Below are 57058 nucleotides of genomic sequence, written 5' to 3'. Positions count from 1 at the left end.
CGTGCATGGCGTGCCCTATCTTGTTGATGGACAGTGCCTTGGCCTGGCGCAGTTCGCCATTGGGCCAAAAGGCCTCTTCTTCAAAGAAGCAGCTCGTGTTGGTGGCAGAGTCCAGGAAGTAGCGGTCGACCGAGCGCACCTGCTGGTTGGTTGTGAAAATGGTCTTGGTTGCCGGCGGCACAAAGTCGTTGACGATGTCCCCCGCCCGCTGGCGCAGCGCCTGCAGGGCTTGGGGCGATTTAAAGTCGGGCAACACGAGGTAGCCGTCGCGTTGGTACGTCGCTTGTTGTTCAGGTGTCAGCATGGGCACACGGTAGCATGTGAAGGATACCTGTGTACAGCGATGAAACCCCGGTTGTCGGCGAGCAGTTAGGCGGCAGGGCCGCTGGCCCGCCAGTAGCGCGAGTAGACCGCCAGTATCTGGGTTTTCACCACGTCGGCTCCGGTGCGGGCATCCCGCACGACGATCGCGTATTCGTCGGCGTTGGTCGTGTTCTGCCGCCATTGCCAGCCTGTGTAGCCCACGGCTGCGGCGTTCATGCGCGCAAGGCCAGCGTCCAGGTAGAACGCTGTGGGGTCATCACCCGTGCGCACGCCGAACTGCTGGATGAAAACCGGCACGCCGCGCGCCGCACGCATGGCTACCAGGGCGCCCAGGCGGGATTCCAGATTGGCGATGTTGTCCAGCTGGCTATTCCCCGTACGCAGGAACAGGTTGCCCGTGTACACCACACGGTTAGTCCAGCGGCTGGCAGGGATATACGCCTCATCGCATAGAGTGATGTTGTAACCGTCGCGTGCGCCCACCAGAAAGGGGGTGCGCGTGTCGCCGGCCAGGTCTTCAATGGCGACCATCAGCTCCTGGTAAAAGGCAGACACCTCGGCGCCGTGGGCGGCGTCCCGTGCGGCTAGCGGCTCCGGCAGCAACTCGTAGAAGGCGATCTGCGGATAGTTCTTGAGGATGCCCGCCAGGTAAACCCAGGCCTCCTTGAACAGCTGTCGTTGGCTCAAGTCGGTCCAGAAGTTTCGACCACCGGGGTAACTGCCGCGTGGGTCGCAGTAGTTGACCATGCCGGGGCTCTGCGTGCCGCTCTGGCCGCAGTTGGAGTCGATGACGGGAATTACCCACAGGCCGGCGTCGATGCACCACTGCACCTCACGCAAGAAGCGCGTCAGGTGGTCGGTCTGAAAGTGCCCGGGTGAGGCGTCGGCGCGGCTCTCTACGTCGGGGCTGCCGTACAGGCCCCACCAGCGTATCAACACCCTGACTACGGTGCCACCCTGGGCGGCGATAGCGGCTGCATCTGAACTCTGCATCTCGCCCCAAGTGCCCTCGTTTATGCCCCGTAACACGGCGGGTCTACCGTCGGGAGCCAGCAAGCTTGCGCCACTGAGTGAGAGCCGCTTGGGCAATGGCTGTGGTGGTTGTGCAGGGGTCGATGGCGATGGCGGTAGCGGTGGTGATGCAGCCGATGGTGAACCCGCAGACTGCGTCGAGCCGCCGCTGCCACCGCCGCCGCAGGCCGCTGCAGCGGCTGCACCCAAAATAGAGACCAGGGCCGCTCGGCGTCCTGGGAAAGAAGGCGAAGTGTTCCGGTGGGTCATATCGGTCATGTTCTCGTTGGCTCTGTTTAGCGAAAGGGCGTAGCGGCAAAATTGCAGCTATCCGCCCTGCTATTGAGCCGCCTCGCGCGTCCGTTTAACAGAGCCAACCCTGCCAAGCGCGATTCGGGACACCTGAACCGTCGAATCGACGCCGCGAGTGGGAGCCGCCAGAAGCTACCCGCAGGCAACTTGGGCTAGGCCGGCTGCCCAGCCCAGCGCCGGCATTGCTGGCGCACCACCTCGGGCAGCAGGTGCTCCCGCTCGGCCACACCGCGCAGCCAGGTTGCATCGTTGCCCAGGCCGGCCAGTTCGCCGCGTATCAGCGACAGCGCGTTCTCGGCGTGCAGCGCCGTCGCATGCGGCGCCAGTGCGGCCAGCGTCGTGTAGATGTCCTCGCGCAGCGTGCGGTGCTCGCCCGTCTTGGGGTCTACGAAGGTGCCGTCCAGCCCGAAGCGGCAGGCCTGAAAACGGTTGAAGGTGTAGGGCAGGTAGTCGTCTTCTGCCGGTTCGAACGGCCGCTCCATGCTGATCCAGCGTGCCAGGCACTGCACCAGGCCGGCCATGGCTGCAGCCTTGTGGATGGTCAGCGGCGTGTCCAGCACGCGCACCTCGATCGTCCCGTACTCGGGCTTGGGGCGTATGTCCCAGTAGAAGTCTTTCATGCTCTTGACGACACCGGTACGCGCCATCTTGTCGAAGTAGTGCTGGAACTCTTCCCAGGTCAGCACAAACGGCGCGCGGCCCGACAGCGGAAACGCGAAGACTGAATTCAGCCTTGCCGAGTGGAAGCCGGTGTCGGTGCCCTGCACAAATGGCGACGAGGCCGACAGCGCAATCAGGTGCGGTATGAAGCGCGACAGGCCGTGCAGCAGCACCAGCGCCTGGTCCGGGCTGGGGCAACCGATGTGCACGTGCTGGCCGAAGATCGTGAACTGCTTGGAGAGGTAGCCATACAACTCGGCCACGCGGTGGAAGCGTGGCGTGTCGTAGATGCGGCGTTCGCTCCAGTGCTGGAACGGATGCGTGCCGCCGCCACACAGGCCCAGGTTCAACTGCTCTGCGCACTGCACCAGCGCATCGCGGATCTCGGTCAACTGCGACAGTACCTCGGCGTGGGTCGTGCAGACACCGGTGCACAACTCAATCATGCTGTCGGTGATCTCGGGTGTCACCAGGCCCGGCAACTTGCGCTTGCCGACCAGGCGCAACAAGTCGTCGGAGCCGGGGCTCAGATCGAAATCGTGCAGGTTGACGATTTGCAACTCCAGCTCCACGCCCATGCTCAGGGCCTGGGATTCTGCGAAAGGGCCCAGGCTGCTCATGCTTGTGCTCCTTTGGTTGAAGTTGTCGAGCGGCTTGGCAGTTCGCCTGCTATGCGCAGGCCCCACTGAACGATGACGGGGCCTATGAGTTCCATGATGGCAATGGCGCTGAAAACCACCGGCCCAACCCGCGTCGCAAACTCCGGGTGGCTGAGTTGCAGGTCGGCAAACAGCACCAGAGCAGTCCCCGAAATCGGCGTCAGCGTCAGAGACAGCGCCAGTGACTGGCGCAGGCTGATGCCACTCCAGTGCGCGCCGGCGGCCACCAGAACCCCCTTGGACAGCGTACGCACCAGCAACAGCACCAACGCAGCCACGCCGCCCAGCGCCAGCGCCGGCAAGGACCATGCAGCACCGACGATCACGAAAAGCATCAGCACCAGCACGCCGCCGGCAGTGCCAAAGTGGCGCGGCCATATCCACGGCCGGTGCGAGGTATTGCGCAGCAGCACACCGGCCAGCAACGGCACCAGTAGCGTAGACAGGTTCAGCATGCGCGCGGCGGTCAGCGTCAGCAAAATCATGCCGAGCAACAGCAGCACCGAGTTTTCGTCGCGCAGGTCGAGCCGCCGGGCCACCCACGAGACCAGGCCGCACAGCAGGGCCGCCAGTAGAAACGAACCGCCAAAGGTGTACAGCGGTTGGGTGACTGCCAGCATCCAGTCGCCGCTGCCGTCCAGGTGTAGCCACGCAATCACCAGCCTGTGCAGCAGTACGGCAGTCAGCGTGTTCAACGCTGTCAGCATGATCATGCGTTCCGTGACTTGACCGGCAGAATGCAGTTCGCTGGAAACGCGCCCGATGACCGATGAGGAGGTGGCCATCGTCATCGTCGCGCAAGCCAGGGCCACGTTCACGCCCATGCCCAGCAGCCGCAGTGACGCATAAACAGCCAGCGCGCTGAACAGGCCCTCAGCCAGACCGGTACACAGCAGCGCAGGGTTGGCCCGCAGCCAGCGCAGGTTGACACGGCTGCCCAGCTCAAACAGCAGCAGGCCCAGCGCCAGGTCGACGATGACACGGATCACACCGCTGGGGTGCTGCGCACCCGCGCCCTCGCCCAGCGCCGCAATCACCATGCCAATGGCGCTGTAGCCAATGATGCGGGGCAAGCCAGCCTTGCGAAACACCAGCTCGCCCAAGCAGCCGCCCAATACCAGCGTGAGTGCGGACCAAAAGATAACGTCGGGCTGCAAAGGCCAAGGTGAAATTTGTAAGTAGGTTACGAGGTCGTCGATCATGGAAAAGCCCCCCGAATTGGGTCGGGGGGTGTCGGTGTTGTTGTCACCGGCGACCATAGCAGCGCAGTCCGCGCCAGCCCGTGCGGCAAAGCACAGACCGGTTTGTGCGCACTCAGGCGAAAACTGCGGCCAGGCGCTCGGTAGCGGCCAAAGACAAAGCGCGGTCCACGCGGGTGTCGTCGTTGCCGAAGTCGTGCGCGCCCTGGGCCTGCACCAGCAAGGTGTCGCGTCGCGACAGCATGAAAAGGTTGTGGCCCCGGTAGACCAGCGCATAGTCCACCTCGGACTGCGGCACCAGGCGCGTGATCTGGCCCCGCACGGGGATGACGGAGGTGTCACCCAGCAGCGCCCGTGCGCCATAACCCGTGCAGTTGACGACGGCGTGCTCGCGCAGCTCGGCAAACTGGCTGGCGTGTGCAAAGTTGCGCTGCACGATATCGCCTCCGGCCCGCAGGAAATCATCCATCAGCAGGCGCTGGTAGCTGGAGATGTTGAAATTCATTTGTGTGAAGCGCTTGACGTGGGGCACGCGAAATGGGTGTTCCCCGTTTTTGAGCAGCACGGCCTTGGGCCGGATGTCTGCCAGTTGCGCATGCAGGTCCGGGTAGTCCGGCTCGTCATCTTCGATGTCCAAGGGCTGGTCAAACGGGATGTCCGACAGCACATAGCCGTCGCGCCACTCCACGGGGTTGCCTGCCAGGCCCAGCAGGCTTTGGTAGGTTTTGAACGAGTGGCGGGCCATGTGCTCCCAGCGCTGGCTGAACGCTGGCGTGGCGTGCTCGGTGGTGCAGATACGTGAATCGGGGGACCAGGTGCCAGTGGCGAACGTGGACGCGACTTCGGGCGGACGTTCCTTGCAGTAGATGCGGACCTTGAGGCCGTGGAGTTGCGCAACCCGCGCCGTGGTCAGGCCGATGGCACCGCAGCCAATCACGGCGATCTGGCGCTGGCCCGTGGCCAGTATCAGCGGCAAGGCCTGCTGGGCCGAACCCCAGGACAGCGACCAGCCGCTGCCACCGTGGCCGTAGTGGTGAACGATTGTCTTGCCGTAGCGGCGCTCAGACTCCATGCGGGGGCCCTGGGCGCGAAAGGGCCGCAGGCACACCGTGGTATCGATGATGCGGTCCGTGCTGGCGCGCACCGGGGCCAGAGCTTGCGGGGCGGCGAAGTGGCGCTGCGCTTCGGGTGGTGCGGGCGGCGTGGCTGGAGCGTCGGGTGGCGCAGCGGTCAGTGCGTGGCTGGAGACGGGCAGGGCGGCGAGCGTGGCTGCGCCTGCGGCCAGAAAATTGCGGCGTTGCATGGTGGTTCTGGAGTTACCGGGCACAGCCCGGGTGGGTTAAGGGGGAATCAGGTGCGCAGCTTGGCCAGTGAGGCCCGGATGCGGGCTGCATCGCGCAGCCGATGGGCCGAGCCATCGGCATCCAGCAGTACTACGGTGAACCGCTTGGTGCCGCTCTTCATGCGCATCGTCAGGCATCGGCCGGCCTCGTCGGTGTAGCCGGTTTTGGAGAGCTCAATATCCCAGCCACTGCCGCCCACCAGTTTGTTGGTGTTGTGCACAGCGCGGGCACGGCCGCTGACGGGCACGGTGTCGCTGCGGTCGCTGGTGATGCGGGTGATCTCGGGGTAGCGGGACGCGGCCAACGCAATCTTGGCGACCTCGGTGGCGGTGGACATATTGGCCGGCGAAAGGCCCGTGGGGTCGGCAAACGCCGTGCGGGTCAGGCCCAGGCTGCGCACCTTGGCCTGCATGGCCTGCACGAAGGCAGGTGTGCCGCCGGGGTAGTAGCGCGCTAGCGCGGCGGCGGCGCGGTTTTCGGACTGCATCAGCGCCAGCTTCAGTGCGGCCAGGCGTGTCATCTTCGCACCGACCCGCAGGTGCGAGCCACTGTGCTTGAGCATGTCTACATCGTCCTGGGCGATGCGCAGCGTCTCCTGCAGATTGGGCCTGGCGTCCAGCACCACCATGGCCGTGACCAGCTTGGTGATGGAGGCGATGGGCACAGCGGCGTCGGCATCCTTGGCCATGACGACGCGGCCCGTGCCGTCTTCCAGCACCAGCGCGTGCTTGGCGTTGATGGGCAGCTGCAGCAGCTGGGGTGCGGTGGCCAGCGGGGTGGCCACGACGGGTGTCGCGGTGGGAGCGCTTGGCGCGGTATGCGCAGTCGTCGCACCGGTTGCATTCGCCACAGCAACAGGCTGGGCCACCGCCTGTACAGGGCCAGCCGGCGGGGTGCTGCTGGCTTGCACCCACAAGCTGCTGCTGGCCAGCAGCAGCGCGGGCAATGCCATTTTCCAGGCAGCGGTGTGGGTGGGTTGGGGTGCCATCAGTCGTTCCAATCGGTGAAGCAATTTTCCGCCGTTGGCAGCCATCGCAAGGGTGGGTGTTGCAGGGGGCGTGGGCTGCAGCGCCAATGCGTGCAGGGCCCGGGCCAGGCGCCGCGGGTCGCCCAGCGCGTCGGCAGCCAGCGCGTCGGCCACCTCTTCGCGCGCATCCCGCATGCGGGTTGACAGCCACCACACGACGGGGTGAAAGAACAGCAGGGCCTCGACCACGCTTTGCAGCAGGTTGGCCAGATAATCCCAGCGGCGCACATGGGCCAGCTCGTGGGCCAGCAGTGCCTCCAGCAACGGTACCGGCATGCCGCTGAGTAGCGCAGTGGGCACCAGCACCAGGGGGCGCAGAAAGCCAACGGTGATAGGGCTGGCCAGATCTGGCAGCACCTGCAGCAGCACCCTGCGCTGCAGGCCCAGACGTACAGCCAGCGCATCCAGCCGCGCCTGCCACGCCGCAGGGGCTGGGGCAGCACGGCGGCGCAGCACACCGACCCAGGCCAGGCCGGCACCCAGGCGCAGCGCCATCAGGCCCACGCCCAGGCTCCAGGCGGCGACCAGTGCCGGCAGTTGCAGGCGAATGGATTCCAGCGCGTCGGGTAGTTGAAAGTTTGGCGGAGCCAACGCATCGACCGTGGCCAGCATCCAGCCCATGTGTAGCAGGGGCAGGCCCAGGCAGCTGGCCAGCGCCGTTGCACACACGGCATAGCGCCAGCGTGGACTGGCATTGCGCAACACGGCCAGTGCCAGCCAGGTCATCGCGCCGACCAACAGGCCTTGCCATACAAAGTGCAGCAGCGCCCAGCCCAGGGCGGGCACGAATGATTCCATGGCAAGCGGGCTCATGCGGCGTCGTCCTGGCTGGTGTGCAGCAGTTTCTGGATGTCGGCGCGTTCCTTGGCGCTGACATGGCCCTTCAGCGCGGCCAGCACCAGGGCTTTGCCTGAGCCGGAGAAGGCCTTGGCGATGAGGTCTTTTAGCAAATGGGTTTGCAGCTTGTCCTGCTGGTGCGCCGGCGCGTAGCGCTGCGGACGCTGGCTCTCGTCGCGGCTCAGCAGGCCCTTGCCGTGCATGACCTGCAGCTGGCGCAGCACGGTGGCGTAAGTGGCGTCCGGGCGCTCGGTCAGCAGGGCTTCATGCACCTGTTTGGCGTCGGCAGGGCTGGTGCGCCAAAGGACGCGCAGCAGATCCAGTTCGGCTGCGGTGGGGTGGGGGATGCTTTTGGTGTGGGGCATGCATCCAGTATAAATGTTCTAGAACAAATATTCTAAAATCATGGCAAATTTATTCTTGTGAGCCAAATCAGCCGGTAGCCCTCGCCGGATGGGTGTAAGCAGCTACGAAATCAATAGCATTTCTACACCATCGCCAACAGTGGCTGCAACACGCTGCCACCCAGCTTGCGCGAGCGGCCGCCACTCCATCCGGTTTCCAGTTCGGGCAGTTGGGCGTTGTCCTTGAACGGCATCTCTACCGTCAGCGCCAAGCAGCCAAAATTTTGGGCGATCCAGTTGGTCGCCAGTGTCGGGTTGGCGGTGCCTGGCGCGCTGCGGCCGTAGTTGAACTGGTCCTGGAAATCCGGGCAATTGGCCAGCCAGGCGGACTTGAAGGTGTTTTCCAGCATCGCGATGCCTTCGGTGTAACCTGGGTTGCCTTCGGAGCCGACGACAAAGTTGTAGGGCAGGCCTTCGTCACCGTGCACGTCCAGGCACAGGTCGACGCCGGTCTTTTGCATGTGCTGGCGCACCAGAAAGACCTCGGGCGATGTCTCCATGCTGGGCGTGGCCCATTCGCGGTTCAGGTTGGCGCCGGCGGCGTTGGTGCGCAGGTTGCCGCGCACGGCGCCGTCGGGGTTCATATTGGGCACGACGTAGAAGACGCAGCGGTCCAGCAGCACGCGGCTGACGGCATCGTCCGGATCCAGCAGGCGCTCCAGAAAGCCTTCGACAAACCATTCGGCCATGGTCTCGCCGGGGTGCTGGCGCGCAATCATCCAGACCTTTTTCTTCAGCTCCAGCGCTGTGGCGCTGTGGGCGTTGGTGATGCGCAGGGCCGTCATGTCGCGGCCGTCCAGCGTGCTGCCCAGGCGGTGCAGGTCTACGTGCGGGGACTGGGCGGCGGTGGCCAACAAGTCCAGGTGCTGCTCGTAGGAATAGGGTTCGAAGTACGCAAAGTACATGCAATTGCAAGCCGGTGTGGTGCGGGCCGTCATCACCGTGCCGTCAAACTCTGTATGGATGCGAAACCAGTTCTGGCGGTCGTAGCTGGCCACGACGCGGTATCCCTCCCAGCCGTCCGGGTAGGCACAGGCGCCGGCATTCATGAAGCGCAGCGTGACGGGTTTGTCGGCCGCGCCGTGCAGCGCGAAGTGGAACCACTGGGCGAATGTGCTGGCGTTGTCAGCGCGGATGTTGAGCTGGATGTTGGTGGGGCTGTCCAGGCTCAGCACGTCGATCGCGCCGGAGTCGAATTGGGTGGAGATATGCAGTGCGGTCATTGCGGGATCTTCTTTTGATGGATGCGTCCACTGTAACGCTCTGGCCGATGCCCTTGCACTGCCCGATAATTGGGCATGACATCCAAGACCACCGCGCCTGACGCATCCCCCCCGACGAGCTTTGCCAATTTGGCGCTGAGCCCCGCCGCCCTGGCCAATTTGCAGCAGCTTGGCTACAGCGACATGACGCCCATCCAGGCCGCCAGCCTGCCGATTGCACTGGCAGGCAGCGACCTGATCGCCCAGGCCCAGACCGGCAGCGGCAAGACAGCCGCCTTTGCATTGGCACTGTTGGCCAAGCTCAACCCGCGCTGGTTTGCGGTGCAGGCCATGGTGCTGTGCCCTACGCGCGAACTGGCCGACCAGGTGACGGTCGAAATCCGCCGCCTGGCGCGGGCCGAAGAAAACATCAAGGTCGTGACGCTGTGTGGCGGCGTTGCGCTGCGCGGCCAGCGTGCCAGCCTGGAGCATGGCGCACACGTGGTGGTGGGCACACCCGGCCGCATCATGGACCACCTGGAGCGAGGCTACCTGACGCTGGAGGGGCTGAACACGCTGGTGCTGGACGAGGCCGACCGCATGCTGGACATGGGCTTTTTCGACGATATTGCCAAGGTCGCCAAGCAGTGTCCTGCCAATCGCCAGACGCTGTTGTTCTCGGCCACGTATCCCGAGGGCATTGAAAAACTGGCCAAGCAGTTCATGCGTGACCCCCAGCGTGTGGAAGTGGCACCACCCAAGACCGAGAGTCTTATCGAGCAGCGTTTTTATGAGGTGACCCAACCCAACCGACTGCACACCGTGGGCCAGCTGTTGCGGCATTTCAGGCCCGTGAGTACGCTGGCCTTTTGTAACACCAAGCAGCAGTGCAAGGATCTGGTGACGCTGTTGCAGGCAGAAGGTTTTTATGCGCTGGCGCTGTATGGCGAACTGGAGCAGCGCGAGCGCGACCAGGTGCTGGCCCAGTTTGCCAACCGCAGCTGTTCCGTGCTGGTGGCGACCGACGTGGCCTCAAGAGGCTTGGACATCAACCAACTAGAAGCAGTCATCAACGTCGACATCACGCCCGACCCCGAAGTGCACGTGCACCGCATCGGTCGCACGGGCCGGGCCGGCGCAACAGGCCTGGCGCTCAGCCTGGCCATCATGAATGACATGGGCCGCATCGGAAAAATTGAGCAGTACCAGAACAAGCCTTCGGTCTGGCACAAGGTGGATGAACTGACGCCCACTGGCGACGGCCCCTTGTTGCCACCCATGGTCACAGTGCAGATTTTGGGTGGCCGCAAAGAGAAGATCCGCCCCGGCGACGTGCTGGGCGCGCTGACGAGCGAAGAGGGCGGCCCGGCCTACACGCGAGAGCAGATTGGCAAGATCCAGGTGACCGAGTTCAGCACCTTTGTCGCCGTGACACGGGATATCGCCAAACAAGCCTGCGTCAAGCTGAATGCTGGCAAGGTCAAGGGCAAGAGCGTGCGGGCGCGCTTGATGTCGCTAGCGGATTACACGTAGCAAAATATGGCCCCACGGTGGCCGGGCGGTGAAACCCCTCAGTGCTACGGTTTGCCCAGATCCATCGTCCAGTAGGTGCGGTAGGTCGAGCTGTTGTTGATGACGCAAGCCACGCCCACTTCGGTGAAGTTGGCGCCCATGATGTTGGAGCAATGCCCGGGGCTGGCCAACCAGCCCGACATCACCGCGGCCACGTTGCCCTGGCCCGCGGCGATGTTTTCACCCAGGCGTGACCAGCCGTAGCCAGCCGTTGTGATGCGCTGGTCGAAGGTGCGGCCGTCCAGGCTGGTATGCGAGAAATAGTTCTGGTTCGCCATGTCGGCCGAATGCCCCGCCGACGCATCAAACAACTTGCTGTTCCACGCCAGCGCGGGCACGGCCGGGAAGGTCGTGTTGCCACAGGTCCGGCTGCTGGAACGGGCCTGGTTGATCAGCGCCATCAGGTCCGTCTGAAAATTGGACAGGTTGCAGGTATTGGCTGCAGTCAGCGTGCCGCCCGGTGTTGTGGGGGTGGTGGGGGTTGGCGGCGTGGTTGGCGTGGTTGGCGTGGTTGGGGTTGTTGGCGTCGTCGGCGTTGTTGGTGTCGTTGGCGTGCTGGAACTTGTCACCAGCGTAGCCGCCAGCAGCGTGAATGAGTTCAGTTGCACCCGCACATTGTTGAAGGTGTTGCCTTGAAAGACCACCGAGCCCAGTGTCAGCAGGTTGTTGGCCGGGTTGAAGGCGTCGGCGCCTGGAGTGCCGTTGTCCACGCCCAGCAGCGAGTAGGAGTTGATCGTGGCCGACACGTTCTGGTAGGTGGCCCCGTTCACCGAGACAGAAGCGATGAACAGGCGGTTGATCGTGGCGTCAAAGGCACTGGCGCCATGGGCATGGAATGCGCTCAGCAGCGCGAGGGCAGCCAGCGTGCGGGCCGTATGTTTGAGAGCGTGCTTCACAGTCCAACCCATCCTTTTTTTGTGTGCGGCCGCCGCAAATTGCGGCCCGGCAACGATTTTGCAGTAGTTCTCGCAAGCCCTCCGGGGTGCAATCGTAACAAGGCGTTTGCATTTGATCAGGCTGCGTTGTAAGGCAAATTCCTACATGCTTTCCATCCCGCGGCTGACTGCGGATTCGCGCCGCTGTGACTACAGTTGCACCAAGCGCCAAACCCTTTCAAACCTAGTTGGCACACGACGACGTAACCGGAGAACCACGATGACCACTGCAGCAACCCTGGCACTCAACCCCTTCAGCCTGATGATGGAACCCGAATTGGTTTTGCAAACCATGGAACGTTCACAGCAATTGCGCGGCTTGCGCCGCCACAAGCTGCGTCCACTGGACAAGCCGCTGATCCCTTACACCAAGGAAGCGCTGGCCACCCGCGCCGCCTACGATGCAGCAATTGATGCAGAAGACTTTGAGGCCCACGCCGATTCGTACCTGAACTGATGCGCTGACACAGGCGCACTCACAAGGGGCGGGGGCCCCGGCATGCGGAATAATCACTGCATCCTATCGCTTACACAAAGGCCCCCCTCCCATGCGCACGCTGTACCGTAACCTAGAGACCCAGGCGCAGATCGACGCCCAGTACAACCCCAGCCTGGCGCTAGTCCCAGGCGACCAGCCCGCGCTGCATTTCGCGGCACAGGCCGAGCGGGCGCGCAGCACATTGCGCAATACGCTGGCTGTGCCTTACGGCCCCACCGTCGAAGAAACCCTGGACATCTTTGCGGCCGATGCGCCCAATGCGCCGGTATTTGTGTTCATCCACGGGGGCTACTGGCGCGCCTTGTCCAGCCGAGACTTCCATGGCGTGGCACTGGGCCTGAATGCACGCGGCATCACCACCGTTGTCGTCAACTACGCACTGTGCCCCGTTGTCACCATCGACGAAATCACACGCCAGTGTCGCTCGGCCCTGGCCTGGGTGCTGCGCAATATTGGCCAGCATGGCGGTGACCCCACGCGCGTTGCGGTTGGTGGTCATTCAGCCGGTGGCCACCTGACCGCAATGTGCCTGCAAACCGAATGGGCGCGCGACTACGGCCTGCCGCAGGACCCGTTTGCAGGCGCTATTGCCTTCAGCGGTTTGTACGACCTGGAGCCGCTGCGCTACAGCTACCTGCAGCCCATGATCCAACTAGACGATGGCATCATCCGGCGCAATTCGCCTGCCTTCATGGTGCGACCCTGCAAGACACCGGCCTGGATCACCTGGGGTAGCCTGGAGAGCGCGGAGTTTGCGCGCCAATCGCAGACCTACCATGACGCCTGGCAGGCCGCGGGGAACACGTCCACGTTGCAACCGCACGATGGCACGAACCACTTCACGGTGATCCATGGTCTGGAGGACGGCAACAGCCCCGTCTGCCAGTGGCTGGCTCGCACACTGGGTCAAGCGTGATGCGCGCCCGTTTGGTGGCCAGCGTGGTGCTGGCAGGCGTTGCACTGGCGCTTGTGGGTGCGGCGGCAGCCAAGCCCACCCCGCGACAACCCGAACGCCCCAAGCTGATCGTCTTCATCGCCATCGACGGTCTGCCCCAGCGCCAGGTCATGGATTACCGGGACCAGTTGGCGCCCGATGGATTCAACCGCTTTCTGCAGCGCGGCAGCTGGTTTGCGAACGCCCACTACGGCCATGCCTTCACGGTCACCGCCGCCGGCCACGCGACGATGCTGACGGGGGCCTATCCGCACCGCACCGGCATCATCGGCAATGAATGGCGCGATGCCCAGACCGGCGCACGGGAATACTGCACCGGCGACACCACGGCCACCTACATCGGCCATGCCACGGAGCCGCTGGACGGCACCAGCCCGAAGAACTTGAAAGTGGAGACAGTTGGCGACGTGCTGCGCCGGGCTAGCCCCCAGTCCAAGGTCATCTCGGTCTCTGGTAAGGACCGCGGCGCTATCTTGCCCGCCGGTAAAACAGGCACGGCTTATATGTACATGTCCTCCAGTGGGCAGTTCGCGTCCACTACCTTCTACATGCAGCAGCATCCGGCCTGGGTCAATGCCTTCAACGCTGCGCGACCCGCCGATCGTTATTTCAAAAGCGAGTGGAAGGCCCTGCTGCCCGAGGCTGCCTACGCCCGATCGGTCGCGGACAACCAGCCTTGGTATGGACCGGCGGGGGGCGGCTTGCCAGCCCGCTTCAGCGCTCCAGACGATGCGCAGCCAGGCGCCAATTTCTACGCAGGATTGTTGCGTGGCCCGTTTGGCGACGCGCTGACGCTGGACTTCGCGCGTGCTGCGTTGCAGGGCGAACAACTGGGCCAGGACGATGCGCCGGACATCCTGGCCATCAGCCTGTCGGGCCATGACTATGTGAACCATGCCTTCAGCGCCGAATCCCGCCTCTCGCATGACCATCTGCTGCAGCTGGACCGCCTGCTGCAAAGCTTTTGGCAGACGCTGGACGCCACCGTCGGCAAAGACCGCTATGTGGCCGTGCTGACCGCCGACCATGGCTTTATGCCTGCAGTGGACTACAGCGCCCAGCAGGGCAAGGACAGTGGCACGGTAGACAGCACGCTTTCGCTGGCCGCCATCAACCAGGGGCTGGAACAACAGTTTGGCCCCGGCAAGTGGGCGTTGGGCTACTCCGGCTCCTCGTTGTTGCTGGACAAGAAGCTTTTGGCGAGCACTGGCCGGGACGCCACTGCCGTGGCCGATGCCGCGCGCACGCTGTTGCTGGCCCAGCCCGGCTTTGCTGCTGCCTACACGCGCGCGGAAATGCTGAGTGGTAGCCGTGCGGTCGAGCCCTTGTTCGCACAGATGCGCAAGTCGTGGCACCCTGACGTATCGGGCGACGTGCAATTTGCGCTCAAGCCGTATTGGCGGACCGGTGCGCGCGCTGGCGCCACCCATGGCTCACCCTATCCTTACGACACCCATGTGCCCATGCTGTTCTACGGCCCGCCCTGGATTGGCAAAGGGCGCATTGATACGCGGGTGGAGGTGGTGGACCTTGCGCCTACGCTTGCGGATCTGCTGGGTATTCCGGCACCCTCTGCGGCAGAAGGGCGGGCCCTGCCGGTTGCGAAATCCATCCGGCACTAGAGCGTTTGGGCCCCTAGTTCCTCGCGTGGCTAATCTGCAGGCTGTCCACGCCCTCCACCTCGCGCAGCTTGCGCGACAGCTCGAACAGCGAATTGGGCTCCGGCCGGCTCTTCAGCGCCACCATGACGAAATTCCATTGCACGACATGCTGGGTGGCGGTGATGTTCAGGGAGCCTTCTGCAACCAGGTAGCCCCACGCGCGAATCGTGGTTTTGAGTGCCGACTCGTGCGGCTCAAACCCCGGCTTGAACCCCAGCACCACACCCATGGCGCGCCGCGAGGGCAGGCGTGCCTCCAGCTTGGGCGCCCACATCATCAAGGCCAGCAACAGCAGTGTCAGCAGAATGGCCGCAGCAAAGAAGCCCAGCCCCACGAGCACACCAATCGCGCTGGACGCCCAGATGGACGCTGCCGTGGTCAAGCCGCTGATGTTGAGCCCTTCCTTCATGATGACGCCGGCGCCCAGAAAACCCACGCCAGTCACGATGCCCTGAATCACCCGCGTCGGGTCCACCGGTATTGACGTGTGGTGGACGCCGCCCCACCAGAAGTCTGTGTATCCGCAGAAGACCGTCAACGCGGCCGACGCCATGCAGACAATGCCATACGTCCGCATACCGGCTGCTCGCCCGTGGTAGGCCCGCTCGTAGCCCAACAGCAGACCCAGCGCCAAGGCGCCTGCCAGATACAGGAAGATGAGAAGGTTGACCTCGACCATGGATTGAGACCAGAACGTCGCTAGATACGGCGAATTCAATGACACCATCGCAAGGCTCCTTATAGGTTTTTGTGCGCTGGCCCTCGTGTAATGGGCGTAGGCAGCTATCAATAGTAGAGCTAATTTGAACTTGGCGGAAATGCTTGCACAATCGCCTGTGTAGAAAGTAACAAAGGTTGCCATGAAAATTGCTGGCCTCGCCCTCTATCCTCCCAACGCGCCGGAGCAGAGGACGCGCTTGCGCCGCTTTTTTGTCGGCGCGGCTGCACATGTGATGAACCAGGCATTTGTACTGCTGTGCTGGAGCCTGGGTTTTTTGGGTACCGACGTTGTCGTTGTGTACGCCACCGTTGTGGTTATCTTCAATCTGCTTATCTACAGTGTGATCCGCAGTGGGCTGAACCTGCGCTTCAAAGACCCCAGCCTGACTTTTCTGCAGATCGCCATTCCGGCGGTCATGGGCCTGTACATCATGTATTACGCCGGCATGGCGCGCGGCGCTTTTCTATTGCTGGGCCTGGCCATGTTTTCGTTTGGCATGTTCCGCTTCAGGGCCCGTGGGTTCATACAGTTGGCGGCCTTCATCCTGACGGTGTATGCCGCCCAGACCGGCTTGCTGCTCTACTTCCACGCCGACGAGGCCAACCTAAAGCTGGAGCTGTTGCTGTGGGTCGCGTTTGCGATGGCGCTGGGACAGTTCAGCTTTCTGGCCGACATGGTTGGCAATCTGCGCCACAAGGTTGCGGAGAAAAACCAGGCCTTGGCAAAGCAGAATGGTGAGCTGGAAACGGCCCTGCAGCGCATCAGCGAAATGGCCATCCGTGACGAGTTGACCGGTGTTTACAACCGGCGGTACCTGATGGAGCGGATCGCTGAGGAAGCGCACCGGTGCCAGCGCAACGGCAGTGCGTTTTGCATCTGCATGGTGGACATCGACTTCTTCAAACGCGTCAATGATGTCTATGGACACCAGCCTGGCGACGAAGTATTGCGCGGTGTGGCGGATGCCGCGTCCAAGGCGTTGCGGCAGCTCGATTTCTTTGGCCGCTACGGCGGTGAAGAATTCGTCATGGTGTTGACGGACACCGCGCTGGAAGGCGCCATGGTTACGGCAGAACGTGTGCGCCAGCGGGTCGCGCAATTGCAGTTCCCAGGCATAGGCCCTGACTTGTGCATTACGGTGTCCATCGGTGTGGCCGAACACGTGCGCCGTACAGACTCGGCTGCCACGCTCAAGCGTGCCGACGACGCGCTGTACTGTGCCAAGGAGAATGGCCGCAACCGCGCCATTGCTGCCCCGTTGGGCGACGCCACCTCACTGAACAAACCCCATTGATCCCTTCTTGCCGCTGCACCGCGGCAGATCCGCGGTGCTGATGGCGCTGCGCCCGTCCAGACGTGCATTGCCAAAACCCGTCATCAGCGCGCGGCGCATGTCCCGCGGGGCCAGCAGGCACAGCTGATCCAGCACATCATCTGCGGGGGCAGGCTCGAAGCGTGTACCCCAGTCGTGGTCATTGCGTATGCCTTGGTACAGCTCCCGCGCAATCTGGCGCGCGGCCTCCAGCGTAGGGGCTTCCACGGTGAACACATTCATGCGATTCAAAATCGGCGCGGGGATGCCGCGTTCATCATTGGCGGTGGTAACCCAGATCACCTGGCTGGCGTCAATGGCCACCTCGGCAAACTCGTCGGTAAAGCTGAGTGCCGTGTCGTGCTCCAGCAGGCTGTACAGCGCGCCCAGCGGGTCGTACTGCGCATCGGCACTGGCTTTGTCAATCTCATCGACGACGATGACCGGGTTGGCGTATTCGCCATCCACCAAAGCTTCAAACACCTTGCCGGGCTTGGCGCCTTTCCATTGCGAGGATGAGCCTGACAGCAACCAGCCCGCCGTCATCGAACTCATGGGCACCAGGCTCATGCCGGTACCCAGCAAGTCGGCCAGCTTGCGGGCAAAGTGCGTCTTGCCAATGCCGGGTGGGCCTAGTAACAGCATGGGTGTTACCTCCAGCGCGTCGCGGCTATCCTGCGCCAGCGCCACGTGGCGTTTCACGTCGTTCAATACTTCGGTGAAATTCGGTAGTGAGTGGTACAGGCCGGCCATATTGGGTACGCCCGAAGGTTTGACCGAGAAACGCTGCGGCCCGCGCTCCAGCATGCGGCGGTAGGTGGCACGCAGGCTGTCGTGCTCGTGGTCCTGCAACTTGGCCAGCTTGCGTTCGACCTCGTCGGGCTGGAATACGCGGCGCATCTGCGCGATCGGCAACTGGAAGGTTGCCGACTGCGGAACAAGACTACGGGATGATGATTCCATAGCGACCTCCTGTGCAATGGCACCATTGAAGCACAGGTATTGCTACGGTGTAGGGCAGTAAATGATGGGCGTTGGAAGTGCACTTCTGCCCTTGGCCGTGTAGGCGCTACAGTGGCCAGCCACCGCTGTGGCAAAATCGCTGGCCGCAAAAAACTGGTTGGCGGCTGCCTCCTTCGTATGCACGCTCTGCCGCCCCATCCATGACCGCCAAAACTCCCCCGCCTGACTTATTGCTTTCTGCCGACTCCCCGTCGGATACGCCCGTGCCGGCGCCAGCAGCAGATGGACGGCAGCATCAGACCCCATCGCCCGTGCCTACTGCCTCGGGCGTTATTGCCAGGCGTGTCCGCCAAGTGGGTGAAGCTTTGCGCGGCGAGCACAATGGTGGTCAAAAACGCCAGGAATCAAAGGGGCTTGTTAGGCGCATGCTAACCCGTGTTCTGCGCGCCATTTATGTCGCGCTGCCGGTTTCCTTGCATACCAAGCAGAGGCTGGCAACCCGCCTGCTCAACACGTCGATGCGGCTGCGCAATGGCATGAAGTACTGGCGGCCGTGGACCCGCAGCCTCACGGGCGGCACCACCCACAAGTTTGTTCGCCAGCTGTACGCCACGGGCCGTTTGCAATGGGACCGTAGCGAGTACGTGCCCTACACCGACCAAGGCCTGAAACCCGAAGATCTGACGCTGCGCTGCCTTGCGTATTACTTGCCGCAATTCCACCCCATTCCCGAAAATGACCGTTGGTGGGGCAAAGGTTTTACCGAATGGACCAACGTCACCCGCGCACTGCCGCAGTTCCTGGGGCACTACCAACCCAAATTGCCGGGTGACATGGGCTTTTATGATTTGCGTGTGGTGGATACGATGCGCAAGCAGGCCGAGCTGGCCCGCCACTACGGGCTGGCCGGTTTCTGCATGTATTACTACTGGTTTGACGGCAAGCGCTTGCTGGACATTCCACAGCGCCAGGTATTGGACAACCCGGACCTGGATTTTCCGTTCTGCCTGTGTTGGGCCAATGAAAATTGGACACGGCGCTGGGACGGGCAAGACGCCGACATGCTGATGGCGCAGCGGTATTCGCCCGAAGACGACCTGGCCATGGTTGCGGATTTGGTACCGTCCTTTCTGGACCCCCGCTACATCCGCATCGATGGCAAGCCTGTGTTTCTGGTGTACCGGCCCATGCACCTGCCGAATCTGCGCGACACCGTGCAGCGCTGGCGCACCCACTGCCGTGAGAGCGGCGTCGGTGAGTTGTACCTGGTTGCAGTGGAGTCCTTCGAGCGGCTGGATCCGCATGCGTACGGGTTCGACGCGACCTGCGAGTTTCCGCCGCACCAGGCCAGTTTGCCGCCCGTCAACCACGAGGTCGAGCTCCTGAACCCCCGCTTTGAGGGGCGCATCTACGACTACACGCACATGGCCAAGTTCTTTACCGACCGGCCCGAATCGAACCATGTACGTCTGTCTGGCATCGCAACCGCCTGGGACAACGAGGCCCGCAAACCGGGCAAGGGCAATATCTTCATCAACTCCACTGCGCAAAATTACGCCAACTGGCTGGAGCATGCTGCCTCGCGAACCAACACCTGCAACAGCGGCGAAGAGCGCGTCATTTTCGTCAATGCCTGGAATGAATGGGCCGAGGGCACGTATCTGGAGCCAGACCGCCGCTACGGTTACGCCTATTTGCACGCAACTGCCAGCGTGCTGCGCCAATTCCGCAAAAAAGACGCCGCCACCGAGTCGATGTTTGCGCTGTCCCGCACCTCGTTTACCAAGAAGGCGTCGTCGGCTATCGTGGCCCACCTGTTCTACCGGGATTTGCTGGATGAACTGTGTGCGCTGATCGGCAATGTCCCGGGTCCCATGGACGTGTTCATCACCGTTGCCGATGATGCGCCGCGAGAGTGGGTGAGCCACCTGCGGGCCAAGCTGCCTGGGGCCTATCTGCTTGCCGTACCCAACCGTGGGCGGGATATCTTGCCGTTCTTCTCGTTGCTGCCGGTGTTGCAGCAGTTTGGATACGCCACCGCGTGCAAATTGCATTCCAAGAAATCCCCCCACCGCGAAGACGGCCAGGATTGGCGCTCCTTGCTGTGGCAGGGGCTGCTCGGCCCCCGTGCCGTTGCGGTCGCCAGCAAGGCTTTCGAGGGCGATAAAACCCTCGGGCTGCTCGCACCCGCCAATGCTTTGACTGACCTATCCCAACCGGATATCTATACCGACAACCGCCCCTGGCTGGACCGTCTGCTGCGACACATCGAGCCCAGGCGCAGCAAAGGGAACTACAGGTTGCACTTCCCTGCGGGCTCCATGTTCTGGTTCCGTCCGAGTGCGATGCCGACTTTGACTGAACTGGGTCTCCAGGAGACCGACTTTGAAGTGGAACTGGGCCAGGTTGACGGCACCTTGGCACACGCGCTGGAACGGCTGTTCGCATTCGGCGTGAAATCCCGAGGGTTCAAGGTCGACGATATTTCCGTCCGCACAGCCTGAACCAGGGAGCCTCAGGCATCCGCCTGCAGCACCACCTCCAGCGTCAGGCTTTTGCCCTGGCGCAGCACCGTGAGCTTGACCTTGTCGCCCACCTTGAAGTCATCCAGCCGCGCAGCCAGCTGATTGACCGAGGTGATGGGTTTGCCCTCCACGGCGGTGATCACATCCCCCAGCGTGATGCTGCCATTGCGGCCGAACGTCGTTTCCTTCAGACCCGCGGCTGGCTGCACGGCGGTGGCCGCAGACCGCAACACCACGACGCCCTTGAGACTCAGCACGGACTGCAGTCGCTGGTTGATGCCGTCGTCCATGCGTATGCCCAACGCCGGCAGCACATATTTGCCGTGGCGTATCAGCTGGGGCACTACGCGGTTCACGGTGTCCACTGGCACCGCAAAGCCTATGCCGGCGTTGGCGCCGCTTGGGCTGTAGATGGCGGTATTGATGCCGATCAGCCGGCCGGCGGAATCCAGCAGCGGGCCGCCCGAATTGCCGGGGTTGATGGCCGCGTCAGTCTGTATCAGGTGCTCCACGGCCGAGCCGTTGTCGCCCGACAGCGAGCGGTTCAGCGCCGACACAATGCCGCTGGTCAGCGTCCAGTCCAGGCCAAACGGATTGCCAATGGCATACACCTTCTGGCCCACGCGGATGTCGTGGCTGGTGCCCAGTGGCACCGGTGGTGCGCGCTTGTAGCTGGCGCTGATCTTCAGCACTGCGATGTCGTGCGTCGGGCTGGCACCCACCAGGCTGCACTTGAACTCGCTGCCATCGGCCAGCTTGACGGTGGCCTCGCTGGCGCCTTCGATGACGTGGTAATTGGTGACCACGTGGCCAGACTCGTCCCAGATGAAGCCCGAGCCGCTGCCCCGCGGCACCGAAAACACATTGCGCGACCAGAAGTCCTGCACGCGCGAGCTGGTGGTGATGAAGACCACTGAGTCGCGGGCGCGCTCAAACAGATCAATCGTGGCCTTTTCCTCGGCGCTTAGTTCACCGCGGGGGGTGATGGCGCGCGGTTGCCCGTCCTTGGTGTTATTGGTGGCGGCAAGCAGCGGCGCGCCGTTGAGCAGGGCCGCCAACAGTGCAGCGGCAAGTAGCAAATGGGGTAGGCGTAGGGTGGAGGGCATGGTGCAGGGGGGTACAACAATGTTTCCCGTTATTTTGCCGCGTCACGGGCTCTACCGGAAAGCCTTGCCGTGCCGGCCCCGGTGGTTGCACAATGCAGCAACAAGAGACACATACCCGCGCCGAGACCGTTGGATGAAAAACAAACACACCGACCACGACCGTAGCTTTGCCGTCAAACTGATGCAGGATCTGGTCGTCCCCACTTTTGTGCTGGACGCTGCCTGCCACGTCATCATCTGGAACCGTGCCTGCGAACGACTGACCGGCGTAGCCGCCAAGGACGTGGTCGGTACCGGCGAGCACTGGCGCGCCTTTTACGACGCCCCCCGGCCCTGCCTGGCGGATCTCGTCGTGCAGGGGCGCACTTCCGAAATCGAACAGCACTACACATCCTTCGACAAGTCCGGCGACAACGAAAGCGGTTTCCACGCCCAGAACTGGTGTGTGATGCCGAAACTGGGCCACGAGTACTACCTGGCCATAGACGCCGGTCCCATCTACGATGCGGACGGCGAGTTATTGGCCGTGGTAGAGACGCTGCGCGACATGACGGAGCAAAAGCAGACCCAGAGTGCGCTGGAGCGCCTGGCGGCCAATGACGGCCTGACCGGCATTGCCAACCGCCGCAGCTTCGATGAGAAATTGAACCTGGAGTGGCTGCGCGCCCGGCGCGACAAGACGCTGGTTGCGCTGCTGATGCTGGACGTGGACCACTTCAAACTGTTCAACGACCACTACGGCCACCTGGCGGGTGACGACTGCCTGCGCCGCATCGCCGAATGCCTGGACACGCTGGTGTTAAGGCCTGGTGATCTGGTCGCCCGCTATGGCGGCGAAGAGTTCGCGGTGGTGCTGCCGTCCAACGACAGCAACGGTGCGCTGATGGTGGCACAGCGTGTGCGCGACGCCGTGCGCGCGCTGGCTATCCCCCACGCCCACAGCCCTTTTGGCGTGGTGACGGTGAGCATCGGCGTGTCGTCGGGCGTACCCGAACCGGGTGTCAGCCACGATGCGCTGGTCAAGGCCGCCGATACCGCGCTCTACCAAGCCAAGCACGCCGGCCGCGACCGCGCGGCGGTGGAACCCATGCCGCAGCCGCCGGCTGGTAGCTGAGGGCGTAAAAACCCCCGCCAGTTTTGCAACTGCGGGGTTCGGGAGTGTGAGGAACCGCTACTATTTCAGTAGCTGCTTACGCTTGCTACACGAGGGCTGCAGCCCGATTTGGCTTACAGGCTCACACCAGCAGCGCATTCACCCGCTTCACATACGCCGCCGGATCCGCCGGCATGCCGCCCTCGGCCAGCAGCGCCTGGTCAAACAAAATGTGCGCCAGGTCGTTGAAGTGCACTGAGCCGTCCAGCTTCTTGACCAGCGCGTGCTCTGCATTCACTTCCAGCACCGGTTTCACCTCGGGTGCGGCCTGGCCGGCTTGCTTCAGCATGCGGGCCAGCTGGGTGCTCATGCCGTCGTCCTTGACGACCAGACACGCAGGGCTGTCCACCAGGCGGGTGGTCACGCGCACATCTTCGGCCTTGTCTTTGAGCGCTTCCTTCAGTTTGGCCAGCAGGGGTTTGAAGGTCTCGGCGGCTTCTTCTGCGGCCTTCTTCTCGGCTTCGTCTTGCAGGCTACCCAGATCCACCGCGCCCTTGGCCACGCTTTGCAGCGGGGTGCCGTCGAACTCTTGCACAAAGTTCAGCGCCCACTCGTCCACACGGTCGGTCATCACCAGCACTTCGATGCCCTTCTTTTTGAACACTTCGAGCTGCGGGCTGTTCTTGCCTGCTGCCAGGGAGTCAGCGGTGATGTAGTAGATGGCCTCTTGGCCTTCCTTCATGCGCGCCTTGTAGTCGGCAAAGCCCACGCTGGCCGAGTCGCTGGTGGTGGACGCAAAGCGCAGCAGCTTGCACAGGCGCTCCTTGTTGGCAAAGTCTTCGCCCAGGCCTTCTTTCAGCACGGCGCCAAATTCGCTGTAGAACTTGGTGTACTTGCCGACATTGGCCTTGTCTTCTTCGCTGACCACGTCGGTCACACCGTCGGCCGATGTCTCTGGCAACTTGTCGTTGTTCGCCAGGTCTTCCAGCATGGACAACACGCGTTTGGTACAGCCTTCGCGGATGGCCTTCACGTCGCGGCTTTCTTGCAGCAGTTCGCGGCTGACGTTCAGCGGCAGGTCGGCGGAATCAACCACGCCCTTGACGAAGCGCAGGTAGGTGGGCAGCAGCGCCTCGGCGTCGTCCATGATGAACACGCGTTTGACGTACAGCTTCAGGCCGCCCTTTTTCTCGCGGTTCCACAAGTCCATCGGCGCCTTGCCGGGGATGTAGAGCAGTTGTGTGTATTCGGTACTGCCTTCCACGCGGTTGTGCGTGTGGGCCAGAGGTGCTTCAAAGTCGTGGCTGATCTGCTTGTAGAACTCGTCGTACTGTTCGCCGCTGATGTCCTTCTTGGGGCGGCTCCAGATGGCGCTGGCCTTGTTGACGGTTTCCCATTCGCCGGTCTTGACCATGCCACCGGGTTGGCGGCCACCGTTTTCGTCGCTAGGGTTGATCAGCTCGCCGTCTTTCCACTCTTCCTTTTCCATCTGGATGGGCAGGCTGATGTGGTCCGAATACTTGTTGATGATGTTCTTGACCTTCCAGGCCTGGGCGTAGTCCTGGGCGTCGTCGCGCAGGTGCAGGATCACGCTGGTGCCGCGGGCTTCGCGGGAGATGGTCTCCACCTCAAACGCGCCGCCGCCGCTGGCACCACCGTCGCTGACCCAGCGCACACCTTCTGCTGCGGGCAAACCAGCGCGGCGGGATTCGACAGTGATCTTGTCGGCGACGATGAAGCCGGAGTAAAAGCCCACGCCGAACTGGCCGATCAGGTTGGAGTCTGCCTTCTGGTCGCCGCTCAACTTGGACACGAAATCCTTGGTGCCGCTCTTGGCAATCGTGCCCAGGTTGTCGATAGCTTCTTGTTGAGACAGGCCGATGCCGTTGTCGGTGATGGTCAGCGTCTTGGCATCCTTGTCGAAGGTGACTTTGACCTTGAGTTCGGGGTCGTTCTCGTACAGACCACCGTTGTTGATGGCCTCAAAGCGCAGCTTGTCGCAGGCGTCGGACGCGTTGGAGATCAGCTCGCGCAGGAAAATTTCCTTGTTGGAGTACAGGGAGTGCGTCACCAGGTGCAGCAGTTGGGCTACTTCGGCCTGGAAGGAAAGGGTTTGCTTGCTCATGGGGAGTAGGACTTTCGGTAAAACTAAACAAAAAATGGCTGGCGGACGCCCCTGCGTCGCACGCGAAGCCCTCAATTATGGGCGATGGGGTGGTTTTCAAGACCCGGGCGACTTGGCTAGTATTCGGGGCATGCCCGAGACTCCGCGCCCCGCCGTTACCGATTTCGCCAGCCTGGCCAACTTGGGTCCCAAGTCACAGCAGATGCTACAGGCCGCGGGCATAGGGACTTACGAAGAATTGTGCAGATTGGGTGCCATCAAGGCGTATTTACGGGTCAAACAGAGCGAGCCCAGCGCCAGCTTGAATCTGCTGTGGGCGCTGGAGGGTGCCATCACCGGTGAACACTGGCAGGTGGTGGCGCGAGAGCACCGCACGCGCCTGTTGATGGCGCTGGACGACGCGCAGCGCCAGGCTTAAGAAAGCCGGTGGTGCCGGCCTAGCGCGGTGTTGCGCCCAGCCACGTGAGCACCTGGTCGCACACCACGGGGCTGCGGAGCATTTCCATATGGTTCATGCCGTAGACCACGGTCTGGCGGTCCTTGGCAAAGTGCAGGTTGTGTTCTGGCACACCATGCTGACCCAGCGCGCTGCGCAGTGGCACCAGGCCATCGCCGATGACGCGCTCGGCCAGCGGGCTGCGTTTGGCAGCTGTGGTCGCGGCCAGGGTGTAGCAGGCCACGCCTTCGGGCAGCGGCAAAGGCTGGCGGCTGTCGGGTTTGTGTTTAAAGCGGTCCTGTCCGGCCCAGTCGGCGTCGAGCGCGAAGCCATACCGCAGGTCAGTAATCCCCGCGCTGCGTAGTTGGCCCAGTTTGGCGAAAGGTTTACTGAACGGCGTGGCACCCAGCAGTACATCGATCCAGTTGCCAGCGCGCTCCAGCGGGGCCCCATGGTGGGGCGTGCCCAGGAAGACGATGTTTTTAAGCCGCTGCGGCCAGTGCAGTGCTTGCTGTTGCGCAGTGTGGAAAGCGCTGCGGATGACCAGGCCGCCCATGCTGTGAACTACCACGCTAAAGTCCTCCACCGGTACCGGCCAGTGGGCCAGCAATTGCTCCAGCATGGCGGCTAGTTCACGTCCGCTTTGCGAGGTGTGGCGGCCAGTGTTGTAGCGCAGGTAGACCGGCGTGTAGCCCAGCTCGGCGGCCAACGTGGCAGGTATGTCGGCCTCGGGTGCGCCATCGGCAGCCGGGTCGCCCGGAGTCCACTGCAAATCGTTCATGCACAAGCCGTGGATCAAAAGCAGCACTTTGCCAGTGGCGTCTGGCATGGCGGATAGCGCGTGCAAGTTCAGCGCGTGGCCCTGGTAGCGCAGCGTCATCGGTGTGGCCAGCGGGTTGTTGTTCTGCGCCAGCTGATCGCCCAACACGCCATTCAAGGCAGCCAGTACCGCCTCACGCTCCGGTGTGTCGGGTGGGGCATCCACCAACGCAGCCAGCGTGGGCTCCAGCTTGGTGAAACTCGCCTGCAATGCTTTACCCACCAGTTCGGTAACACCATGCACCGTGCGGTAGACAAACCCCGTAATGCCGCTGGTCTGCTGCCCGGCCTTGCCACCCGCCAGGCCCATCGTGCCCAGCACCGCGTGGTGCACACCTTCGGCCATCGTGGCCACGCCGCGGGTGGCTTGGGTGGCCAGTTGCGCCACGCTGCGCAGGTCGGATGGGCGCAGGTGTTGGAGGGGAGATTTTTTGGCCGGTTGTGCAGGCGCTTGTTTGGGCATAGGGCGATTGCGGTGTTGGTTGTGCGGCTTAGAACGACTCGTGCGGCGCCAGATACCGCCATTGGCCCACCGGCAGGTTCCCCAGCATGACCTTGCCCACGCGCACACGCTTCAAGCCCACCACCTTCAGCCCGACCAGCTCACACATGCGGCGGATCTGGCGCTTCTTGCCTTCCACCAGCACAAAACGCAGTTGCTCGGGGTTTTGCCATTCCACCTTGGCGGGTTTCAACGCCTGGTCGTCCAGGCGCAAGCCGTGGCGCAGCAGGCGCAGTTTCTCGGCAGGGAACACGGACTGCACATCCGTGCTGACCGGGTCGTCATCGTCAATGCGGCTGAGCTGTGTGGGTGGGGCGGGGCGGGCCGCCGCACGCGCACCGTACGTCGCCGCAGGCGAGTTGGCCGCTGCCGGGTTGGCCACGCCGGTATAGACCACGCGCACCAAATACTCTTTTTCCATACCCGAGTCCTCGCCAATCAGCTGGCGGGCCACGCGGCCGTCTTGTGTCAGCACCAAGAGGCCAGTGGAATCAATGTCCAGCCGCCCGGCCGGCACCAGGCTTTTGAGCTGGCTGCCATGGAAGAAGAAGCGGGCGTTGTCGTCCACCCACCGGTTTTGCGGCTGGATCAGCGTGATGGCGGGCTCATGACCGTCTTCGGCCTGGCCGCTGACAATGCCAATGGGTTTGTTCAACAAGATGGTCACCTGGTTGGCCTGGGCGCCCTTGGCCTGTTGGGTCACCTCGATGCGCGCATCGGGCGCCACCTGCATGCCCATCTCCGCCACCTTGCCATTGACCTTGACCCAGCCCTTGGCAATCCAGTCGTCGGCCTCGCGGCGAGACGCAAGTCCCAGTTCGGCCATGCGCTTGTTCAACCGCATCGTACCGTTGGCGCCGTGCGCGGAGGTGTTGGTCTGCCCGGCCGGGATGGCGGCGCGGCTGGCGGGGGTCTTGCCCGCTACGGGCGGTGGTGCACGGCGGAATGCGGGCGGGGCGGGTGGTGGTTTGTTGGAATCTGTCATGGTGCTATCCTTTTCGTAGCTTTTTACGCAGGTTCTATGAGGGCTACAGCGTGATTTTGCATATTGTTTGGGTCTGCATGCCCCTATGGGCTTGCCGCGCCAAGCGCAGACGCCGGCACCCTACTGCGAGACAATGGCTTCATTTTCTCACGCGGCGAACCGACTGATCACCGACCACCGTGCCGAACTAGAACATGAGCGTGTATGGATGAATAACTACGGTCCCAAAGCCGAGAATTTCTCGAGTTTTAGGTACGCGATGCGGTTGTGAGGTTTTACCGTTGGCCTGGCCGCTCCATCGCAACTTGTGACTGCACGAAACCCAGCTTCTCGTAGAAGGCTGACACCCCAGTCCTGCCAGCCCGCAGCACCCAGGTCATGCGGGCGTCCCCGGTGTGCATAGCCGCACGCACCAATGCCGTTCCGACGCCTCGACCACGGTGGGTTTCGGCTACTACGACCATGGAGATGTAGGCGTTGAAAATCCCATCCGTTAGCGCTCGCAGGAAGCCTATGACCTGACCGTCCTCCCCAACGGCAACCATGGCGATTGCAGAGCGCGCCAGCAATTCACGGAACACCAAGGGGTCTTGCACGCGTGGCCCCCAATGGCTGGCAACAAGTAGCAGCCGCGCTGACTCGACTTCACTGGGGAAAATGGAACGGATTTGCATCAAAAAAAGTGACGACACACTTTGGGGCGACGGGAGGAGGAGTCCTAGGCCGATCGGACCTGCGCACAGGCACTGGCAAAAGCCCCTGCCGGGTCTGAATCTTGGGAAATCGACCGGCCAATGATAATGTGTGCCGCGCCTGCGCGGATGGCAGTCTGAGGGCTTGCGCTGCGATTCTGCGTCGGGCCTGAAGGCTGTGTTCCGGGTGTGACGATCAGCGTGTCAGCTGGCAGCGTGTCTTTGAGCATTGCCGCTTCATCCGGTGAAGCGAGCCGCCCTTGGCCAGACCCGCCGCGAAAGGCTCATCAGCTAGCATTGCTGAGACCTCTACTTTGAGAAGTTCACCTTTTGAATGAGTTTTTTGGAGATGCCCTTGCTTGTGACCAAATCCGTACCATCCACACCCTCGGGCAGGCTTGCTCTATTTGCGAGTGTTGGTTGCGCGGTGCTTCTGTTGAGCGAGCCCGTCGCTGCCTGCACACCTGCACCCGATTGGAAGCCTTTGACGGTGGAAGCAGCTTTTCGCGCATCGAATTTGGTTGTCCACGGCGTTGTTGAGTCCACCAACGGGGATATTTTCTATCCTGTGGCCCGGCTCAAGAACGTTCGACTGCTAAAAGGTAGAGACTTGCCGAACGGTGAAGTCAGAACCGTGCCAGGATCCATGTGCGGAGTCGACGCATTCCAGATTGGCAAAAGCTATGTGCTCTTCCTGAGAGGGCCTGGCGACTTTGTGACTCGTTTTGAGCAGCCGCCTGGGAGTACCGAAGATGTCTTGAGCGCACTAAAGGCATCCGGGCTAATCGAGAAGACGCAGACGATTCCGCCGAACTGATGCTGTCGCGTTGAATCTGTTGTCCACTACCGAAAACTTACCCGACTCCGCAGCGCCTGCAAATCCATGACCCGCAGCCCCCCATACTCCACCTTGATCGCCCCATTAGCCGCCAGCGCCGTCAACGCCTCGTTGACCCGCTGGCGCGACAGGCCTACCAGGTAGGCCAGCTCCTGCTGCGTGATGCGCAGCACCTCGCCCACGCCGGGGTAGAGCACGGGATTGAACAGCGATGCCAAACTGCGTGCGACGCGGATGTCGGGGTTGGTCATGCGGTCGATCTCGCGGGCGGCGATGAACTGGCCCAAGCGTTCGTTCAACTGGTTCATTACAAAGCGGTTAAAGCCGATGGAATGGTCCAGCAGCCAGTGAAAAGTGTCCACATGCAGGCCTGCCACCCGGCTCTTGCGCAGGGGCTGGATGTTGTAGCGGTAAGTCTCGCGCTTCATGGCCGTTCCCTCGCCAAACCAGCCGCCTGGTGGCACGCCGGTGAAGGTCATGGTCTGACCTTCGGCGTTGTCGCTGCTCATCTTCAACAGGCCGTCCACGACACCAAACCAGTAGGTCACCGGGCGGCCTACACGGCAGATGTATTCGCCGGCGTCGGCATCGGCAATCTTCAGGTCTTCGGTCGCGCGTTCTCGCTCTTGTACGGACAGCAAATGGATCCACGGAATGGCGTCCAACTCAGCCGCGGTGAGGGCGCGGCGGCGCTGAAAGAGCGATGCGTCATGGGCCATGCAAAACCTTTGTAAGTTAGCAATAAGTGAAGGGAAAACACCTAGCCAGAAACATTTAGATTGTCGTCCAAACGACAACTAGGCGTCAAACCCAAGATTAATATTCCACCCATACACAGACCCGTTGCCGCGCGGCATCAGGGCTGGGCAGAGGTGACAGACAGACAAGGATTTGGCATGCAGACGACTTTTCCGCGGCTACTTCAAAAGCACGCCAGTGAGCGCCCCAATGCGCCGGCCATGCGTGAGAAGGAATACGGCATCTGGCAGGCGCTGACTTGGGCTGAGCTGTTGACCATGGTGCAGCAACTGGCTGCCGGCCTGCACCAGGCGGGTCTGCGGCGGGGCGAACACATGGTGGTCGTCGGGGCCAACCGGCCGCGCTTGTACGCCACCATGCTGGCCGTGCAATCGCTGGGTGCCATCCCGGTGCCGCTGTACCAGGACTCTGCGGCTGCCGAGTGCGTATTCCCCATCAACAATGCCGAAGTGCGTTTTGCCTTTGCCGAAGACCAGGAGCAGGTCGACAAGCTGTTGGAAGTGCGTGAGAGCTGCCCGATGCTGGAGCGCATTTATTTCGACGACCCGCGCGGCCTGCGCAAGTACGACGAACCGTGTCTTGCATCGCTGGACGAACTGCAGGCGGCTGGCAAGGCCTTCATTGCCTTGCACCCGGATTTCTATGCGGCTGAGGCCAACCAGGCTACGCCCGATGACACGGGCGCGATGTTCTTCACATCCGGCACCACCGGCAACCCCAAGGGCGTGGTGCACACGCACAACTCGCTGCTGGACCGGGCCCGCGTGGGTGCGGAGTTCGACAAGCTGACCGGTGATGAAGAGGTGCTGGCCTACCTGCCACCGGCCTGGATCGGGCAAAACATTTTTTCCTATGCGCAGTGGCTGGCCTGTGGCTATGTCGTCAATTGCCCGGAGTCTGCCGCCACGGTCACCATCGACCTGAAAGAGATTGGCCCCACCTATTACTTCGCACCGCCCCGCGTTTTTGAAGGCCTGCTGACCAGCGTCATGATCCGCATGGAAGACGCCGGTGCCATCAAGCGCGGCATGTTCCATTACTTCATGGATGTTGCCAAACGCGTGGGGCCCCAGTTGATGGATGGCAAGGCGGTGTCGGCGGTGGACCGCCTGATGTATGCGCTGGGTGGCGTATTTGTCTACGGCCCGCTGCGCAACACGCTGGGCCTGAGCCGTGTGCGCGTGGCCTACACGGCGGGTGAGGCCATCGGGCCGGATCTTTTCAGCTTTTTCCGATCCATCGGCATCAACCTCAAGCAACTGTACGGATCCACCGAGACTGCGGTGTTTGTATGCTTGCAGCCCGACAACCAGGCCCGTGCCGACACCGTGGGCGTGCCCTGCGACGGTGTCCAGATCAAGGTGGCCGAGAACGGTGAGATCTTGATCAAGTCCCCCGGCCTGTTCAGCGCGTATTACAAAAACCCGGCAGCCACGGCCGAGGTGCTGACGGCAGATGGCTGGTACCACTCCAGCGATGCCGGCTTCATCGACGCCAACGGCCACCTGAAAATCATCGACCGCGTCAAAGATGTGGGCCGCATCCAAGGCGGTGCCAACGACGGCGCTATGTTCGCTCCCAAGTATGTGGAGAACAAACTCAAATTCTTCCAGCACATCAAAGAGGTGGTGGCCTATGGCGATGGCCGCGACCAGGTGTGCGTGATGATCAACATCGACTTCGACGCGGTGGGCAACTGGGCGGAGCGGCGCAACCTGCCGTATGCGGGCTACACCGACCTGGCGCAGAAGCCCGAGGTCTATGCGCTGATCAAGGAATGTGTGGAGAAGGTCAATGCCGACCTGAGCGTGGACACCTTGTTGGCCGGCAGCCAGGTCAGCCGTTTCCTGATCCTGCATAAGGAGCTGGATGCGGATGACGGCGAACTGACCCGCACCAACAAGGTCCGCCGGGGCTTTATCGCCGAGCGCTATGACGTGCTGATTGACGCACTGTACGGCGGCAAGACATCCCAGTTTATTGAAACCCAGGTCAAGTTTGAAGACGGTCGCACCGGCAAGGTCAGCGCCACGCTGCGTATTGAAGACACCAAGACCTTTGCACCGGTAAAGGCAGCGGCATGAGCACGACAAAGAAAATAGGCGACGTCATCCTGGACGTCAAGAACATCTCGCTCAGTTTTGGCGGCGTCAAGGCGCTGACGGATATTTCGTTTGATGTGCGCGAGCACGAGGTGCGCGCCATCATCGGGCCCAACGGCGCGGGCAAAAGCTCGATGCTGAATTGCATCAATGGGGTCTATACACCGCAGCAGGGTTCGATTGCGTTCCGCGGTCAGACCTTTAAACACATGAACAGCCACCAGGTGGCGGTGATGGGCGTGGCCCGCACGTTTCAGAACCTGGCGCTGTTCAAAGGCATGAGCGTGCTGGACAACATCATGTCCGGCCGCAACCTCAAGATCAAAAGCAACATACTGCTGCAGGCCCTGCGTTGGGGCCCGGCCGAGCGGGAAGAAATCATGCACCGCGAGGCGGTGGAGCGCATCATCGATTTTCTGGAAATCCAGGCCTACCGCAAGACGCCGGTCGGGCAGTTGCCTTACGGTTTGCAAAAGCGCGTAGACCTGGGCCGCGCACTGGCCATGGAGCCCCAAGTGTTGTTGCTGGACGAACCCATGGCCGGCATGAACGTTGAAGAAAAGCAGGACATGTGCCGCTTTGTGCTGGACGTGAATGACGAATTCGGTACCACCGTGGTGCTGATCGAGCACGACATGGGTGTGGTCATGGACATCAGCGACCGCGTGGTGGTGCTGGACTACGGCAAGAAGATTGGCGACGGCACGCCGGACGAAGTGCGCAACAACCCGGATGTCATCAGCGCCTACCTCGGCACCAGCCACTAAGGAAACATCAAGATGGCATTCTTCTTAGAAACTTTGCTGGGCGGCCTCATGGCCGGCATGCTGTATTCGCTGGTGGCCTTGGGCTTTGTGCTGATCTACAAGGCATCCGGCGTCTTTAACTTCGCCCAGGGCGCAATGGTGCTGTTCGCGGCGCTGGCCATGGCGCGCTTTGCCGAGTGGATTCCACAGATCACCGGCGTGCAGGACATGATTGTTGTCAACCTGGCGGCCTTTGCGCTGGCCGGCGCGGTGATGTTTGCCGTGGCCTGGGTCATCGAGCGCCTGGTGCTGCGCCACCTGGTCAACCAGGAGGGCACGACGCTGCTGATGGCCACGCTAGGCATCACCTATTTCCTGGAAGGCCTGGGCCAGACCATCTTTGGCAACAGCATCTACAAGATCGACATTGGCATGCCCAAAGACCCGGTCATGGTGCTGGAGAGTGCGTTCGAAGGCGGCATCCTGATCAACAAGGAAGACCTGTACGCGGCACTGATCGCCGCGGTGCTGGTGGCCGCGCTGAGCATGTTCTTCCAGAAGACCGCCACAGGGCGCGCATTGCGTGCGGTGGCCGACGACCACCAGGCCGCGCAATCCATCGGCATTCCACTGAACCGCATCTGGGTCATCGTGTGGTGTGTGGCCGGTGTCGTGGCCTTGGTGGCCGGCATGATCTGGGGCAGCAAGTTGGGCGTGCAATTTTCGCTAACCACCGTTGCGCTGCGGGCGTTACCGGTCGTAATTTTGGGAGGGCTTACCTCCGTGCCCGGTGCCATTGTGGGCGGCTTGATCATTGGTGTCGGTGAGAAGCTGTCCGAGGTCTACCTGGGACCTTACGTTGGTGGCGGCATTGAGATCTGGTTTGCCTATGTGCTCGCGTTAGGCTTCTTGCTGATCCGTCCCCAGGGTCTGTTCGGCGAAAAAATCATTGATCGCGTATGACCTACCGAATGAAAGATCTTCCGCGAACCGCAGCCTGCCCGATGAGCCGGGATGGGAGTGTGTTTTGCGCAGGTAAAGGAGGAGCCCGCAAAGCGGGCGGGGGACACGGAGCAAAACGCACTGCCGTCCCGGCTCATAGCAAATAGATTGCGAGAAGAACATGTTCTACAGAGAAAACGGCCAATTCAAAACCAACTATCGGTCAGACCAGCAGATCTTCCCGATCGCACAAGACCGCATCGCGCTGTACGCATTGTTGGCAGTGGCCTTTGTGGCCTTGCCCGCAGTCGCCAGCGACTACTGGTTCACCAACATCCTAATTCCCTTCCTGATCTTTTCACTGGCCGCCATCGGCGTGAATATTCTGGTCGGCTACTGCGGCCAGATCTCGCTGGGTTCCGGCGCGTTCATGGCGGTGGGCGCCTACGCGGCCTACAACTTCTTTGTGCGCATCGATGGCATGCCGCTGGTGCTGGCCCTGGTGCTCGGCGGTGTCTGCGCCATGCTGTTCGGCATCTTGTTTGGCCTGCCCAGCTTGCGGGTCAAGGGCCTGTATCTGGCCGTGGCCACACTGGCCGCGCAGTTCTTTGCGGATTGGATGTTCCTGCGCATCCAGTGGTTCACCAACTACTCCCCTTCGGGCTCGGTGTCGGTCAACAACCTGCAAGTTTTTGGCTTCTCGCTGGCCAGCCCGGTGTCCAAATACATCTTCTGCCTGACGCTGTTGGCGGTGATTGCGCTGTTGGCCAAAAACCTGGTGCGCGGCGCCGTGGGCCGTGAGTGGATGGCGATACGCGACATGGACGTGGCCGCGGCGGTGATCGGTATCCGCCCCATGTTCGCCAAGCTCAGCGCGTTTGCCGTCAGCTCCTTCATCGTCGGCATGGCCGGTGGCTTGTGGGCCTTCATCTACCTGGGTGCCTGGGAGCCGGCCGCGTTCTCGGTGGACCAGTCGTTCAAGCTGCTGTTCATGGTCATCATCGGCGGCATGGGGTCCATCATGGGCAGCTTTTTTGGCGCGGGCTTTATCGTGCTGCTGCCGATTTTTCTGAGCCAGTTTCTGCCGGCCTTGGCCGGGTTGTTGGGCCTGCAAATCTCCACGGCCGGCGTGTCGCATGCTGAGCTGATGATCTTCGGCGGGCTCATCGTCTGGTTCTTGATCGTGGAGCCCCACGGTTTGGCCAAGCTGTGGTCTATTGCCAAACAAAAATTGCGCTTGTGGCCCTTCCCGCATTGACCACTTGTCGGTAATCTGTTCGTTCCCCCGTGCTTCTTCCACCATCAATTACTAGGAGAGAGACCAATGAAGCTTCACTCAATCGCACGCGCTGCAACCGTGGTGGCCGTAGCCGGCGCCACGCTGCTGGCGGGCACCCAAGCCTTCGCCCAGGCCAAAGAGCAGTTCGTTCCCGTGCTGTCCTACCGCACCGGGCCCTATGCGCCCAACGGCGTGCCATGGGCCAACGGCTATGTGGACTACCTCAAACTGGTCAATGCCCGCGGCGGCGTCAACGGCGTCAAGCTGACGTTTGAAGAATGTGAAACCGGCTACGACACGGCCCGCAGCGTGGAATGCTATGAACGCCTGAAGGGCAAAAATGGCGGCGCGACCTTTGTGCAGCCGCTGTCCACCGGTGCCACGTTCGCCATTACCGAGAAGGCACCGGTCGACAAGATCTCGGTCGTGACCGTGGGTTATGGCCGCAGCGAAAGCGCAGACGGCACCGTCTTCAAATGGAACTTCCCCATTGCCGGCACCTACTGGGTGGCAGCCGACGCCATCATGCAGGCCATTGCCAAGAAAGAAGGCGGCTTCGGCAGCCTGAAGGGTAAGAAACTGGCCCTCGTCTACCACGACAGCCCGTTTGGCAAAGAGCCTATTCCGCTGCTGCAAGAGCGCGCTGCGATGCACGGCTTCAACCTGCAACTGCTGCCGGTGACGGCACCCGGCGTGGAGCAAAAAGCCACCTGGCTGCAGGTGCGCCAGAACAAGCCCGACTACGTGGTGCTGTGGGGCTGGGGCGTGATGAACTCCACCGCCATCAAGGAAGCCCAGGCCACCGGTTACCCCCGCGAGAAGATGTATGGCGTGTGGTGGGCCGGTGCTGAGCCTGACGTGAAGGACGTGGCCGACGGTGCCAAGGGCTACAACGCGGTGACCATGCAGCATGGCGCCGAGCCGCAGTCCAAGCTGGTCAAGGATGTGACGACGATGGTGCACGACAAGGGTCAGGGCACGGGTCCCAAGGAAGAACTGGGCCAGGTGCTGTACATGCGCGGTGCCATGAGCGCGATGCTGGGTGTGGAAGGCATCCGTGCCGCGCAGGAGCGCTTCGGCAAGGGCAAGACGATGACCGGCGAACAAGTGCGCTGGGGCCTGGAAAACCTGAACCTGACACAGGCCAAGCTGGATGCACTGGGCTTTGCTGGCGTCATGCGCCCCATCAGCACATCGTGCGTGGACCACATGGGTGCCTCGTGGGCCCGCATCCATACCTGGGACGGCAAGGCCTGGAAGTTCACGTCCGATTGGCTGCAGGGTGATGAGCAGATCATCAAGCCGCTGGTCAAAACGACTGCTGCCAAATACGCAGCCGACAAGAAGCTGACCCCACGTACTCCAGCCGACTGCCAGAGCTGATAGCGACAACGGTGGCCCTGCGGTGCCGCCAAATCAAAGGCTCGCCCAGCGGGTCTTTCATTTGGTCTGAACGGAAAACCACCATGAGTGATGCAAAGAATATTGTTCTCAACGTCAACGGCATCGAGGTCATCTACAACCACGTGATCCTGGTGCTCAAGGGCGTGTCGCTGCAGGTGCCTGAAGGCGGCATCGTTGCAATCCTGGGTGGCAACGGCGCGGGCAAGACGACGACGTTGCGGGCCGTATCCAACCTGCTCGCCGGGGAGCGGGGAGCAGTGACCAAGGGCAGCATCGAGCTGCGTGGCGAACGCATCGAGAACCTGAGCCCGGCCGACCTGGTGCAACGCGGCGTGGTGCAGGTCATGGAAGGCCGCCACTGCTTTGCCCACCTGACGATTGAAGAAAACCTGCTGACCGGTGGCTACACCCGCAAGAGCAAGGCCGAGGTGGCGGCGAATCTGGAAAAGGTCTATGCCTACTTCCCGCGCCTGAAGACCCGGCGCACCAGCCAGGCGGCGTATACGTCGGGCGGTGAGCAGCAGATGTGTGCCATTGGCCGGGCCATCATGGCCAACCCCAGCATGGTGCTGCTGGACGAGCCATCCATGGGCCTGGCGCCGCAGATCGTGGAGGAGGTGTTCGAAATCGTCAAAGACCTCAACGCCAAGGAAAAAGTCACCTTTTTGCTGGCCGAGCAGAACACCAATATGGCGTTGAAGTACGCCGACTACGGCTACATCATGGAGTCGGGCCGCGTGGTCATGGACGGCGCCGCCGACTACCTGCGCACCAACGAAGACGTCAAGGAGTTCTACCTGGGCATGGGCGGCGGTGAGCGCAAGAGCTTCAAGGATGTCAAAAGCTACAAGCGCCGCAAACGCTGGCTGGCCTAAATCTAAATGCGTTTTGAGCCCCTAGCCCTCGTCCAGTGAGCGTAAGCAGCTACTGTTTTTATAGCAAATAAATTGGCCTTGAACCATTGGCCTAGGAAGGGACCTGCATGACTTCTGTGTTTGACGCGCTCGAAACCCGCGCACCTGCGGAGCGCGAAGCCGCGCTGCTGGCAGCCCTGCCCGCACAGGTGGCCCATGCACAAAGCCGTAGCGGCGCTTTTGGACAGATATTGCACGGCGTGGACGCCAGTGGCGTCACCAGCCGCGCTGCGCTGGCCCGGTTGCCGGTAACGCGCAAGCACGAACTGCAGGCGCTGCAGCAGGCGTCGCGCGACCTGGGTGCCGGCGGCAATGTGTTTGGCGGTTTCAGCACGCTGGCCTACGGACCCGCTATGCCGCGCGTCTATGCCAGCCCCGGCCCCATCTACGAGCCCGAGGGCACAGCGCGCGACTACTGGCGCATGGCGCGGGCGATTTACGCCGCCGGCTTTCGCGCTGGGGATCTGATCCACAACAGCTTCAGCTACCACTTTGTACCAGCCGGCGCAATGATGGAGACCGGCGCCCACGCGCTGGGCTGCACCGTGTTCCCCGGTGGCACGGGCCAGACCGAACAGCAGGTGCAGGCCATGCGTGATCTGCAACCTGCGGGCTACATTGGCACGCCCAGCTTTCTGAAAATCATTGTCGAAAAGGCGGCCACCATGGGCGTGTCCCTGCCCAGCCTGAAGAAAGCCATGTTTGGCGGCGAGGCCTTTCCGCCCAGCCTGCGCGACTGGTTTCTGGCCCACGGCATCGATGGCTACCAGTGCTACGCCACAGCCGACCTGGGCCTGATCGCGTACGAAACCCCGGCCCGCGAGGGACTGGTTCTGGACGAAGGCGTCATCGTCGAGATCGTGCGACCCGGCACCGGCGACCCGGTGGCTGAGGGGGAGGTCGGCGAACTAGTGGTCACGACGCTGAACCCGGCTTACCCGCTGATACGTTTTGGCACGGGTGACCTGTCCGCCGTCTTGCCAGGCCACTGCCCCACCGGGCGCACCAACACCCGCATCAAGGGCTGGATGGGGCGCGCCGACCAGACCACCAAGGTGCGCGGCATGTTTGTGCACCCCAAGCAGGTGGATGAGATCGTCAAGCGGTTCGCCGAAATCACGCGTGCCCGTCTGGTGGTCACTGGCGAGATGGCCAACGATGCGATGACGCTGCGCGTGGAGGCTACAACAGGCGCCAACGAGGGCTTGGGCGCGCGCATCGAAGAGGCGATTCGCGATGTCACCAAGCTGCGCGGCACAGTCGAAATTGTGCCGCACGGCGCACTGCCCAATGACGGTAAGGTGATCGAGGACGCGCGCAGTTACCAATAGCCGTGCAAGGACGGCGCGAAGGCTTGCAATTAGCTTGCAATAGCTCCGCATTTCATGGGGTAGCTGGCGGTTTCTAAGTAGTTTCCAGCATGGAAATCGGCCGGGCTCGCGGTAGTCTGATGGGACTTAACCAGAGGAAAAACTATGAAAAAAATTGTCGTTGCGCTCGCCGCTGCATCTGCCTTGTTGGCCTATGCAGATACTTATCCCTCCAAGCCGATCACTATCGTCGTGCCGTTCGCTGCAGGCGGCCCCACCGACCGGGTCGCCCGTGATCTGGCGGAGGCTCTGCGCAAGCCCCTGGGCGGCGCCACCCTACTGGTGGACAACGCGGCAGGCGCCGGTGGCTCCATAGGCGCCAACAAGGTCGCCAAAGCCGCACCGGATGGCTACACCCTGTTGTTGCACCACATCAGCATGGCCACCATGCCGACGCTGGTGCGCAATATTCCGTTCAAGGTCGAAACCGATTTCGAGTATTTGGGCATGATCAATGACGTGCCGATGACGCTGATCGGCCGACCCAGCCTGCCGGCCAAAAGCTACAAGGAGTTGTCCACCTGGATCGGCCAGAACAAGGGCAAGATCAATCTGGGCAATGCTGGCGTGGGCTCGGCCTCGCACCTGTGCGGCCTGCTGTTCCAGTCGGCGCTCGGAGTGGACATGACCACCGTGCCCTACAAGGGTACCGCGCCGGCCATGACCGACCTGATTGGCGGGCAGATCGATTTGATGTGCGACCAGACCACCAACACATCCTCGCAGATCGAGGCCAAGAAGGTACAGGCTTACGCGGTTACCACGACCAAACCACTCACCACACCGGCGCTGAAAGACTTGCCTACGTTGCAAGACCAGGGCCTCAAGGGTTTTGAAGTGACGATCTGGCACGGTCTCTACGCGCCCAAGGGCACGCCTGCAGATGTGTTGACGAAGATCAATGCCGCGTTGAAAGTGGCCCTGAAGGAGCCCGAGTTCACCAAGAAGCAAGAAGGGCTGGGCGCTGTGGTCGTGACGGATAAACGCGTGGAACCGGCGGAGCACAAGAAGTTTGTTGCGTCCGAAATCGCCAAGTGGAGCCCGATCCTGAAGGCAGCGGGCGTCTACGCAGACTAGACTCCCCAGACGATCTCTTTGCCAGCTGCCTGGCAGCGCTTGAGCATGCCGATGAAGGGCAGGGCGCGCTGGCGCAATGAAACGGTCTCGGAGCGCGACGGTTTTTCACCTGCAGCCTTTGCCTCTTGCAGGCGCTGCTGCTGGGCAGCGTCATCCTCGGAAATAGCGCGCTCCAGCGCGGCGATGGCAGCGGGCATGTCGGGCGGCAACAAAATGCCTTTGGACAGGGATTCAGCGTCGCTTTTGCCAATCAGTTGCAGAACCTGGCGGCCGTTCGGCTCCAGCATGATGAGATCACCGGTGACTTTGGATTTGAATTTGTATAGCATGGCTGTTATGGGTCTACGATGTACTGGAGTATGGACCACCCCACAACACAACACCACCAACCTGGTTTTAGGAGCATGCCTTGGCAAATTTACATATTCGACGCGAACATACGCTGAGTCTGGCGGCCGCACGCAAGATCGCGCATTCTTGGGCCGACCAGGTGCAGCGCGATTTCGGCATGGAATGCGAGTACGCGGAGGGCGCCAAGGAAGACCGCCTCAGCTTCACGCGCTCGGGCGTCAACGGCGTGCTGGTAGTTACCGGTGACCATTTTGATCTGGAGGCCAAGCTGGGCTTTTTGCTGGGCGCCTTCAAAGGCAAGATCGAGGCAGAGATCGTCAAGAACCTGGACGACCTGCTGGCCCCCAAGGCAGCGGCGAAAAAGCCCAAGAAAGCCTAGGCGTGGCCACGGCGTCGGGAGCACGAGCCGTAAAAAGAGCGCCGAGGGCGCTCTGGTTTTAATAGCGGCTTACGCCCGCCCTGTGAGGGCTACAGCCTGATTCAGCTCAAGGATTCGATCAGGTCGACGTACTGCTGCATGGCGTCCTTGTTGCTCAGGCCCTTGACGCCGTTCCACGCATCCCACTTCGCACGGCCGACCAAGTCGGTAAAGCCCGGCTTCTTGTCGGCGTTGTCACCCACGCTGGCCTGCTTGTACAGGGCATAGATCTTCAGCATCGTGGTGTTGTCAGGGCGCTCGCTCAGATTCTTGGAATTGGCGACGGCGGCTTCGAATTGTTTTTTCAGATCGGCCATGGGGGTGCTCCTGGGAGTAGGTTGGTTTGATGGAAGAATATTACCGCAGAGAGGATGGTTTCAGCGCCGGGCCGCCCCAAGCTGAAACGAGCCCCCCTGGGGGGCAGAGAGCCACACGCAGTGGGCGAACGTGGGGGCACCGGTTTCAGCGCCGGGCCGCCCCAAGCTGAAACGGGCCCCCTTGGGGGGGGCAGAGAGCCACACAGAGTGGGCGAACGTTGGGGGCAACATTCAACTTGCCAACTCGGTCTGCGCCATTTCCACATCAAGGTGTTCAGCGGCATCGTTGGCAGTGCTGGTCGCCGCTTCCTCGTAGTACTGGGTGGCCTCGGCCATGCGCTTGTCGCCCTCCAGGATGACCAGCGCATTCGCGTATTCGATCTTGGCAATGGCCGACCGGGGATTCAGGCTCAAGGCCTGTGCGAACAGGTTCAGACTGGTTTCCTTTTTGGCTCCGTAGGTCATATTGGCAATCAGCGGGCCGACCTTGTCGATGACTTCGGCATGGAATGCGGCCAGCGCGACATGGGCGTCGGCGTGGCCGGGCCGCAGCCTAATGGCCACTTCCAGCGCGGATTTGATCTTGCCCCCTACCCCCTGGGCCAGCGCCTTGGCTACGCTGATGCCCTGGCTGTAGCGCCCCAGTGCATAGGCCTGCCAGTAGAAGGCGTTGGCATTGTCCGGCTCGGCGGCGGCCAGCACGGCGGCCCGCTCGGCGACCTGCAGGAACAGACGCTGGCGGTTTTTTTCCCGCGGCTCCAAGTAGTGCGCGTAGACGCTGGTGGCCTTGTTGACCACATTGGTACCTGCCAAGCCGGCTTGTAATCCGGCCTCGGCTGCTCTTTCGAACTCGCCCCCGTGGTACAGCACCCAAGCGGCCAATACGGCCTCGTCCGCGGGCAATGGCTCCAGATCACCCGCATGCAATTGGCGCCACTCTTGTCTGACGCGCAGCGCATCAAATCGGTAATCGCCACTGCGGCTAAAGACGGTCCATGGGGCCATGATGCGGTGTCTCCTCTGGGTGGCTGCGTTCTATTTTTCTAGGGCGGCTGAGCACCGGTGGGGGATGTGTAGGCATCCACCAGCTTCAGCAAATGGGTACGCTGGCTGGCCTCCAGGTAGGGGATCAGCAGGTTCAGCACGTGGTGGGCGCCGCGCAACAGGGCCGCTTGCGCACTGGCGGGCTCCAGCGCGTTGCGCGGGTCCTTGACGTACTCAAAGCTCAGCCAGTAGGTCAACACGACAACCATGCTGGTGGCAGTGGGCTCCATCTCGCGCGAATCGATGTGCATGGCGCCGGAGCGGTTCATGCTGTCGAGCATGGCCTTGACCGAGCGGGTCTTGTTCTTCAGCACCCATTGGAAGTGGGTCTCCAGCCGGCGGTTCTTGCTCAGCAGGTCGTTCAGGTCGCGGTACAAAAAGCGGTACTGCCAAATCAATTCAAACAGCGTGTGCATGAAAAACCAGGCGTCTTCCACATCGCGCACGCTGTCGCTGGCGTTGAGCAGTTCGTTGAGCGCCTTCTCGTAGCGGTCAAACAGGGAGTTGATCAGCTCGTCTTTGGCTGGGTAGTGGTAGTACAGGTTGCCGGGGCTGATGCCCAGTTCGGCTGAGATCAGCGTGGTGGAGACATTGGGTTCGCCAAAGCGGTTGAACAGCTCCAGCGTGACTTCCAGAATGCGTTCTGCGGTGCGGCGGGGAGCTTTCTTGACCATGATGGGGGGCTTCAGTGGGCAGCGCGGCGTGCGGCGGTGGCTACGGTGTCACCCAGGTCGTCCATCACCTCTTGCAGTGTGGCGATGGCGCGCCCAATGCGGGTAGGCGCCTTGGGCGGGGCTGAAAGGTGGCGTTTGGGGTCGTCCAGCACAGCGTGGTCCAGCGTGATGCCGTGGCGTGCCAGCTTGGCGGACAAGCCGGTCTTGCGCGAGCGCAGCATCTGGCGGGTCTGCTGGTAGGCGTGTTCGGCCAGTTGGCGTCGCTCTGCATAGCTGAAGGTGTTGGCCAAATACAGTTCGGGGTCGCGGTGGTCGGGCTCGAACAGGATGATGTCGGTGTCGGGGTAAGCGCGGTGGTAGTGCTTCATGCCCAGCTCCATACGGGAATGGATCATGGAGCGGAAGGTCTGGCTCAACACGGCGGGCAGGCCGCCGTCGACGATGCGTGGGATCTCACGCTTGTGCTCCGGCAAGCCGCGTTGCATGACCTTGGCCACTTGGGGCGCCGTCGCGTCGAACGGCACCAATGGGTTCAGGCAAATCAGCAGGTCCACCCCGTCGTCCAGTGCGACCGACGCGTGCATGGTCTTCTTCAACGCGCCGTCAACGTAGTACTTGTCATCAATCGCGACCGGGGGAAAAAGGCCTGGCAAGGCCGAGCTGGCTTGTACGGCCTGCGATATCGGCACATGGTCCCAGCCCGGCCGGCCAAAGGGCGCAGCCTCACCGCTGTCCAAGTTGGTGGCTACCAATGTGAGCTTGGTCTTGAGCTTGCGGAAATCGTTGGTTCGGCCTTCGCGGCTGAACAGGCGCGCCAGCTGCGTATCGACCGCTTGGTTGGAAAACACCCCGGTGGGCAGGGCCGGGCCTAAACGCTCCAGCGCGTTCATCAGCGATTTGCCGCCGACGGTGAATTGCCACAAGGCTGATAGCACCAAGCCTGGCAGCATGATGCTGCGTCGCAAAAATTCGCCATACGCGGGTTTGAGCAGCCAGGCGGGGTCGAAGGTCTCGGAGGGCTCGCTGTCGTTCTCTATGAAGGATGCGCACAACTCACGCGGCGACATGCCATTGGCCAGCGCCGCGACGATGAAGCCGCCAGCCGACACGCCGACATAATGGTCCAGCTTCGTGAAGTCAAGGCCGTTGAGCGATTCTTCCAGCGCGCACATGGCGCCCACTTCGTAGATCGCACCCAAGGGGCCCCCGCCAGACAAGGCCAGCGCAATTTTGGGAGGCTTAGAAGGTGTCGCGTTCATAGGTTCAAAGTGTAGGGTGCAGCGCTGCCGCTTTTTGCTGCGTCGCAGCACATGCATGCACGCAACAGGGCGCGTAAAAAAGGGCGCTTGCGCGCCCCCTCAAATGGGTAGCGGCTGGCCAACGGTTAGCCCTTTTTGGCCGCCGCCGCGGGCTTGACCTTCTTGGCCGCGCCTTTGGCTTTTTTGGCAGGGGTGGCCGGGCCTGCAGCCTTGGTCTTGCCGCTAGCGGCTTGCGCTGGGGTCTTAGCAACGGGGGCCTTGGCGGCAGACAGCTTTTGGACGGCCTTATTCAGCTCATCGATACGGGCGATCAATACGTTGATGTCTTTGGCCGACGGCACGCCCAGCTTGTTCAGGGCCTTGGCAACCCGCTCTTCAAAGATATTTTCCAACTTGTCCCACTGACCCGAGGCCTTGGACGTGATGTCGGTGGCCATGTGCGACATCTTGTTCGTGGCCTCTGAGAGCTTCTCTTCGGCGGCGGCCTGAGTCTTGCGTTGGATGTTGACGCCTTCCTTGACCAAGGATTCAAAGGCCTTGGAGCCCTCCGCCTGTGCGCGCGTAAAGGCGCCCAATCCGGCCTGCCAGATTTGCTGCGCCGAATCCTTGACCGATTCGCTCATCTGCGCGGGGTTGAGTTTGGAGATGTCGACTTTTGGTAATTTTCTGACCATGGAGTGCTCCTTATTAGTCTGATTGTTTGGCGTGCCGTTGCCGCGTGCACCTGCGGCGCATGCCCAACTTTACTTGACCGGCGGATTGTGTGTAGATCGCAGCTTCTAAATCGCTATCGGGATGGAAGCGCGCCGCGGGGCTTGCGTAAGCCCACGCCGTTAAACTATCGCTGTGAATTTTCTTCAACGCTCCTATCTTCCCATTCGCAACCGCTCCCTGCTGTGGCAGTTTGCCCGACGCGATGTCCTGGGCCGCTACCGCGGGTCACTCCTGGGGCTGACCTGGTCCTTTTTGACGCCGTTGCTGATGCTGGGGGTTTATTCCTTTGTCTTTGTCGGGGTGTTCCGGCAAAGCTGGCCCGGGTCGGCACAGGGCGGGGGCGTGGAGTTCTCGTTGCAGGTGTTTGCCGGACTGCTGGTGTTCAACCTGTTTGCCGAGGTGGCGGGCAAAGCGCCTAGTCTCATCGTGGAGCAGCCGAATCTGGTGAAAAAGGTAATTTTCCCCGTAGAGCTCCTAGCCTGGGTCACCGTGCTGTCGGGCCTGTTCCATCTGCTGATCAGTGCGGCGACTTTGTTGCTGGTGTTGTGGGTGGCCCGCGGGGGGCTGCCCGTGACCGCGTTCGCCCTTCCGCTGGTGCTGCTGGCTTTCTTGCCTGTGCTGCTGGGGCTGGGTTGGCTGCTTTCTGCTGTTGGGGTCTTCGTGCGTGACGTGGGCCAAGTCATGAGCATGGTCGTGAGTTTGACGATGTTCATGTCACCGGTCTTCTATTCGGTCAAGGCGCTGAGCCCCGATTTGCAGTTCTGGATGCACCTCAATCCCTTAACGTTGATCATTGAGCAAGTACGCGCCGTATTGCTGCAGGGCCAGTGGCCGGACTGGGCAGGCTTGGGCCTCTACGGGGCAGTGGCATGCGTATTCGCCATCCTGGGCGGCACCTTTTTTCAGTTGACGCGCAAAGGCTTTGCTGATGTCCTCTAGCCTTGCCATCCGAGCCCAGAATTTGGGCAAATCTTTTCAGCTCTACGATCGACCGATTGACCGCCTGAAGCAGATGCTGATGCGGGGCAGACGGCGCTACTACAAGGAGTTTGCCGCCCTGCACGACGTTAGCTTCGACCTGCAAAAGGGAGAGGTGCTGGGGTTGGTTGGGCGCAACGGCGCCGGTAAGTCCACGCTGCTGCAGTTGATATGCGGCACGCTGTCGCCCACTGGTGGTCAGGTGTCGGTGCACGGTCGCGTGGCGGCGCTGCTGGAGCTGGGGGCGGGCTTCAACCCGGATTTCACCGGCAAGGAGAACATCTACCTCAATGCCTCCATTCTGGGTTTGAGCAAGGCGGAAATCGACGAACGCTACGATGCGATTGTGGAGTTTTCAGGCATTGCCGACTTCATCCACCAGCCTGTCAAGACCTACTCCAGCGGCATGTATGTGCGGCTCGCATTTTCGATCGCCACCAGCGTGGACCCCGACATTCTGGTGATTGACGAGGCCCTTTCGGTGGGCGATGGTGCCTTTGCGCGCAAGTCGTTCGATCGCATCATGCAGCTCAAGGAAAAGGGTGCGACGATCTTGTTCTGCTCGCATTCTATTTATCAGATTGAGGCACTGTGTACCCGTGCGATCTGGCTCGAAAAAGGCGTCGTGCGCCTGATAGGGGACCCCTCCACGGTTGTCGCGCGTTACCAGAACTTCCTCGACAGGGATGCCGCACCGGCTAGCGTGGGGTCAGTAGTGGCTATCCCGTCTGCCGTTGGGCAGGCCCGTATACTGGGTGTACAGACACGGGCGGACGACACCGCAGGCACTTCCCTACAACTGCGCAGTGGGGAACAGACGCTGGCTATTGCAGTAGGTTTTGCGTCAGATCCCGCGTTGCCGTCCCCGGTGGTGGCCGTAACCGTGCACGCTCCCGATGGGCGAACGATTACTAGCAGCAGCACGCAGGCCGACGGCCTGGAACTCGCACGCGATCCGACTGGCCGCGGCACGGCGACGATTGAGTTTCCCAAGATCCCGCTGCTCAAGGGTGAATACTTTATTGGGGTCTATCTGCTGAGCGAGGACGGCATCCACGTCTACGACGGCGCTGCCAATGTCGCCACCTTGCATTTCAGCCAGAGCACCCTGGAGCAGGGGGTCGTCTCGCTCCCCCGCGGCTGGCTGAGCGCCGCCGGGGCTGCCACGCCCGGTGAGCATTTGACCCCGGTCGACGCCTGATCAAGGCCCTGCCCGTGTTGTCTGCCACGGATATTCCCGTATGACTGAGCGCATCCACAACGTGCTGATGGTCACCCGTGAGATGTCGGGCGATCGCCGTTATGGCCTGGGGCGCAGCCTCATGCCGGTGGTCGACGCCTTGACCAGTCAAGGTTGGCGGGTGCGCTATCTGTGCCAAGAAGACCTCGGCTCCCATGCCCGTGAAAAACGCAACCGGTGGGTCGAACGTTTGCACCGCTTACCCTTGGTTGCCAGCCGCCCCGCTGTTCAGCAGGTGCTGGGGGCGCTCCTTGAGCGCCTCCACATGGGTTGGTTTGCCGCCCGCACGGCGAAGGAGCAGGGCTATACGGCAGTTCACCTGCATGACCCATGGTTAGGGTTGGGCTTTTGGCTGGGGCGGCAGCGTTGGAGTTTGCGGGCTGTGCGCTGGGGTGTCACCGAGCATGGTTTTGGATGCTACAGCCGTGCCACCCATGAGGACGGGTTGGTGCAGGGACCTGGCATGCAGCGCTGGTTGCGGCGGCTAGAAGCCTTTGTGCTGCGCACAGCTTGCTGGGTCACGGCGCCCACCCAACTGGCCCTCAACCAGCTGGCGCGGGATCTGGCTCTGCCTTCCAATCCTCCGCACTGGCATGCCGTGAGCCATGCTGCGCCCCTCATCGAGCACGGGATGCGCGATGCAGCCTGCCAATCATTGGGCTGGGCAACCCAGGCTATCCACGTGCTGGGTGTCGGGCGCCTGGTTCCGCTCAAGCGCTTTGATCTGCTCGTAGTCGGCTGCGCTAGCTTGGCCGCGCGATACCCGTCCTTGCGCCTGCACCTGTTAGGCGATGGAGATCAGGGCGGTTTGCAGCGCATCGCGGATGCTGCTGGCTTTGGCGACCGCATACATTTTGCGACCGTCGACGATGTCAGGCCTTACTACGCTGCGGCTGATATTTACGTCAGCATGTCCGTCACTGAGTCGTTTGGGCTTGCGAATTTTGAGGCGTTGGTGGCCGGGCTGCCTTGTATCTGTACGGCGGTTGGCGGTGTGCCCGAGGTTATGGGTAGCGGGGCCTGGTTGATCCCCGTAGACCAGCACGCACTGGTGGCGGCGTTAGATGAACTGATCGGACAGCCGGCGCAGCGGCGGGCATTGTCTGACCGCGCCATCGCGCAGGCCCGGCTTGCGCCTGATCTGGAATCGGTGGTACAGCAATATGTTCAGCTTTATATCCACTAGACGTGTTCGCAAGCAATTGGCGGGCCTACAAGCCTGTCCGTTGCCCCAAGCGCTGGACTTGGGGCAGGCCCGCAAGGTGCTGGTATTTGTGCCCCACCCCGACGATGAAACCCTCGGCTGCGGCGGTACGTTGGCGCGTCTGGCGGCGCTGTGTCCGGTCAAGGTGGTGCTGGTAACCGACGGCAGCGGTGCCGGCGGCTTGCCTGAGGGTTCGGGCGCCGTGCGCCAAGCCGAGTTTGTCCGTGCGCTGGCCCGGTTAGGCGTGAAGGATTCCTTGCAGCTCAACCAGCCGGATGGGGCATTTGAATCCAGTCCCGCGCTGCGGGCCAAGGTGCTGCAGCTGCTGCAGGATTACCAGCCGGACTGGGTATTGTTGCCGTCGCCGCTGGACTACCACCGCGACCACGTCCGCATCGCTGCCTTTCTGGAACCGCTGTGCCGCCGCACGGCGAGCGTAGAGCAGCTGTTGTTCTACGAGGTTTGGGCTCCCGTGCCGGCCACCCATGTTGTGGATATCACCGATTACGTCCAGACCAAGCGGCAGGCGTTGGCAGAGCACGCTACTGCGATGGTTTGCGGCGATTACGAACGGGCCGTGGATGGCTTGAACAATTACCGCGGTTTGTATCTGGGCAAAGGCCGGGTCGCGGAGGCATTCTGGGTGGAGCCGGTGCGCACCGGGCGCCTGTTTCGGGCCGTGCAGGCCATGGCTTTGGACCTGCTGGACATTGTTGCCCGCCGCTAGCGGGTAGGGTGTTGGCGCCTCAGGCGCATCGGCTGAACGGGTTCCAGCTCAACTGGCACAGGATGGACCAGACACTGGCTTTGCGGCTTGCTTGTACCGATCGCCGCTTTCGCCAATAGAGCGGTATACCGCCGATAGCGTCCCGCTTGGCGCGAACAATCAATCCCCCCTTGCCGCGCAATCCGAACCACAGCAGCGTTACGAGGTTAAGCGTTATGTGCAGTGGCAGGAATAGCCAGAACAGAACGCCTGGCATGTTCTTCACAAAAACCCACACCACATTGCGATGGCCGTGGTAGACCTGAGAGTCGCTGTTGCGTCCAACAAAGGCCGAGCCCACGTGCACGATCGTTGCCTGGGGGACGTACAGTGCACGATAACCTGCCAAACGCAATCTGAAGCCGAGGTCTACATCCTCGACGTAGAGAAAAAAGTCTTCGTCCAGCAAGCCGACGGCTTGCAGCGCATCAAACCGGTACAGCGCCGCCGCCGCGCAGGGGGCAAAGATCTCCCGCTCGATATCGTGCTGCGCAGTGCTCCGGCAGCCGTGTCCCTGTCGCCACGGTAGGCCGCTGACGTGGTACGCGTCGCCTACGCCGTCCAGCTGCCTGCGCTCTTCGTCGTTGTACATGCGTGAGCCAAAGGCCGCATAGCCCTGGTTCTGTTCGGAGGCGGCGACCAGTTGCTCCAGCCAGTCAGGCGCGACAAAGGCGTCCGGGTTCAGCAGTGCGACCAAAGGACCCCACCGGTTGTTGCGTAGCGCGCAATTGATACCGGCTGCAAAGCCCAAGTTGGTGGCTAGTGCCAATATTTCCACCTGTGGAAACTGGTTGCGGATGGACGCAACCGATCCATCGGCGCTGTTGTTGTCGACCACCACCGTTGCAAAGTCCTGGAAACTTTGTTGCATCAGCGCCGCTAGGCACCGGCAAACCATTTCGCCACCGTTGAAATTGACAATGATGACGGTTACCCTTGCTGGCGGCCGTGGGTTGGCAATGGGAGGCGCTTCAGACATTGGTTGCGGATGGTGGGGTGGGGTACTTCTAGGCCAACAGCGAGAAGTCAGCTGCCACGGGGTCCAGGTTTGGGTGGTATGCCGGATCCCGGTTCAGCCATTTGGCAGAACGCTCTCCATACCGATCCATAAAAATTTTGCGCTTTAAGTTTCCGTTGCTGTCGGGTTTCGCGGGCGTTTCTATCAGCGCAGTCCACGTTGCGCCGGGGCACCACACCAGTTTGTACCGGTCGTCCCGCAACCGCAAGCTCCAGGCTACTGCGCCCATAGGGTCTATACCCAGATCTGGGTCCAGGCCTCCGTGCAGGCTAAAGACCTCCTTACGGAACACAATGCAATCCAGATTCAGCGCGGATAGTTCTTGCGACAGGGAACCGCGACCCGCGTATCCATGGCTTCCGACTGGCAGGTGTTTTTGCAACACCGCTGCGATGGTCGTAGGATTGAGCACCAAGCCGCCTGACGCCAGCATTCCCGAGGTGTCGCGGACAGTACCTGCAGCCGCACCAGTTCCAGCTTCCAGTGCATGGCCAACGAGCTCAAGCAACGCCGCCGGATCTTGGGGACGGAGGTGCGCACCTATCAAGGCAACCAGCGGCCCCTGCGCAGAGGCCACCGCAGCGTTGATGGTTGCCCCCTGGGAACTACAGTTCAGCACCTCGGAGATCCGGTATGCTGGATCGAGAGTCCACGCTGGTGCAGCGCCATTTTGCGGGGAGCCCTCAGGGTGCACCAATACCACCGTGAGGCCTTGCTCCACACCCTCCGTGCTTCTGATGCACTTGCAGTCGAGACTGGGAAGCTGTTCCACCCGCGCGCTGCTGCCCACTCGGACAAGATGTTCTTGCAACGCCCGTTGCGCTGCATCTAATGCGTATGACTTGGCGTCAATCGTCAAAGCTGTACTGCCAGAAATAGCGCGCCAGTGGTAGAGCACCCTTGGGATGTGCACGATGTCTGTGGGCTCTATCCTCTCGATGCACCGCAGTGCTAAATCGTAGTCCTGCGACCCTTCCAGACCCTGGCGAAAGCCGCCAACATCACGTACCAATTGGGTGTGGTAGACGCCCAGGTGGCTGATCATGTTGTGGCCCATGAACAAGGTGTAATTCCAATCGGGCTTGAAGTACGCACCGTAACGCTCACCGTTCGCATCCAGCCGGTCTTCATCGGAATACATCACTTTTACCGTCGGGAACTGGTTCACCGTTTCAGCCACCCAATAAAGAGCAGTTGGGGGAAGCAGATCGTCGTTGTCCATCAAGGCGACAAACTCCCCGGAGGCAAGTTCGATTGCGCTGTTGCTTGCCAAGGAGATGTGGCCGTTTGTGTTTCGGCGAACAAGTTTGATGCGATGCTCAGTGGCAGCAAGTCTTTGCAACAGCTCCCAAACACCTGCATTCGAGGAAGCGTCGTCCGCTATGCAAAGCTCCCAGAAGGGATAGACTTGGGATCGCACTGACGCGATAGCGGCTTCCAACAGATCCAGGGGAGGGTTGAAAACCGGCATGATGATCGAAATCAGCGGTTTATGCTGCCAAGTTGTCATCTGCTGGCGATAGCGGCCCAAATCCTCTTCGGACATCGTGTCGTGTGTCTTAACCCACTCGCGATAGCCGATGGCGCGGTTTGGTTCCTCTGCAGAAGCAAGCGTATTAGATCTGGGGGCGGCCTCCGCGCCCACGGCTTTGGCGCTAGGGTTGCTCAGTGAAGTGTTCTTCAGTCGGGTACCAATGCTGCGCAACGGCTTGGTCACTCGCCAGATGCTGCTGTTGAGGATGGATAAGCGCTCTGTCTCACTGTGGGTCAGCGCTGCGGCGATAGCATCTCTGTGGTGGGTCAAAGCAGCGATTTGATGCTGTTGATGCGCCAGAGCAAGTGCCTGTTGGGCGGATGCGGAAGCTTGCTGCGCAGCGGCAGAAGCCTGTTGCGCGATAGTGGCCGCTTGCTGCGCCATACATGCCATTTGCTCCGCCATGATGGCCTGGTTGGCCGCCATGCGTTGCTCGGTCAGGGAAAGTTGCTTGAGTGCGTCGATCAATCGGCTTTCCATGTCGGGATATGCCCAGACGCGTTGCATGATCTGACCGATTTGTTGGGGCGTCCAGTCAGACTCCCATTTTTGGTAAACGCGGCGGCTTGCCGCACCGTAGGGCCCGGCGTCGTTGTGAACGCCTGAGCTTTCGTGTATGCGGTAGACAGCACTGATACCCGGCAGGTGCACCATAGGTGCAAGTTTCGCGACTTGAAGCCAAAAGTCCCAGTCCTCAAGACGGTCCAAGGACTCGTCAAAACGGCAACCCAAAGACAGCACCTTCGCGCGAAACAGTACCGCATGGATGGGTGTCATGTTTCCGGCCAATTGGCGCAAGGGATCGAATGGAAGGTCAAACGTTTGGCCCATGGGCTGACCGACTGCATCCACCAGTGCTACACCGGTATATACAGCCTGGGTTTCCGGAAGCTTGGACAACACATCGGCAAGGCGAGCGACGTGGTCCGGCATCATCCAGTCATCGTCGTCAAGGAAGATCATGAACTCGCCGCGCGCTGCCGCTATCGCAGCATTGGCCGCGACACTGCGCATCACCGGCTGATCGGTCGGAACCAGACGAAGCGGGAAGCGGCCGCAGTAGTCTCCCAGAGCCCTATGGCCGGGTCTTACTGCAAGCACTACCACTTCGATGTTGGGGTAGGTCTGTAATGCTACTGAATCCAGCGCTTGCGCCAGGAACGCTCGGTCTGCACTGCGAATGAGCAAGGACACCAGCGGCAGGGTTGGCTGGAGACCGATTTGTGTCAATGGCTCGGTACCTGTGGAAATAATGTTTTGATCGGGTTTCAATGGATTAAATCAGTGGCTGAACAAAGGGTTGCATCGGCAATGCACAGGGTGCGGTGTATCAGCTTGGCAAGTATTGCGCAAGAGTCAGCACGTGATTGCGGGAACTTCCCCACGCGTCGAAGTTTTTGACGCGCCCAATCAGGCTGTACGCTTCGCTATCCGTGTGCTTCGTCAATAAGTCAATCAGAGGCCAGGCGATTTCCAATGGCGTGGCACTAAACCCGGTCGATTGTTCAAACGCTCTGAAATGCCGTGCGAAAGCCTCAATGCCTTCACAAACATCCTCCGCTATTCCCTGGAGCGCAATGGTGTCCCCTCTTCCAGCGTCCATGACGGGTTGTACACTGTTGGATTCGATGCCAAAGCCAATAACCGAAGCATGCGGCGCGGAAAAGAATTGTTCAACCGCAACGCGGTTGGCGAAAATGGCGTCAAGGATGTCAGCCGATGCGTTCGCTTCGTCGATAAAAGCGCTCATCTTCTGTCGTGTCTGGCGTTGAAGGCGCTCGGGTGTGTTGGCCAGACAAAAGTAGTACCCGACTACATCAAGCTCCATCATGGGACGCACGGCAGCCTCGAAAGCCTCTTGGGTTGTTCCGTTCCAGCCGACGTCCACTACGGCCACGCGACTGCCTTGTCTGACACCCGCTCCTCGAAGGTACTGAAACAGTCCGCGGCGGTTGCGGTGACAAACTTTCAGAATCTCCTTTTTGTATGCGATCAGGAAACTGCCAAGCTGAGCGTAGTGGGCTGGGCCGATCTTTACACCCTCGCCCAGCCCAAGGTCGTCCATGACCTTCTGCGACGGAGCTCCGACGCCAATGCGGTCCAGCAGTTCGTGGGGCGAGAGCCCGCCCGCACCGGACAGTAGGAAGGGCAGATAGTTTTCAAAATTTCCGGCATGCATTGTTGCGAGCGTGAACGCAGTGCGTGAGCCTAGAAAGTAGCAGCTGCTTGGCATCCCCGGGTCTGCGCGGTCCGCAGCGATGCGTTGCATTGCGTAGCCATCGCGTGATAGGAACAGAATGTGGTCTACACTGTCCTGACGCGCCCGCTTCTTGATCCACTCCAGGAAGCCCACGTTTGCGGGGCCACCAAAGACGAACCCGAGCCCCGCATAAGCATGAGGGGTAACTTCTTGCGCGCAAGCGCTCAGCATGCCTCGGGCAATAGATGCCATCAGCGACGTAGTTTGTACTGCGTCCGCTGCACGACTGTTGACGTAGTGGTAGGCCATCATGCCTTTGTCGCGCGGGCGAACCACATCCGCAAGCTGACTGTCACCTATGTGCAGGATGGTCTCCATGGCCAGCCCCAACTGCTTAGCAATGCATTCAAACAGTTCACCCGTGTCGCGCTTGGTCGCATTCTGGTCAGCAGACGTGAATACCGGAACATGCTCCAGTCCGTAGGGTTTTAAGGCAGCCCTGAAAAAGTCACCATGCATATACATGTCAGACGCGATGACCACAGGCTTCCCAAGACTAAGCAATTCAAGGAAGAGTGAAAATATTTCGGGATTCGGACGCACCAGAGTCAACTCCAGCGCGTACTCAGCCTCCATCAAATCGACAGTGGACACCCCCGTTTCTGGCATGCAGTCGTAGATGCCCTGCAGAGTGATTTCCTTGCGACCGGCGACCACCATACGCCGAAAGGCCTCCGTTTGTGCGGCCCGCCGAACGGACGGGAAGTCATCCATTCCAAACTGCCGACCTATGAGTTCAAACGCGTCTTCTGGTTTTGCCAGGGGACGCACGAATAAAGTATCAAAAAAGTCAAAGGAAACGGCAGAGGCTTGGCCAATCAACGCCTCAAGATTTTCATCCACCAGCGAAGCCTTCCTTGCAAGTTCCTGTGGTCGGGGGGGAACGGTGCTTTGCATTACTGAGACACCTCGAAGTTCACCGTGGTCTGATCCAGGTTCGGGTTGTGGAAGGGGTCAAACTGGTAGTAGTCGGGATGTATCTCATACAGGCTGCGCAACTCGCCGCGCAAGCGATCAACCTTGACGGGGTCTTCACCGTCCAGCCCGCGGCTGACGGACTCGTGGTGTATGAGTGTTACTGCCTGGCATACGACGTTGAAGAGGCCATTTTTATAGGCACGGATGCAAAGCTCTATGTCGTTGTAGGCAATGGGCAAATTGGTATCAAAGGTTCCGATGGCGTTGAACTTTCTACGCTCCATCATCAGGCATGCTCCAGTTACGGCTAGCCAGTTGTACTCAAGCAAATTGCGCATGAAATAACCTGGCGCTGCGGCCTCCTGATTGTGGAAGGCATGCGCCGGCCCTACCGCCATGTTATTGATGACCCCGGCGTGCTGCGTTCTGGAACCCATGGGGTATATGAGTTTGGCCCCGACGGCACCTACGTGTGGAAGTTGGGCATACCCGCCCATTCTTTGCAGCCAATCGCCTTGGATCACCTCAGTATCATCATTTAGGAAAAGCAAAAGCTCACCCGCCGCGTGTTGTGCTCCGATATTGTTGAGGTCGGAAAAGTTGAAAGGGGCGTCATGGCGTATGACCGTGGTGTTCTCCAGGCGATCTAGTTGCTGGAGGTAGGCAAGAGTGTCCCCGTCGACTGAGCCGTTGTCTAGAACGATGATTTCGAAATTGCGGTAGCTGCTGATGTTCCGAATCGATTCCAAACAGCAACGCAGCACGCTGCCACCATCGCGGGTGGGGATGATGATGGAAATGCGCGGTGTTCCCTGCAGGTGGTAGTTGACCCGGAAGTACCCAGGGACCTGCTGCACTGGCTCAACGGTTCCTTGGAGGCCGCGCCGCCCAAGTGCGTCCGCCCTGACCCGTTGGGACGCTTCCAACACGTAAGGTTTGGCGGCGATGTCGGATGCTACGGACTCTGGAATGATTCTCCAGTGGTAAAGGACTTTTGGAATGTGGCGGATGCGTGTCGTCTGCTCTGCTACCCGTAGTACAAAATCCCAGTCCTGGCATCCGTTGACCTCATCGCGCAGCATGCCAACTTGTTCCAGCAGGCTCCGACGCACGCAGGATATGTGTCCCGTAAACATCGTGCTCATCATGGTGTCGGGGGACCAGTCTGGCTTGAAGTGTGGCTGTGTATAAGCGCCGAGCTCGTCCAATTTGTCCTCGTCGCTGTAAACAAAGTCAGGTTGGTCGCGATCAATGCAGAGCGCTAGTTCGTATAGGCAATCGACGGTTAGCTCGTCGTCATGGTCCGCAAAAACGACAAAGTCCTCCCGCGCTATAGCCAGTCCGGCGTTTGTCGCGCCCGCAATGCCCTGGTTTTTTTTCAGCCGTACGAGCTTGACTTGGGGATGGTCAACCCGGTACAACGCGTCCCGGGTCTCTGCAGATGTGCTGGCATCGTCCACTAGTATTAGCGTCCAATGCGGATACCACTGTGCCGTTACGGATGAGACCATCGCATCCAGCAATTCAGTCGCCGTGTTGTATACCGGAACCACTATGGCAAAAGAAACCGATGAGCCTTCAGCCGCGAGCTTGACATCTGTATTAGGGGGGCGTTGGGGTTCGAGGTAGGTATATCCGCCGGGCGTTTGCGATAGACCATAGCGCCCGGTCGCGTCTCGCACAATATAGGTTGGGCCATGTGGCGCGATGGCGGGGGGGGGCGTCGGCTCCGCCACTTCCACCATGGGCTGCGGAGCTTGCGCGGATGGTAGAGGGGGCTTGAGCCGATTCCGCAATTTTCTCTCAGCGTAGCGGGCGATCTTTACCGCAAACCGCATCGGCGCGGCAACTCTCCAACTGGTCGATGTCAAAATTTCTTGCAGTCGCGCATCGGCAATCTGGAGCGAGCGCTCGGTTTCCTGGAGTTGCACACGCAACTCAGACACTGTTTTCTCCAGGTGACTAATGGTTTCTTCCGTTTTCTGGGTTTGCTCCCCCGCTCCTGGCGTAGCGGGGCCCACGCTAGAAACGTCCGCGTGGGCTTGGGTGGGGGCGCCGTCGGTCTTGATTTCTACGTCTTGGGTAACAGGTTTACTTTGCATTGATTTCCAAACTTCGCTCCGTCAAGGATTTGCTCGTGGCCTCTTATACCGGCTGACTGATATAGTCAAGGTTTTTCGTCAGAGAAAGCCTTAGAGTCGAGCATGCGTCTGGGAGAAATTTTAATTGAACGGGGCAAGCTCGATGCGGCCAACCTTGAGCGCGCTCTGCGTGTGCAAAGCGCGGATGGGCGAGAGCGAATCGGCGCGATATTGACGCGTTCCGGCATGACCGCCGAACGGGATGTGGTGGAGGCACTTGCCACGCAATTGAATTTTCCGGTGGTTGCAGCATCTGAGTATCCAGAATTACCGGTTCTGGAAGAGCGTGTGACGGTTCGGTTCATTAAAGAGTCGAGGTCTCTGCCGTTGCATGAGGATGCCGAGCAACTGGTCTTGTCCATGGTCGATCCGCTGGACGCGTATGTCGTCAATGCTTTCCGTCTCTTGACGCATCGCACTGTTGTCGTGCGTTTAGCGGTTCCGTCAGAGCTGGACGCCGCTTTTGAACGCCTGTATGGTTCCGGCAAGACGTCCATGGATCAGATTGTGGGTGAGGTCGAGACGCGCGATGGCGATGCTGAAAACGAGGATTTGCAGCAGTTGAAGGAGCTGGCATCCGAGGCGCCCATCATTCGATTGGTCAGCCTCATCATTAGTCATGCTTTGCAGGCACGTGCTTCCGATATCCATATAGAACCGTTTGAGAATCGCCTTATCGTGCGATACCGGGTAGATGGCGTCATGCACGAAGTTGAATCGCCTCCTAGGCGATTCTCGGCTGCTGTCATCTCCCGCATCAAGATTATGGCCAGCCTGGATATTGCGGAGCGCCGTTTGCCACAGGATGGGCGCATCAAGCTGCGCTTGCAGGGTAAAGAGATTGACCTACGGGTGTCTACGGTACCGACCATGCATGGCGAAAGCGTCGTGATGCGTATCCTTGACAAGAGC

The 57058-nt window shown here is 61.3% G+C and carries 51 protein-coding genes (2 of these 51 only partly in view); 24 read left to right on the top strand and 27 right to left on the bottom strand.

The window, feature by feature from the left end; genetic code table 11:
* Together AC097P_RS01835 and AC097P_RS01830 are read right to left on the bottom strand one after the other, a co-directional pair.
* Window positions 1-304 carry the 5' end (the start) of a phytanoyl-CoA dioxygenase family protein gene (locus AC097P_RS01835; RefSeq protein WP_479608658.1) on the bottom strand. Its footprint begins 533 nt before the window's first position, so the window shows 304 of its 837 coding nt (coding positions 1-304); its start codon is at window positions 302-304; its stop codon lies beyond the left edge, outside the window.
* Between the two features lie 65 nt (window positions 305-369).
* Window positions 370-1317, bottom strand: coding sequence for a glycoside hydrolase family 5 protein (locus tag AC097P_RS01830; protein WP_479608657.1), 948 nt, complete (start codon window positions 1315-1317; stop codon window positions 370-372).
* Window positions 1318-1339: 22 nt separating this feature from the next.
* Between AC097P_RS01830 and AC097P_RS01825 the strand changes: the two genes are divergently transcribed.
* A complete protein-coding gene (locus tag AC097P_RS01825; RefSeq protein WP_479608656.1) occupies window positions 1340-1648 on the top strand; it encodes a hypothetical protein in 309 nt (102 codons plus the stop codon).
* A 151-nt stretch (window positions 1649-1799) separates the two neighbouring features.
* Here AC097P_RS01825 and AC097P_RS01820 read toward each other — a convergent pair whose 3' ends face one another.
* The 6 genes from AC097P_RS01820 to AC097P_RS01795 all read right to left on the bottom strand — a co-directional run bounded on the left by AC097P_RS01820 (window position 1800) and on the right by AC097P_RS01795 (window position 8999).
* Window positions 1800-2927, bottom strand: a complete 1128-nt coding sequence (locus tag AC097P_RS01820) for a YbdK family carboxylate-amine ligase (protein WP_479608655.1) — start codon at window positions 2925-2927, stop codon at window positions 1800-1802.
* The gene (locus tag AC097P_RS01815; RefSeq protein WP_479608654.1) at window positions 2924-4225 is read right to left on the bottom strand and encodes a cation:proton antiporter; all 1302 of its coding nucleotides are present in this window, start codon (window positions 4223-4225) and stop codon (window positions 2924-2926) included. The genes AC097P_RS01820 and AC097P_RS01815 overlap by 4 nt, the downstream gene beginning before the upstream one ends.
* Window positions 4226-4280: 55 nt before the next feature.
* Entirely contained in the window at window positions 4281-5468 is a 1188-nt protein-coding gene (locus tag AC097P_RS01810) for an FAD-dependent oxidoreductase (protein WP_479608653.1), read from the bottom strand.
* A gap of 47 nt (window positions 5469-5515) precedes the next feature.
* Window positions 5516-7348, bottom strand: a complete 1833-nt coding sequence (locus AC097P_RS01805) for a M56 family metallopeptidase (RefSeq protein WP_479608652.1) — start codon at window positions 7346-7348, stop codon at window positions 5516-5518.
* On the bottom strand, window positions 7345-7737 hold the full coding sequence (locus AC097P_RS01800; RefSeq protein WP_479608651.1) for a BlaI/MecI/CopY family transcriptional regulator: 393 nt from the start codon (window positions 7735-7737) through the stop codon (window positions 7345-7347). The genes AC097P_RS01805 and AC097P_RS01800 overlap by 4 nt, the downstream gene beginning before the upstream one ends.
* 122 nt (window positions 7738-7859) lie before the next feature.
* Window positions 7860-8999 carry a M14 family metallopeptidase gene (locus tag AC097P_RS01795; RefSeq protein WP_479608650.1) on the bottom strand — a complete coding sequence of 380 codons (1140 nt, stop codon included), beginning with the start codon at window positions 8997-8999 and terminating at the stop codon, window positions 7860-7862.
* A gap of 75 nt (window positions 9000-9074) precedes the next feature.
* On the opposite strand from AC097P_RS01795, the gene dbpA reads away from it, so the two are divergent.
* Window positions 9075-10511, top strand: coding sequence for an ATP-dependent RNA helicase DbpA (dbpA, locus tag AC097P_RS01790; protein ID WP_479608649.1), 1437 nt, complete (start codon window positions 9075-9077; stop codon window positions 10509-10511).
* 44 nt (window positions 10512-10555) lie between these two features.
* On the opposite strand, the gene AC097P_RS01785 is transcribed toward dbpA, so the two are convergent.
* The gene (locus AC097P_RS01785) at window positions 10556-11446 is read right to left on the bottom strand and encodes a CAP domain-containing protein (protein ID WP_479608648.1); all 891 of its coding nucleotides are present in this window, start codon (window positions 11444-11446) and stop codon (window positions 10556-10558) included.
* Window positions 11447-11705: 259 nt separating this feature from the next.
* Between AC097P_RS01785 and AC097P_RS01780 the strand changes: the two genes are divergently transcribed.
* From AC097P_RS01780 to AC097P_RS01770, 3 genes are all read left to right on the top strand, one after another.
* Window positions 11706-11942, top strand: a complete 237-nt coding sequence (locus AC097P_RS01780) for a hypothetical protein (RefSeq protein ID WP_479608647.1) — start codon at window positions 11706-11708, stop codon at window positions 11940-11942.
* Window positions 11943-12033: 91 nt separating this feature from the next.
* Window positions 12034-12900 (top strand): alpha/beta hydrolase, encoded by an 867-nt coding sequence (locus AC097P_RS01775; protein ID WP_479608646.1) that lies wholly within the window; start codon window positions 12034-12036, stop codon window positions 12898-12900.
* The gene (locus AC097P_RS01770) at window positions 12900-14561 is read left to right on the top strand and encodes an alkaline phosphatase family protein (RefSeq protein ID WP_479608645.1); all 1662 of its coding nucleotides are present in this window, start codon (window positions 12900-12902) and stop codon (window positions 14559-14561) included. Before AC097P_RS01775 ends, AC097P_RS01770 begins: the two co-directional genes overlap by 1 nt.
* Before the next feature lie 13 nt (window positions 14562-14574).
* Here AC097P_RS01770 and AC097P_RS01765 read toward each other — a convergent pair whose 3' ends face one another.
* Entirely contained in the window at window positions 14575-15327 is a 753-nt protein-coding gene (locus AC097P_RS01765; protein ID WP_479608644.1) for an MgtC/SapB family protein, read from the bottom strand.
* Between the two features lie 133 nt (window positions 15328-15460).
* Here AC097P_RS01765 and AC097P_RS01760 point away from each other — a divergent pair, with 133 nt between their 5' ends.
* Window positions 15461-16615 carry a GGDEF domain-containing protein gene (locus AC097P_RS01760; RefSeq protein ID WP_479608643.1) on the top strand — a complete coding sequence of 385 codons (1155 nt, stop codon included), beginning with the start codon at window positions 15461-15463 and terminating at the stop codon, window positions 16613-16615.
* On the opposite strand, the gene AC097P_RS01755 is transcribed toward AC097P_RS01760, so the two are convergent.
* Entirely contained in the window at window positions 16595-17596 is a 1002-nt protein-coding gene (locus tag AC097P_RS01755; RefSeq protein ID WP_479608642.1) for an AAA family ATPase, read from the bottom strand. The genes AC097P_RS01760 and AC097P_RS01755 overlap by 21 nt on opposite strands.
* 425 nt (window positions 17597-18021) lie before the next feature.
* Between AC097P_RS01755 and AC097P_RS01750 the strand changes: the two genes are divergently transcribed.
* The gene (locus tag AC097P_RS01750) at window positions 18022-20100 is read left to right on the top strand and encodes a glycoside hydrolase family 99-like domain-containing protein (RefSeq protein ID WP_479608641.1); all 2079 of its coding nucleotides are present in this window, start codon (window positions 18022-18024) and stop codon (window positions 20098-20100) included.
* 11 nt (window positions 20101-20111) lie between these two features.
* Here AC097P_RS01750 and AC097P_RS01745 read toward each other — a convergent pair whose 3' ends face one another.
* Window positions 20112-21227 (bottom strand): S1C family serine protease, encoded by a 1116-nt coding sequence (locus AC097P_RS01745; RefSeq protein WP_479608640.1) that lies wholly within the window; start codon window positions 21225-21227, stop codon window positions 20112-20114.
* Between the two features lie 133 nt (window positions 21228-21360).
* Here AC097P_RS01745 and AC097P_RS01740 point away from each other — a divergent pair, with 133 nt between their 5' ends.
* Window positions 21361-22341, top strand: a complete 981-nt coding sequence (locus tag AC097P_RS01740) for a sensor domain-containing diguanylate cyclase (RefSeq protein WP_479608639.1) — start codon at window positions 21361-21363, stop codon at window positions 22339-22341.
* Window positions 22342-22462: 121 nt separating this feature from the next.
* Here the strand turns inward: AC097P_RS01740 and htpG are convergent, their stop codons facing one another.
* A complete protein-coding gene (gene htpG, locus AC097P_RS01735) occupies window positions 22463-24445 on the bottom strand; it encodes a molecular chaperone HtpG (RefSeq protein WP_479608638.1) in 1983 nt (660 codons plus the stop codon).
* Between the two features lie 130 nt (window positions 24446-24575).
* On the opposite strand from htpG, the gene AC097P_RS01730 reads away from it, so the two are divergent.
* Window positions 24576-24863: a TfoX/Sxy family protein gene (locus AC097P_RS01730; protein ID WP_479608637.1), complete on the top strand. Its 288-nt coding sequence runs from the start codon at window positions 24576-24578 to the stop codon at window positions 24861-24863.
* Window positions 24864-24882: 19 nt separating this feature from the next.
* Here the strand turns inward: AC097P_RS01730 and AC097P_RS01725 are convergent, their stop codons facing one another.
* The 3 genes from AC097P_RS01725 to AC097P_RS01715 all read right to left on the bottom strand — a co-directional run bounded on the left by AC097P_RS01725 (window position 24883) and on the right by AC097P_RS01715 (window position 27861).
* Entirely contained in the window at window positions 24883-26163 is a 1281-nt protein-coding gene (locus AC097P_RS01725) for an esterase/lipase family protein (RefSeq protein ID WP_479608636.1), read from the bottom strand.
* Window positions 26164-26191: 28 nt separating this feature from the next.
* Window positions 26192-27187: a pseudouridine synthase gene (locus AC097P_RS01720; protein ID WP_479608635.1), complete on the bottom strand. Its 996-nt coding sequence runs from the start codon at window positions 27185-27187 to the stop codon at window positions 26192-26194.
* Window positions 27188-27462: 275 nt separating this feature from the next.
* Complete coding sequence (locus AC097P_RS01715) at window positions 27463-27861, bottom strand: GNAT family N-acetyltransferase (RefSeq protein ID WP_479608634.1); 399 nt, start codon at window positions 27859-27861, stop codon at window positions 27463-27465.
* Window positions 27862-28234: 373 nt separating this feature from the next.
* Here AC097P_RS01715 and AC097P_RS01710 point away from each other — a divergent pair, with 373 nt between their 5' ends.
* Window positions 28235-28696 carry a hypothetical protein gene (locus AC097P_RS01710; RefSeq protein WP_479608633.1) on the top strand — a complete coding sequence of 154 codons (462 nt, stop codon included), beginning with the start codon at window positions 28235-28237 and terminating at the stop codon, window positions 28694-28696.
* Between the two features lie 26 nt (window positions 28697-28722).
* Here AC097P_RS01710 and AC097P_RS01705 read toward each other — a convergent pair whose 3' ends face one another.
* The gene (locus AC097P_RS01705; protein WP_479608632.1) at window positions 28723-29436 is read right to left on the bottom strand and encodes a Crp/Fnr family transcriptional regulator; all 714 of its coding nucleotides are present in this window, start codon (window positions 29434-29436) and stop codon (window positions 28723-28725) included.
* A gap of 177 nt (window positions 29437-29613) precedes the next feature.
* On the opposite strand from AC097P_RS01705, the gene AC097P_RS01700 reads away from it, so the two are divergent.
* The 8 genes from AC097P_RS01700 (at window position 29614) to AC097P_RS01665 (ending at window position 39310) form a co-directional block, all read left to right on the top strand.
* Complete coding sequence (locus AC097P_RS01700) at window positions 29614-31560, top strand: AMP-dependent synthetase/ligase (protein WP_479608631.1); 1947 nt, start codon at window positions 29614-29616, stop codon at window positions 31558-31560.
* Window positions 31557-32345, top strand: a complete 789-nt coding sequence (locus AC097P_RS01695) for an ABC transporter ATP-binding protein (RefSeq protein ID WP_479608630.1) — start codon at window positions 31557-31559, stop codon at window positions 32343-32345. Before AC097P_RS01700 ends, AC097P_RS01695 begins: the two co-directional genes overlap by 4 nt.
* Window positions 32346-32357: 12 nt before the next feature.
* Window positions 32358-33287, top strand: coding sequence for a branched-chain amino acid ABC transporter permease (locus tag AC097P_RS01690; protein ID WP_479608629.1), 930 nt, complete (start codon window positions 32358-32360; stop codon window positions 33285-33287).
* Between the two features lie 160 nt (window positions 33288-33447).
* Entirely contained in the window at window positions 33448-34524 is a 1077-nt protein-coding gene (locus tag AC097P_RS01685) for a branched-chain amino acid ABC transporter permease (RefSeq protein ID WP_479608628.1), read from the top strand.
* Window positions 34525-34590: 66 nt separating this feature from the next.
* Window positions 34591-35928 carry an ABC transporter substrate-binding protein gene (locus tag AC097P_RS01680; protein WP_479608627.1) on the top strand — a complete coding sequence of 446 codons (1338 nt, stop codon included), beginning with the start codon at window positions 34591-34593 and terminating at the stop codon, window positions 35926-35928.
* Window positions 35929-36011: 83 nt separating this feature from the next.
* Window positions 36012-36824, top strand: coding sequence for an ATP-binding cassette domain-containing protein (locus AC097P_RS01675; RefSeq protein ID WP_315488438.1), 813 nt, complete (start codon window positions 36012-36014; stop codon window positions 36822-36824).
* A gap of 107 nt (window positions 36825-36931) precedes the next feature.
* A complete protein-coding gene (locus AC097P_RS01670; RefSeq protein ID WP_479608626.1) occupies window positions 36932-38194 on the top strand; it encodes a phenylacetate--CoA ligase family protein in 1263 nt (420 codons plus the stop codon).
* Window positions 38195-38338: 144 nt separating this feature from the next.
* Entirely contained in the window at window positions 38339-39310 is a 972-nt protein-coding gene (locus AC097P_RS01665; protein WP_479608625.1) for a tripartite tricarboxylate transporter substrate-binding protein, read from the top strand.
* On the opposite strand, the gene AC097P_RS01660 is transcribed toward AC097P_RS01665, so the two are convergent.
* Window positions 39307-39639, bottom strand: coding sequence for a DUF1840 domain-containing protein (locus tag AC097P_RS01660; RefSeq protein WP_479608624.1), 333 nt, complete (start codon window positions 39637-39639; stop codon window positions 39307-39309). The two genes, AC097P_RS01665 and AC097P_RS01660, sit on opposite strands and share 4 nt — an antisense overlap.
* A gap of 80 nt (window positions 39640-39719) precedes the next feature.
* Between AC097P_RS01660 and AC097P_RS01655 the strand changes: the two genes are divergently transcribed.
* Window positions 39720-40040 (top strand): polyhydroxyalkanoic acid system family protein, encoded by a 321-nt coding sequence (locus AC097P_RS01655; protein WP_479608623.1) that lies wholly within the window; start codon window positions 39720-39722, stop codon window positions 40038-40040.
* Between the two features lie 101 nt (window positions 40041-40141).
* Here the strand turns inward: AC097P_RS01655 and AC097P_RS01650 are convergent, their stop codons facing one another.
* The 5 genes from AC097P_RS01650 to AC097P_RS01630 form a co-directional block, all read right to left on the bottom strand.
* Complete coding sequence (locus AC097P_RS01650) at window positions 40142-40396, bottom strand: acyl-CoA-binding protein (RefSeq protein ID WP_479608622.1); 255 nt, start codon at window positions 40394-40396, stop codon at window positions 40142-40144.
* A 231-nt stretch (window positions 40397-40627) separates the two neighbouring features.
* Window positions 40628-41401, bottom strand: coding sequence for a hypothetical protein (locus AC097P_RS01645; RefSeq protein WP_479608621.1), 774 nt, complete (start codon window positions 41399-41401; stop codon window positions 40628-40630).
* 38 nt (window positions 41402-41439) lie between these two features.
* Window positions 41440-42114, bottom strand: coding sequence for a TetR/AcrR family transcriptional regulator (locus AC097P_RS01640; protein WP_479608620.1), 675 nt, complete (start codon window positions 42112-42114; stop codon window positions 41440-41442).
* 11 nt (window positions 42115-42125) lie between these two features.
* Window positions 42126-43373: a patatin-like phospholipase family protein gene (locus AC097P_RS01635; RefSeq protein WP_479608619.1), complete on the bottom strand. Its 1248-nt coding sequence runs from the start codon at window positions 43371-43373 to the stop codon at window positions 42126-42128.
* Between the two features lie 125 nt (window positions 43374-43498).
* Window positions 43499-44047: a phasin family protein gene (locus tag AC097P_RS01630; RefSeq protein ID WP_479608618.1), complete on the bottom strand. Its 549-nt coding sequence runs from the start codon at window positions 44045-44047 to the stop codon at window positions 43499-43501.
* Between the two features lie 172 nt (window positions 44048-44219).
* Between AC097P_RS01630 and AC097P_RS01625 the strand changes: the two genes are divergently transcribed.
* The 4 genes from AC097P_RS01625 to AC097P_RS01610 are packed head-to-tail and all read left to right on the top strand — an operon-like array spanning window position 44220 to window position 48236.
* Entirely contained in the window at window positions 44220-45026 is an 807-nt protein-coding gene (locus AC097P_RS01625) for an ABC transporter permease (RefSeq protein WP_479608617.1), read from the top strand.
* Complete coding sequence (locus AC097P_RS01620; RefSeq protein ID WP_479608616.1) at window positions 45016-46266, top strand: ABC transporter ATP-binding protein; 1251 nt, start codon at window positions 45016-45018, stop codon at window positions 46264-46266. Before AC097P_RS01625 ends, AC097P_RS01620 begins: the two co-directional genes overlap by 11 nt.
* 40 nt (window positions 46267-46306) lie before the next feature.
* Window positions 46307-47491, top strand: a complete 1185-nt coding sequence (locus AC097P_RS01615; RefSeq protein WP_479608615.1) for a glycosyltransferase family 4 protein — start codon at window positions 46307-46309, stop codon at window positions 47489-47491.
* A complete protein-coding gene (locus AC097P_RS01610) occupies window positions 47469-48236 on the top strand; it encodes a PIG-L deacetylase family protein (RefSeq protein WP_479608614.1) in 768 nt (255 codons plus the stop codon). The genes AC097P_RS01615 and AC097P_RS01610 overlap by 23 nt, the downstream gene beginning before the upstream one ends.
* A 19-nt stretch (window positions 48237-48255) precedes the next feature.
* Here AC097P_RS01610 and AC097P_RS01605 read toward each other — a convergent pair whose 3' ends face one another.
* From AC097P_RS01605 to AC097P_RS01590, 4 genes are read right to left on the bottom strand one after another with little or no spacing between them, the layout of a single operon-like run.
* Complete coding sequence (locus AC097P_RS01605; RefSeq protein ID WP_479608613.1) at window positions 48256-49254, bottom strand: glycosyltransferase family 2 protein; 999 nt, start codon at window positions 49252-49254, stop codon at window positions 48256-48258.
* A 28-nt stretch (window positions 49255-49282) separates the two neighbouring features.
* Window positions 49283-52099 carry a glycosyltransferase gene (locus AC097P_RS01600; RefSeq protein ID WP_479608612.1) on the bottom strand — a complete coding sequence of 939 codons (2817 nt, stop codon included), beginning with the start codon at window positions 52097-52099 and terminating at the stop codon, window positions 49283-49285.
* A 58-nt stretch (window positions 52100-52157) separates the two neighbouring features.
* Window positions 52158-53984, bottom strand: coding sequence for an HAD family hydrolase (locus tag AC097P_RS01595; protein ID WP_479608611.1), 1827 nt, complete (start codon window positions 53982-53984; stop codon window positions 52158-52160).
* Window positions 53984-56107, bottom strand: coding sequence for a glycosyltransferase family 2 protein (locus tag AC097P_RS01590; protein WP_479608610.1), 2124 nt, complete (start codon window positions 56105-56107; stop codon window positions 53984-53986). The genes AC097P_RS01595 and AC097P_RS01590 overlap by 1 nt, the downstream gene beginning before the upstream one ends.
* Window positions 56108-56209: 102 nt before the next feature.
* Here AC097P_RS01590 and gspE point away from each other — a divergent pair, with 102 nt between their 5' ends.
* Window positions 56210-57058, top strand: partial view of a type II secretion system ATPase GspE gene (gene gspE / locus AC097P_RS01585; RefSeq protein ID WP_479608609.1) — the 5' portion only. It continues 834 nt past the right edge of the window; the window shows 849 of its 1683 coding nt (coding positions 1-849); the start codon lies at window positions 56210-56212; its stop codon lies beyond the right edge, outside the window.

The sequence above is a fragment of the Rhodoferax sp. ZS1R8 genome, from assembly GCF_056521325.1.
This window is presented reverse-complemented; position numbering and strand designations above follow the sequence as displayed.

Bases quoted from the DNA above. Each gene is read 5' to 3' on its own strand.
- AC097P_RS01595 (WP_479608611.1), bottom strand. From the start codon at position 53,984: ATGCAAAGCACCGTTCCCCCCCGACCACAGGAACTTGCAAGGAAGGCT.
- AC097P_RS01760 (WP_479608643.1), top strand. From the start codon at position 15,461: ATGAAAATTGCTGGCCTCGCCCTCTATCCTCCCAACGCGCCGGAGCAG.
- AC097P_RS01590 (WP_479608610.1), bottom strand. From the start codon at position 56,107: ATGCAAAGTAAACCTGTTACCCAAGACGTAGAAATCAAGACCGACGGC.
- AC097P_RS01750 (WP_479608641.1), top strand. From the start codon at position 18,022: ATGCTAACCCGTGTTCTGCGCGCCATTTATGTCGCGCTGCCGGTTTCC.
- AC097P_RS01665 (WP_479608625.1), top strand. From the start codon at position 38,339: ATGAAAAAAATTGTCGTTGCGCTCGCCGCTGCATCTGCCTTGTTGGCC.
- AC097P_RS01705 (WP_479608632.1), bottom strand. From the start codon at position 29,436: ATGGCCCATGACGCATCGCTCTTTCAGCGCCGCCGCGCCCTCACCGCG.
- AC097P_RS01720 (WP_479608635.1), bottom strand. From the start codon at position 27,187: ATGACAGATTCCAACAAACCACCACCCGCCCCGCCCGCATTCCGCCGT.
- AC097P_RS01810 (WP_479608653.1), bottom strand. From the start codon at position 5,468: ATGCAACGCCGCAATTTTCTGGCCGCAGGCGCAGCCACGCTCGCCGCC.
- AC097P_RS01630 (WP_479608618.1), bottom strand. From the start codon at position 44,047: ATGGTCAGAAAATTACCAAAAGTCGACATCTCCAAACTCAACCCCGCG.
- AC097P_RS01770 (WP_479608645.1), top strand. From the start codon at position 12,900: ATGCGCGCCCGTTTGGTGGCCAGCGTGGTGCTGGCAGGCGTTGCACTG.
- AC097P_RS01610 (WP_479608614.1), top strand. From the start codon at position 47,469: ATGTTCAGCTTTATATCCACTAGACGTGTTCGCAAGCAATTGGCGGGC.
- AC097P_RS01605 (WP_479608613.1), bottom strand. From the start codon at position 49,254: ATGTCTGAAGCGCCTCCCATTGCCAACCCACGGCCGCCAGCAAGGGTA.
- AC097P_RS01715 (WP_479608634.1), bottom strand. From the start codon at position 27,861: ATGCAAATCCGTTCCATTTTCCCCAGTGAAGTCGAGTCAGCGCGGCTG.
- AC097P_RS01660 (WP_479608624.1), bottom strand. From the start codon at position 39,639: ATGCTATACAAATTCAAATCCAAAGTCACCGGTGATCTCATCATGCTG.
- AC097P_RS01830 (WP_479608657.1), bottom strand. From the start codon at position 1,317: ATGCAGAGTTCAGATGCAGCCGCTATCGCCGCCCAGGGTGGCACCGTA.
- AC097P_RS01795 (WP_479608650.1), bottom strand. From the start codon at position 8,999: ATGACCGCACTGCATATCTCCACCCAATTCGACTCCGGCGCGATCGAC.
- AC097P_RS01645 (WP_479608621.1), bottom strand. From the start codon at position 41,401: ATGGCCCCATGGACCGTCTTTAGCCGCAGTGGCGATTACCGATTTGAT.
- AC097P_RS01695 (WP_479608630.1), top strand. From the start codon at position 31,557: ATGAGCACGACAAAGAAAATAGGCGACGTCATCCTGGACGTCAAGAAC.
- AC097P_RS01745 (WP_479608640.1), bottom strand. From the start codon at position 21,227: ATGCCCTCCACCCTACGCCTACCCCATTTGCTACTTGCCGCTGCACTG.
- AC097P_RS01725 (WP_479608636.1), bottom strand. From the start codon at position 26,163: ATGCCCAAACAAGCGCCTGCACAACCGGCCAAAAAATCTCCCCTCCAA.
- AC097P_RS01685 (WP_479608628.1), top strand. From the start codon at position 33,448: ATGTTCTACAGAGAAAACGGCCAATTCAAAACCAACTATCGGTCAGAC.
- AC097P_RS01820 (WP_479608655.1), bottom strand. From the start codon at position 2,927: ATGAGCAGCCTGGGCCCTTTCGCAGAATCCCAGGCCCTGAGCATGGGC.
- AC097P_RS01825 (WP_479608656.1), top strand. From the start codon at position 1,340: ATGCCCCGTAACACGGCGGGTCTACCGTCGGGAGCCAGCAAGCTTGCG.
- AC097P_RS01690 (WP_479608629.1), top strand. From the start codon at position 32,358: ATGGCATTCTTCTTAGAAACTTTGCTGGGCGGCCTCATGGCCGGCATG.
- AC097P_RS01740 (WP_479608639.1), top strand. From the start codon at position 21,361: ATGAAAAACAAACACACCGACCACGACCGTAGCTTTGCCGTCAAACTG.
- htpG (WP_479608638.1), bottom strand. From the start codon at position 24,445: ATGAGCAAGCAAACCCTTTCCTTCCAGGCCGAAGTAGCCCAACTGCTG.
- AC097P_RS01620 (WP_479608616.1), top strand. From the start codon at position 45,016: ATGTCCTCTAGCCTTGCCATCCGAGCCCAGAATTTGGGCAAATCTTTT.
- AC097P_RS01615 (WP_479608615.1), top strand. From the start codon at position 46,307: ATGACTGAGCGCATCCACAACGTGCTGATGGTCACCCGTGAGATGTCG.
- AC097P_RS01765 (WP_479608644.1), bottom strand. From the start codon at position 15,327: ATGGTGTCATTGAATTCGCCGTATCTAGCGACGTTCTGGTCTCAATCC.
- AC097P_RS01800 (WP_479608651.1), bottom strand. From the start codon at position 7,737: ATGCCCCACACCAAAAGCATCCCCCACCCCACCGCAGCCGAACTGGAT.
- AC097P_RS01730 (WP_479608637.1), top strand. From the start codon at position 24,576: ATGCCCGAGACTCCGCGCCCCGCCGTTACCGATTTCGCCAGCCTGGCC.
- AC097P_RS01700 (WP_479608631.1), top strand. From the start codon at position 29,614: ATGCAGACGACTTTTCCGCGGCTACTTCAAAAGCACGCCAGTGAGCGC.
- AC097P_RS01755 (WP_479608642.1), bottom strand. From the start codon at position 17,596: ATGGAATCATCATCCCGTAGTCTTGTTCCGCAGTCGGCAACCTTCCAG.
- AC097P_RS01635 (WP_479608619.1), bottom strand. From the start codon at position 43,373: ATGAACGCGACACCTTCTAAGCCTCCCAAAATTGCGCTGGCCTTGTCT.
- AC097P_RS01805 (WP_479608652.1), bottom strand. From the start codon at position 7,348: ATGAGCCCGCTTGCCATGGAATCATTCGTGCCCGCCCTGGGCTGGGCG.
- AC097P_RS01650 (WP_479608622.1), bottom strand. From the start codon at position 40,396: ATGGCCGATCTGAAAAAACAATTCGAAGCCGCCGTCGCCAATTCCAAG.
- AC097P_RS01675 (WP_315488438.1), top strand. From the start codon at position 36,012: ATGAGTGATGCAAAGAATATTGTTCTCAACGTCAACGGCATCGAGGTC.
- AC097P_RS01680 (WP_479608627.1), top strand. From the start codon at position 34,591: ATGAAGCTTCACTCAATCGCACGCGCTGCAACCGTGGTGGCCGTAGCC.
- AC097P_RS01780 (WP_479608647.1), top strand. From the start codon at position 11,706: ATGACCACTGCAGCAACCCTGGCACTCAACCCCTTCAGCCTGATGATG.
- AC097P_RS01640 (WP_479608620.1), bottom strand. From the start codon at position 42,114: ATGGTCAAGAAAGCTCCCCGCCGCACCGCAGAACGCATTCTGGAAGTC.
- dbpA (WP_479608649.1), top strand. From the start codon at position 9,075: ATGACATCCAAGACCACCGCGCCTGACGCATCCCCCCCGACGAGCTTT.
- AC097P_RS01670 (WP_479608626.1), top strand. From the start codon at position 36,932: ATGACTTCTGTGTTTGACGCGCTCGAAACCCGCGCACCTGCGGAGCGC.
- AC097P_RS01775 (WP_479608646.1), top strand. From the start codon at position 12,034: ATGCGCACGCTGTACCGTAACCTAGAGACCCAGGCGCAGATCGACGCC.
- AC097P_RS01815 (WP_479608654.1), bottom strand. From the start codon at position 4,225: ATGGTCGCCGGTGACAACAACACCGACACCCCCCGACCCAATTCGGGG.